Origin of the sequence: Streptomyces adustus, assembly GCF_009377175.1 — a bacterium.
Classification (GTDB): Bacteria; Actinomycetota; Actinomycetes; order Streptomycetales; family Streptomycetaceae; genus Streptomyces; species Streptomyces adustus.
On sequence record NZ_VJZD01000057.1, the window covers coordinates 1 to 43279 of the forward strand.

At 71.0% G+C, this 43279-nt stretch carries 37 protein-coding genes and 4 pseudogenes; 24 read left to right on the forward strand and 17 right to left on the reverse strand.

Going from position 1 to position 43279, the window contains the following annotated elements; genetic code table 11:
* From FNH09_RS47075 to FNH09_RS16665, 9 genes and pseudogenes are all read left to right on the forward strand, one after another.
* Positions 1-1260 (forward strand): annotated as a pseudogene (locus FNH09_RS47075) (hypothetical protein); the annotation flags it as partial.
* 37 nt (positions 1261-1297) lie between these two features.
* Positions 1298-1735, forward strand: coding sequence for a phage tail protein (locus FNH09_RS16630; RefSeq protein WP_152888584.1), 438 nt, complete (start codon positions 1298-1300; stop codon positions 1733-1735).
* A complete protein-coding gene (locus tag FNH09_RS16635) occupies positions 1732-2553 on the forward strand; it encodes a CIS tube protein (protein WP_152888586.1) in 822 nt (273 codons plus the stop codon). The genes FNH09_RS16630 and FNH09_RS16635 overlap by 4 nt, the downstream gene beginning before the upstream one ends.
* On the forward strand, positions 2553-4424 hold the full coding sequence (locus tag FNH09_RS16640; protein WP_152888588.1) for a VgrG-related protein: 1872 nt from the start codon (positions 2553-2555) through the stop codon (positions 4422-4424). The genes FNH09_RS16635 and FNH09_RS16640 overlap by 1 nt, the downstream gene beginning before the upstream one ends.
* 123 nt (positions 4425-4547) lie before the next feature.
* Positions 4548-4829, forward strand: coding sequence for a PAAR domain-containing protein (locus tag FNH09_RS16645; RefSeq protein ID WP_133932538.1), 282 nt, complete (start codon positions 4548-4550; stop codon positions 4827-4829).
* 7 nt (positions 4830-4836) lie between these two features.
* Positions 4837-5250: a GPW/gp25 family protein gene (locus FNH09_RS16650; protein ID WP_152888590.1), complete on the forward strand. Its 414-nt coding sequence runs from the start codon at positions 4837-4839 to the stop codon at positions 5248-5250.
* Positions 5247-7193, forward strand: a complete 1947-nt coding sequence (locus tag FNH09_RS16655; RefSeq protein ID WP_162468685.1) for a putative baseplate assembly protein — start codon at positions 5247-5249, stop codon at positions 7191-7193. The genes FNH09_RS16650 and FNH09_RS16655 overlap by 4 nt, the downstream gene beginning before the upstream one ends.
* On the forward strand, positions 7194-7751 hold the full coding sequence (locus FNH09_RS16660) for a phage tail protein (protein WP_152888592.1): 558 nt from the start codon (positions 7194-7196) through the stop codon (positions 7749-7751). It begins immediately after the preceding gene.
* Positions 7748-9076 carry a zinc ribbon domain-containing protein gene (locus tag FNH09_RS16665; RefSeq protein ID WP_152888594.1) on the forward strand — a complete coding sequence of 443 codons (1329 nt, stop codon included), beginning with the start codon at positions 7748-7750 and terminating at the stop codon, positions 9074-9076. Before FNH09_RS16660 ends, FNH09_RS16665 begins: the two co-directional genes overlap by 4 nt.
* Before the next feature lie 107 nt (positions 9077-9183).
* On the opposite strand, the gene FNH09_RS16670 is transcribed toward FNH09_RS16665, so the two are convergent.
* On the reverse strand, positions 9184-11877 hold the full coding sequence (locus FNH09_RS16670; RefSeq protein WP_152888597.1) for an AfsR/SARP family transcriptional regulator: 2694 nt from the start codon (positions 11875-11877) through the stop codon (positions 9184-9186).
* A gap of 845 nt (positions 11878-12722) precedes the next feature.
* Between FNH09_RS16670 and FNH09_RS16675 the strand changes: the two genes are divergently transcribed.
* Positions 12723-13325 carry a TetR/AcrR family transcriptional regulator gene (locus FNH09_RS16675; protein WP_152888598.1) on the forward strand — a complete coding sequence of 201 codons (603 nt, stop codon included), beginning with the start codon at positions 12723-12725 and terminating at the stop codon, positions 13323-13325.
* Positions 13326-13423: 98 nt separating this feature from the next.
* Here the strand turns inward: FNH09_RS16675 and FNH09_RS16680 are convergent, their stop codons facing one another.
* The 4 genes from FNH09_RS16680 to FNH09_RS16695 form a co-directional block, all read right to left on the reverse strand.
* Positions 13424-14677: an ABC transporter permease gene (locus FNH09_RS16680; RefSeq protein WP_152888600.1), complete on the reverse strand. Its 1254-nt coding sequence runs from the start codon at positions 14675-14677 to the stop codon at positions 13424-13426.
* Positions 14678-14802: 125 nt separating this feature from the next.
* Entirely contained in the window at positions 14803-15831 is a 1029-nt protein-coding gene (locus FNH09_RS16685; protein WP_162468686.1) for a lysylphosphatidylglycerol synthase domain-containing protein, read from the reverse strand.
* A gap of 270 nt (positions 15832-16101) precedes the next feature.
* On the reverse strand, positions 16102-16968 hold the full coding sequence (locus FNH09_RS16690) for a patatin-like phospholipase family protein (protein ID WP_162468687.1): 867 nt from the start codon (positions 16966-16968) through the stop codon (positions 16102-16104).
* Positions 16969-17256: 288 nt separating this feature from the next.
* Positions 17257-17925, reverse strand: coding sequence for a nitroreductase (locus FNH09_RS16695; protein ID WP_152888606.1), 669 nt, complete (start codon positions 17923-17925; stop codon positions 17257-17259).
* A gap of 139 nt (positions 17926-18064) precedes the next feature.
* Here FNH09_RS16695 and FNH09_RS16700 point away from each other — a divergent pair, with 139 nt between their 5' ends.
* Positions 18065-18715, forward strand: coding sequence for an FMN-dependent NADH-azoreductase (locus tag FNH09_RS16700; RefSeq protein ID WP_152888608.1), 651 nt, complete (start codon positions 18065-18067; stop codon positions 18713-18715).
* Positions 18716-18892: 177 nt separating this feature from the next.
* Here the strand turns inward: FNH09_RS16700 and FNH09_RS16705 are convergent, their stop codons facing one another.
* Positions 18893-19378, reverse strand: a complete 486-nt coding sequence (locus FNH09_RS16705) for a MarR family winged helix-turn-helix transcriptional regulator (protein WP_152888610.1) — start codon at positions 19376-19378, stop codon at positions 18893-18895.
* A gap of 212 nt (positions 19379-19590) precedes the next feature.
* On the opposite strand from FNH09_RS16705, the gene FNH09_RS16710 reads away from it, so the two are divergent.
* Positions 19591-20283, forward strand: coding sequence for a nucleotidyltransferase domain-containing protein (locus FNH09_RS16710; RefSeq protein ID WP_152888612.1), 693 nt, complete (start codon positions 19591-19593; stop codon positions 20281-20283).
* 126 nt (positions 20284-20409) lie between these two features.
* Here FNH09_RS16710 and FNH09_RS49810 read toward each other — a convergent pair.
* Positions 20410-20589: pseudogene (locus tag FNH09_RS49810) on the reverse strand (hypothetical protein); the annotation flags it as partial.
* Between the two features lie 95 nt (positions 20590-20684).
* Between FNH09_RS49810 and FNH09_RS16720 the strand changes: the two are divergent.
* Entirely contained in the window at positions 20685-22652 is a 1968-nt protein-coding gene (locus tag FNH09_RS16720; RefSeq protein WP_162468688.1) for a SpoIIE family protein phosphatase, read from the forward strand.
* 68 nt (positions 22653-22720) lie between these two features.
* Here FNH09_RS16720 and FNH09_RS48555 read toward each other — a convergent pair.
* From FNH09_RS48555 to FNH09_RS16735, 3 genes and pseudogenes are all read right to left on the reverse strand, one after another.
* Positions 22721-22935, reverse strand: a pseudogene (locus FNH09_RS48555) (DNA-binding protein); the annotation flags it as partial.
* Positions 22936-23133: 198 nt separating this feature from the next.
* Entirely contained in the window at positions 23134-24417 is a 1284-nt protein-coding gene (locus tag FNH09_RS16730; protein WP_152888616.1) for a phthiocerol/phthiodiolone dimycocerosyl transferase family protein, read from the reverse strand.
* Positions 24414-25058 (reverse strand): TetR/AcrR family transcriptional regulator, encoded by a 645-nt coding sequence (locus tag FNH09_RS16735; RefSeq protein WP_238426716.1) that lies wholly within the window; start codon positions 25056-25058, stop codon positions 24414-24416. Before FNH09_RS16735 ends, FNH09_RS16730 begins: the two co-directional genes overlap by 4 nt.
* A 185-nt stretch (positions 25059-25243) precedes the next feature.
* On the opposite strand from FNH09_RS16735, the gene FNH09_RS16740 reads away from it, so the two are divergent.
* The gene (locus FNH09_RS16740) at positions 25244-26428 is read left to right on the forward strand and encodes a cytochrome P450 family protein (protein WP_338017592.1); all 1185 of its coding nucleotides are present in this window, start codon (positions 25244-25246) and stop codon (positions 26426-26428) included.
* Positions 26429-26584: 156 nt separating this feature from the next.
* Here the strand turns inward: FNH09_RS16740 and FNH09_RS16745 are convergent, their stop codons facing one another.
* From FNH09_RS16745 to FNH09_RS16760, 4 genes are all read right to left on the reverse strand, one after another.
* The gene (locus tag FNH09_RS16745) at positions 26585-27943 is read right to left on the reverse strand and encodes a cytochrome P450 (RefSeq protein ID WP_152888620.1); all 1359 of its coding nucleotides are present in this window, start codon (positions 27941-27943) and stop codon (positions 26585-26587) included.
* A 113-nt stretch (positions 27944-28056) separates the two neighbouring features.
* Positions 28057-29415 (reverse strand): cytochrome P450, encoded by a 1359-nt coding sequence (locus FNH09_RS16750; RefSeq protein WP_152888622.1) that lies wholly within the window; start codon positions 29413-29415, stop codon positions 28057-28059.
* Between the two features lie 10 nt (positions 29416-29425).
* Positions 29426-30343 (reverse strand): hypothetical protein, encoded by a 918-nt coding sequence (locus FNH09_RS16755; RefSeq protein WP_152888623.1) that lies wholly within the window; start codon positions 30341-30343, stop codon positions 29426-29428.
* Complete coding sequence (locus FNH09_RS16760; RefSeq protein ID WP_238426718.1) at positions 30340-31218, reverse strand: polyprenyl synthetase family protein; 879 nt, start codon at positions 31216-31218, stop codon at positions 30340-30342. Before FNH09_RS16760 ends, FNH09_RS16755 begins: the two co-directional genes overlap by 4 nt.
* On the opposite strand from FNH09_RS16760, the gene FNH09_RS48560 reads away from it, so the two are divergent.
* Positions 31123-31362 carry a hypothetical protein gene (locus FNH09_RS48560; protein WP_238426720.1) on the forward strand — a complete coding sequence of 80 codons (240 nt, stop codon included), beginning with the start codon at positions 31123-31125 and terminating at the stop codon, positions 31360-31362. The genes FNH09_RS16760 and FNH09_RS48560 overlap by 96 nt on opposite strands.
* A 338-nt stretch (positions 31363-31700) precedes the next feature.
* On the opposite strand, the gene FNH09_RS16765 is transcribed toward FNH09_RS48560, so the two are convergent.
* Positions 31701-32741: a cytochrome P450 gene (locus FNH09_RS16765; protein ID WP_162468689.1), complete on the reverse strand. Its 1041-nt coding sequence runs from the start codon at positions 32739-32741 to the stop codon at positions 31701-31703.
* A gap of 365 nt (positions 32742-33106) precedes the next feature.
* On the opposite strand from FNH09_RS16765, the gene FNH09_RS16770 reads away from it, so the two are divergent.
* A complete protein-coding gene (locus tag FNH09_RS16770) occupies positions 33107-34258 on the forward strand; it encodes an acyl-CoA dehydrogenase family protein (protein ID WP_162468690.1) in 1152 nt (383 codons plus the stop codon).
* Positions 34259-34395: 137 nt separating this feature from the next.
* On the opposite strand, the pseudogene FNH09_RS16775 reads toward FNH09_RS16770, so the two are convergent.
* Positions 34396-34616, reverse strand: a pseudogene (locus FNH09_RS16775) (hypothetical protein); the annotation flags it as partial.
* 370 nt (positions 34617-34986) lie between these two features.
* Between FNH09_RS16775 and FNH09_RS16780 the strand changes: the two are divergent.
* Together FNH09_RS16780 and FNH09_RS16785 are read left to right on the forward strand one after the other, a co-directional pair.
* Positions 34987-35985 carry an SDR family NAD(P)-dependent oxidoreductase gene (locus FNH09_RS16780; RefSeq protein WP_338017593.1) on the forward strand — a complete coding sequence of 333 codons (999 nt, stop codon included), beginning with the start codon at positions 34987-34989 and terminating at the stop codon, positions 35983-35985.
* 948 nt (positions 35986-36933) lie between these two features.
* Positions 36934-37257 carry a plasmid stabilization protein gene (locus tag FNH09_RS16785; protein WP_152888630.1) on the forward strand — a complete coding sequence of 108 codons (324 nt, stop codon included), beginning with the start codon at positions 36934-36936 and terminating at the stop codon, positions 37255-37257.
* Positions 37258-38318: 1061 nt separating this feature from the next.
* Here the strand turns inward: FNH09_RS16785 and FNH09_RS16790 are convergent.
* Positions 38319-39416 (reverse strand): YihY/virulence factor BrkB family protein, encoded by a 1098-nt coding sequence (locus FNH09_RS16790; protein ID WP_152888632.1) that lies wholly within the window; start codon positions 39414-39416, stop codon positions 38319-38321.
* A gap of 118 nt (positions 39417-39534) precedes the next feature.
* Here FNH09_RS16790 and FNH09_RS16795 point away from each other — a divergent pair, with 118 nt between their 5' ends.
* The 6 genes from FNH09_RS16795 to FNH09_RS16820 form a co-directional block, all read left to right on the forward strand.
* Positions 39535-40077 (forward strand): MOSC domain-containing protein, encoded by a 543-nt coding sequence (locus FNH09_RS16795; protein ID WP_152888634.1) that lies wholly within the window; start codon positions 39535-39537, stop codon positions 40075-40077.
* Positions 40078-40123: 46 nt separating this feature from the next.
* A complete protein-coding gene (locus tag FNH09_RS16800; RefSeq protein ID WP_152888636.1) occupies positions 40124-40858 on the forward strand; it encodes a transposase family protein in 735 nt (244 codons plus the stop codon).
* Between the two features lie 296 nt (positions 40859-41154).
* Positions 41155-41592 (forward strand): phage holin family protein, encoded by a 438-nt coding sequence (locus FNH09_RS16805; RefSeq protein WP_152888638.1) that lies wholly within the window; start codon positions 41155-41157, stop codon positions 41590-41592.
* Positions 41589-42044, forward strand: coding sequence for a DUF3618 domain-containing protein (locus FNH09_RS16810; protein WP_152888640.1), 456 nt, complete (start codon positions 41589-41591; stop codon positions 42042-42044). Before FNH09_RS16805 ends, FNH09_RS16810 begins: the two co-directional genes overlap by 4 nt.
* Before the next feature lies 1 nt (position 42045).
* Positions 42046-42312, forward strand: a complete 267-nt coding sequence (locus tag FNH09_RS16815) for a DUF4235 domain-containing protein (protein ID WP_162468692.1) — start codon at positions 42046-42048, stop codon at positions 42310-42312.
* A 508-nt stretch (positions 42313-42820) separates the two neighbouring features.
* Positions 42821-43279: hemerythrin domain-containing protein (locus FNH09_RS16820; RefSeq protein WP_152888644.1), on the forward strand; the 459-nt coding region annotated here is incomplete at its 3' end.

Here is a 43279-nt window from a genome sequence, read left to right on the forward strand (position 1 = left end):
GTTCCCGGCGGCCCGCCCCAGGCACCCCCGACGACCGGTGCGACGCCCCCGCCCGCGCAGGCCGACCGGGCACCGCTGCTCGGCGACGCCTCACCGCTCGCGGTGAGCGACACGGTGGTGCCCGAGGCGCCCGGCCCGGGAGAGATGGTGACGGCCACGCCCCCCATGCCGATGCGGCGGCTGGACGCCGTGGACGAGGTCGCGCTGCCCGAGGCGGGAGGCTTCGCCGGGTCGGCGGGCCGGGGCGCAGGTCCCGTCTTCCCGCTGGTGGCGCAGCGGTCGCTGCCCCTGTACTCGGTGCCGGCACCGTCCGCCGAGGCACCGGTCCCGGCCGGGCCTCCGGCCGCGGTGCCGGTCCGCTGGGAGCCGGTCGCGGGCCCGCGGTCCGTCCCCGGAACCGGCTCTTCCGCAGGCCGTGCCCGGTCCGCCGACGCCGCGGGCGAAGGCGTCGGCAGCTCCGGCGGCCACGGTGGCCACGGTGGCCACGGTGGCCCCGGTGGCGGGCACGCTACGCCCGGCGGCGGTGGCAGCGGGTACCCCGATGCTGCCTCCGGCCACCCGGGTGCCGTCGTGCAGCGGGTCATGAGCACGGACGGCGCCGCCCCGTCCGCCCGGTCCTTCGGTGTCCCGGGCGGCCCCGGGCTTCCCGGCCGCCCGGGACTTTCGGGACCCGCGGAATTCCCCGGCGCCCCGAGCGCCGTCCCGGGTGCCGTCCTTCCCGACGCTGCCCCCGAGTCGTACCTCCAGGCGCTCCAGGGGCCGAGTGGTCCGGGCGCCCTCGGCCCCGCGGTCCCGCTCCAGCGGCTCGCGACGGTTCCCGGCGTCGCCGCGCAGGCCGTACGCCACTCCGCCCCACCGGTGCCCAGCGCCCCGTCGTTCTCGGGACGGGCGCCGTCGTTCTCCGCACAGCCCGAGGTCAGCGCGGGAGCCGCGGCGGTCGCCGCCGGGGTGGCCCGCTGGATGCCGGACGGCTCCGTGGAGTTCACCCAACCCTCCGTGCAACGCGCCGAACAGGGCGCGCCGGTCGCCGAGCCGCCCGCCGACCCGCCGGCGCAGCCCGAGCCGGACGGTCCACCGGCGGCGGAGCCGCCGACGCAGTCGGTCCCGGCGGACATCCCGGAGAAGGCCGGCGGCACGGGCGCGCCCAAGGTCACGGACGAACTCGTCCGGGCTCTGCTCGCCCCCCTCAGCAGACTGCTCAGGGCGGAGCTGCGCATCGAACGTGAACGCACCGGTTCCTTGATCAACATCCGGCATTGACAGAGCACCCGGTACCGACAGAAAGGCAGGGCATCGGATGTCCATCACCCAGGACCCGGCGGTCTCGGTCTGCTTCGTCGTCACGATCGACGGGATCGAGCTGGGCTCGTTCAACACCTGTGAGGGGCTGGGCTGCGAGGTGGTGATCGAACCCCGCGAGGAGGGCGGCAACAACGGCCATGTCTGGCAGTTGCCGACGCGTCTGAAGTACCCCAATGTCAAGCTCTCCCGGCCGCTGACCCGGGACACCCAGAAGGTGGCCAAGTGGTTCGCCAGCATGACCACCGGGTTCGCCCGCAAGACCGCGCACATCGAGGCGCGTACCGGCGACGGCGTGATGGTCGCCCGCTGGGGCCTGCTGGAGGTGGTGCCGGTGCGCTGGACCGGGCCGACGTTCAATCCCGAGTCGCCCAAGGTCGCCACGGAGACCATCGAGATCGCGCACCACGGCTACATGATGGAGCCCGGCGCATGAGCGGGCCCGTGGCGTTCAGCGCGGCGGGCGGCGGCGCGAAGTCGGCGTCGGCCGCGGGCGGCAACGCGCGGCCCAAGCTGGAGCACGCCTACCTCGAACTGCGCACCCCGCCCTCGGGCGGCAGCCTCACCCCGGGCGGACCGTGCGGCCGGATCGACTTCCAGTTCAATCCCAAGGAACTCAGCCTGGGCAAGTCGGCGTCCTGGAAGCGCACCCCCGCCAAGGGGGCCAAGAGCGCGGGCCCGCCGGAGTACCAGGGGCCGCAGCCCAGCAAGCTCACCGTCGAGATGTTCTTCGACGCCAGCGACACCCAGGACACCAGTGTCGTCAAGGCGGTGGAGAGCCTGTTCGCCTGCTGCGTACCGACCAACGAGACCCGGCAGGCCCAGCGGTCCTCACCGCCCTGGGTGGTCTTCCACTGGGGCGGCATCACCGGCTTCCCCGGCTACGTCAGCCAGGTCCAGGTCAAGTACACCCTGTTCACCACGTCCGGAGTGCCGATCCGCGCGGTGTGCCAGGTGACGATGGAGGAGATCAGCGGGGAGACGGCCGGCCAGAACCCCACCTCGGGGGCGCTCACCGCCCGCCGGGTCCACCGGCTCCGGGCCGGCGACACGCTCCAGGGCCTGGCCTGGGCCGAGTACGGCGACGCGGGGGCCTGGCGGGCCATCGCCGAGGCCAACGGCATCGACGATCCGATGCGGCTGGCCGAGGGCCGCGAGCTGCTGCTCCCCGCGGCCGACGAACTGGACACCGTGCCGGGCGGGGCCGCGCAGCCCCTCGCTTCCGGGGCGGCCGGCGGACGGAAGGCCCTCTGATGGCCAATGACACCGTCGCCAAGGTCCTGGTCGTGGAGATCGGCGGGACCAGGCTGCCCGCCGACCTCGCCAACAGCCTGGTGGACGGCTACGTCGACGACAGCCGGACGCTGCCCGACACCTTCGTCCTGCGCTTCCGCGACCCCAGCAGGGTGCTGATCGACAAGGCCGGTATCAAGATCGGCTCCGAGGCGCGGCTGCTGGCCTCGTCCGGCGCGGGCGGCTCGCCCAAAGTGCTGCTCAAGGGCGAAGTCACCGCACTGGAGCTGGACTTCGACGAGACCGGCACCTTCACCGTGGTCCGCGGCATGGACAAGGCGCACCGGCTCTTCCGGGGCCGACGGGTCGCCGCCTACCAGAACATGACCGTCGCGGACATCTGCCGCCGGGTCGCCCAGCGCGCCGGGCTCGCGACGGGGAAGATCGACGTCTCCGGCCCGGTCCTCGAACATGTCGCCCAGGCGAACCTCTCCGACTGGGACTTCGTCCGCGACCTGGCCGAGGACGCCGGAGCGCAGGTGTACGTGATCGACGGCGCCCTGCATGTCACCAGCCCCACCGAGGCGTCCGACGCGCCCGGCTCCTCGGCCCGCGCCGACCGCGACCCGCTGGTGCTGGAGCTCGGGAAGAACCTGCTGCGCTGCCGCGCCGGGGTGACCGCCTCCGGGCAGGTCTCCCAGGTCCAGGTGCGCGGCTGGGACACCAAGACCAAGCAGGCCCTGGTCGCCACGGCGGACGCGGGCCGGACGGACACCGTCCAGCTCGGCATCGCCCCGGCGGACGCGGCGAGCCCCTTCGGCAAGGCCGACTACCTCGTCACCGACAACACCTACGGCGCGCAGGCCCGCGTCGAACAGGTCGCCAAGTCGCTGGCGCAGCGGATCGCCGGGTCGTTCGCCGAGATGGAGGCGGCCATCCAGGGCAATCCCGAGGTCCGGGCCGGCGGCGCGGTCGCGCTGTCCGGGGTCGGCGCCCCCTTCGAGGGCCGCTACACCGTCACCTCCTCACGGCACGTCTTCGACGCCCATCGCGGCTACGAGACCTGGGTGACCGTCTCAGGCCAGCAGGAACGCTCCCTGTCCGCGCTGGCCGGCGGCGCCTCGGGCCGGGCGGGCCGGGTCCCCGAGATGGACGGTGTCGTCGTCGGGGTCGTCTCCGACACCAAGGACCCGGACAAACTCAGCCGCGTCAAGGTGAAGTTCCCCTGGCTGTCCGAGGAGTACGTCAGCGACTGGGCCCGCTGCGCGCAGACCTCCGGAGGCGGCGGCAAGAACGGCAAGGGGACCTCCGCGTTCGTCCCGGAGGTGGGCGACGAGGTGCTGGTCGGGTTCGAGCAGGGCCGGCTCGACCGCCCGTACGTCATGGGCTGCCTCTTCAACGGGCAGGACAAGCCGTCCACGACCAGCGGCGAGCTGATCGACGGCACCAGCGGCGCGGTCAACCGGCGGACGTTCTCCTCCCGCAGCGGCAACCAGCTCGAACTGCTCGACAACGCCTCCGGCCCGCAGGGCGTACGGATGGTCACGGGCGACGGCAAGCTCACCATCGACCTCGACCGCAAGGGCACCAAGATCATCGTGCACAGCGACGGCACGGTCGAGATCGACGCCAAGGACAAGGTCACCGTCAAGGCGGGCAACGGCGCGCTGATGGACGCGGGCAACGGCACCCTCGAACTGACCGGCAAGTCGGTGAAGGTGACCGCTCAGACCGGCGTCCAGGTGGACGGCGGCAGCGGTCAGGTCGGGCTGACGACCAGCGGGGGAGTGGAGGTGAAGGGCAGCCAGGTCGCGGTCAACGGCACCGCGCGCACGGAGATCAAGGGCGGGGCGACCTGCACGATCAACGCGGGCCTGGTCCGCATCAACTGACAGGGCGGCACCAGAGGGGTACGACACCCGGCACGACTGCGACCGGCCGCACACACCACGACCGGTCCCGGCACCACGAACAGACGACGAACAGCGAACAGCCGACGAGAAGGAGCCTCCCCCATGCCACCCGCCGCCCGCGTCGGCGACCCCACCGGTCACCCGGGGACGGTCGGCCCGCCCGGCGCGCCCACCGTCCTCATCGGGGGCATGCCCGCCGCCACCGTCGGCACCACCCATGCCTGCGCCTTCCCGCCGCCCGCGGTGCACCCGCCGTCCGTGATCATTCCGCCGGGGTGCCCCACCGTACTGATCAACGGCAAGCCCGCCGCCCGCATGGGTGACACCGCCGCCTGCGGAGCCCCGATCATCGCGGGCTGCCCGACCGTCCTGATCGGCGGGTGAGCGGCTGATGGGACAGCAGTTCGTCGGCGCGGGCTGGGCGTTTCCGCCGCGCACCGACGCCACCGGGAGCATCGCCCTGGTGCGCGGCGAGAGGGAGATCGAGGAATCGATCCGGCTCGTGCTCGCCACCTCCCCCGGGGAGCGCCCCATGCGGCCGGAGTTCGGCTGCGCCATCCACGACTACGTGTTCGCCCCGGCCGACGCGGGCACCGCGGGCCAGATCGCCTACGAGATCCGGCTCGCCCTGGACCGCTGGGAACCGCGGATCGAGGTGGTGGGCATCGACGTCCGGTTCGACGCGGTGGAGGACGGCGTGCTGTACATCGACATCAGCTACACCGTGCGCGGCACGAACGACCCCCGCAACCTCGTGTTCCCGTTCTATGTGATCCCCGCGCACGAGGAAGGTACGGGTCGGTGACGCTGCCCAGCCCCAATCTCGACGACCGGCGTTTCCAGGGACTCGTCGACGACGCCAAGCGATTCGTCCAGCAGCGGTGCCCCGAGTGGACCGACCACAATGTCTCCGATCCGGGCGTGACCCTGATCGAGGCCTTCGCCACCATGGTCGATCAACTCCTCTACCGCCTCAACCGGGTGCCGGAGAAGAACTATCTGGCCTTCCTCGACCTGATCGGCGTCCGGTTGCACCCGCCCACGGCCGCCCGTACGGACGTCACGTTCTGGCTGTCCGCGCCGCAGCCCGAGACCGTCCGGGTCAGGGCCGGCACCGAGGTCGCCACCGTGCGCACCGAGACCGAGGAGGCGGTGGTGTTCACCACCGTCCGCGACCTGTCCGTCGTGCCGTGCGGGCTGGCCCGGCTGGCGACCTGCCCCGGCGGCGGCGAGGCCGCCGACCGTACGCAGGAACTCGCCCTCGGCCGCGACGTGCCCTGCTTCGACACCCGCCCGACCCCCGGCGACGCCCTGTACGTCGGCCTGACCAACCCCGTCCCGACCGGGGTCGTCGTGCTGCGGCTGGACTGCCGGGTCGACGGCGTCGGCGTCGACCCGCGGCGCCCGCCCCTGCGCTGGGAGGCGTGGGACGGCACGGCGTGGGCGCGCTGCGATGTCGAGGAGGACACCACCGGCGGCTTCAACCGCCCAGGCCAGGTGGTCCTGCACCTGCCGGCCGGCCACGCGCAGTCCACGATCGCCCGCGGATCCGCGGGCTGGCTGCGCTGCCGGCTCATCCCCGCCGAGCCGGACCAGCCCACCTATCTTCAATCGCCGACCATCCGCGAGGCCGAGGCCTTCACCATCGGCGGCACGGTCGAGGCCGTGCACGCCGAGACCGTGACGGACGAGGTCCTCGGCCTGTCCGAGGGCGTGCCCGGCCAGTCCTTCCACGTCGCCCGGCCGCCCGTGGTCCCCGGCGACGAACCGTTCGTCGTGGAGGTGGCGGACGGCTCGGACTGGTCGCAGTGGGAGCGCGTCGACGACTTCTCCCACTCGGGCCCCGGCGACCGGCACCTGACGCTGGACCCGAACTCGGGCCGCATCGACTTCGGCCCGGCCGTCCGCGAGCCCGACGGGACCATCCGCCACTACGGCGCCGTACCGGCCAAGGGCACCCCGGTGCGGATCCGCTCCTACCGGACCGGCGGCGGCAGCCAGGGCAACGTGGCCAGGGGAACGCTGCGGATGCTGCGCACCTCGCTGCCGTTCGTCGCACGGGCCGAGAACCGGCGGGCCGCCGTCGGCGGCGTCGACGGGGAGAGCGTGGAGAGCGCCAAGGTCCGCGGCCCCATGACACTGAGCACCCTGTACCGGGCGGTCGTCCCTCGCGACTACGAGGTGCTGGCCCGCGAGGTCGCCCCGGACGCGGCGCGCGTCGCCTGCGTACCCGCGGGAGAGGGCGAGGAGGGCGGCGTACGGCTGCTGCTGGTGCCGGCCGTGCAGGGCGACGCCCAGGGGCGGCTGCGCTTCGACGACCTGGTGCCGCCCCGGGAGACGCTGCGCAGCCTCGCCGACTACCTGGACCAGCGGCGTCCCATCGGCACCCGGCTGGTGGTCGAGCCGCCCTACTACCAGGGTGTCACCGTCGTGGCGTCCGTACTGGCGGCCCGCGGCGCGGCCGCCGAACCGGTACGCACCGCGGCACTGGCCGCCCTGTACGGGTACTTCAACCCGGTCACCGGAGGCCCGAGCGGACAGGGCTGGCCGTTCGGCCGGCCGATCCACGCCGGCGAGGTGTACGCCGTCCTCCAACGGGTGCCGGGCGTCGACCTCGTCGAGGACGTCAGGCTCTTCCCGGCCGACCCGGTGACCGGGCAGCGCGCCGAGCCGGTCGCCAGGATCGTCCTCGACCCGCACGCCCTCGTCTTTTCCTACGAGCACCAACTCCGAATGCGGGAGGCCTGAATGCGCGGAACAGTCGAGGGACTGCCGACGCCCCATCCACTCATCTACCAGCTTCCCGCCGTGTACCTGGGAGAGGACTTCATCCAGCGGTTCCTCGGGGCACTGGACGACGTGCTCGCGCCGGTGCTGCTGACCGTCGACAACCTCCCCGCCCACCTCGACCCGCGCACCGCCCCGGAGGACTTCCTGGCGTGGACGGGGCAGTGGGTGGCCGCGGACCCGTCCCCCGACCGGCCGGCCGGACAGCGCAGGGCCGCGGTCCTCGGGGCGATGGAACGGCACCGCAGACGGGGCACGAGAGGCGGACTCGTCGAAGCCGTACGACAGGAGTTCGGCACGGACGCGGAGATCGAGGAGACGGGCGGCACGTCGTGGTCCGAGACGGCGCGCAGCACCCTGCCCGGGCCCCCCGGCGCTGCGCCCCGGGTCACCGTACGGGTGCGGGTGGCAGACCCCGACGCCGCGGGCGCGGAGCGGCTGCGAAGGCTGGTGGCCGGTGAGGTGCCCGCGCACGTCGGGTACGACACGGAACTGCTGCCCCTCAAGGACGCGTCATGAGCGGCCCCGGCGAGAAGATCTGCCCGAACTGCGGTCACCGCAACACGCCGGACGCGGCGTTCTGCGCGTCCTGCAACGAGTTCCTCGAGTGGGAGGAGAGCGCCGCCGGCTCCGCGAGCGCCGGCCAGGGCACGACGACGGCGTCCCGCGCGGCCGTCGCGGAGCCCGCGCTCTCCGGCCCGGCGGTGCCGGGCCCCACCGCGGCCACGGGCTCCGGGACACCGGACGCCTCCGGTTCCACGACGTCCGTCCAGGCGGCCGCGGCCGCCGGTGGCGGGCCGGAGCCGACGGCCGCCCGGACCGCTTCCCTGCCGCCCCGGCCCGAGACCCCGCCGACCGTTCCCGCGCAGCCCCGGACACAGCCGCCCGGTTCCGCGCCGGAGCAGGCCGCCCCGGATCCGGCGTCCCCGTCCATGCCCGCGACGGCGGCCGAACCGGTCCGGCCCGGGGCGTCGGCGGAACGCGGGGTCTCCGGCACCGTACGGCGGCCCGGTGAGCGGCCGGCCGACCCGGACGACCTGCCCGCGTCGCCGGGCGCGGAGGACGGCACCGCGACCGCGCCCCCGCCGCCGGCCCAGGACCTGATCTGTCCGGCCTGCACCCAGGCCAACCCGCGCACCCGCACCCTGTGTCTTCGCTGCGGCGCCGTCCTCGACGCGGCCGTGGTGCAGGAGGAGCGGCTCTCGTGGTGGAAGCGACTGCTACGGCGGTTGCGCCGCCGCCCGCCGAGCCCGCTCGCAGCCGGGCAGCGTCCCCCGGTCCGGGCCTGGAGACGGCCGAGCCTGGCCATCCCGATCACCCTGGTCGTCCTGCTCGGCGGCGGCTACCTCGCCCGGCCCCACCTGAGCAACCTCATCGACAGCCTCCGCAACAAGACGGCCGAACCCACCCCCGTCAACCCGAAGTTCGCCCAGGCGTCCAGCCACCTCAAGAACCACGGGCCGAACCTGGCCTTCGACGGGGCGAACAACACGTACTGGGCGCCCGCGTCGGCCGGCGCGGGCACGGGGGAGCAACTGGAGGCACGCTTCGAACAGCCCGTCACCCTCGAACAGCTCATCATCCACACCGGGGTGTCGGTCAACAAGGACGAGTTCCTCAAACAGGCCAGGCCGTCCGTCCTCGACGTCGAGCTGGGCGAAGAGGGCGGCAAGGTCGAGAAGAAGCAGCTCAAGCTGGAGGACAAGGCGGGCCCGCAGACGCTGGACCTCGAAGGGAAGAACGTCAGCACGGTACGGTTCATCGTCCGGTCCAGTTACGGGGCCGAGGCGAAGAACCGGCACACGGCGATCCTGGAGGTCGAGTTCTTCGGCCTGCGCCGATGACATCGGTGCGGGACGCCCGGTGTCAGGGCGTCCCTCTCGTGACGGTGCCCGGTCCGCGATGCGCGGCGGGGCAGGGGGCAGACGGTCGCGCGCCCCTGCGCCCGCCGCTACATGGGGTGGGAGAGCATGCCGGACGGGGGGATGCCCAGGGAGGCCAGCATCGCCGAGTAGCCTCGACGAGCGCGCGCGCTGTCGGCCGCCAGCCCCGCGGCGTCGCACGCCCGGATCAGCACCCGCCACGCGGCGTCACGGTGCCCGTCGATCTCCAGGCACCTCTCGGCCGCCTCCGCCGCCTCCACGGGCCGGTCCTGGTCGAGACGTATCTCGGCCAGCGCCACGGCCGCGTTGGCCGCCTCCCGGCGCAGCCGCTCCCGGTCGGCAACCACCCACTCGGCCGGTCCGTCCCCGGGCAGCAGCTCACCCGCGTAGTGGTCCAGAGCGGTCCGGAACGCGTCGGCCGCCTCCTCCGGGCGCTGCTGCGCCCGGGATCTTCGGCCGTCGCGCACCGCACGCTCGAACGCCGCGACATCGCTCACGTCACCGGGCGCCAGCACCAGCCGGTAGGAGTCGCCCTGCCGCGCGATGAGCCGCGAACCGCCCCTGGGGCGTTCCGGTTCCAGGAAGGAACGCAGACTGGAGATCGTCACCTGGAGGTTGTGCAGGGTGGACGGGGTCGCCACTCCGTCCCAGAACGCCAGCAGCAGATGGTCGCGGTGGACCGCCTGCCCGGCGCGTACGGCGAGAAGCCGCAGCAGCGCCTGTGCCCTGGGACGCAACTTGGCCCAGTCGTGCGCGCGCCCGGCCAGGGTGAACTCGAAGCCGCCGAGACAACGCACCGTCATGCCCGGCACCGACGGCGCTGCGTGGGCCCGCGGGGACGCGGAGGCGTGCTGCCCGCCGCCCCTGGTCCCTCCGGTCGCCGCCGCGCCGTCCCCGGCCGGGGACGCGAGGGCGGTGAGCCAGGAGCGCAGCCCGGACACCGGAAGCCGCGCGGACCGGGCCGTCGACCAGGCGGCCTCCTGCAACTCCACCCGGTTCGCCGCGTCGGGCGTCGCCAGGGCCATCGCGCCGATGGCCAGCGCACGTGCGCCGGGCACACCCGCGGACCGGGCGAACGCCTCCGCCTGGGCGGCGCGCTGCTCCGCGTCCGGCAGGTCCCGCGCGGCCTCCACGACGGCGAGGGCGGCCCGGCCCCACGCCTCCGGCGTGCCCCAGCCCAGGGCCCGGAATCGCCGTACGACGTCCTCCAACTCGCCGATGCCGGGGCGCCCCCGCCACACCGAGCGCAGGCACACGGCCGTTGCGGCGAGCGCCGCCCCTTCGGCGTCGCCGAGACGGGTGCACTCCTCCAGTACGACTCCCGGCTGCCCGGCGTCCTCGGGGTGCGGCCCCAGGCCCAGCAGGCAGCGGGCGGCACGGCTCAGCCACAGCAGGTCCAGCCGTTCGGCGTCGTACGCGATGCGTTGGAGTTCCGGGTAGGGAACCGGTCCGGCCGGGCCTGCGGCCAGCACGGCCAGCGCCACCCGTACCAACTGTCCGGACAGTACGACCAAGGCGTCCTCCGTCGCCTCCGCCAGGGCCCGGCGTACGGTGTCACCGGCCGTCCCGTCACCGGCCAGGGCGGCCGCGACGCCCTGGACGAGGAGGGTGGCGGAGCTGCTGGAGCCGGTCCCGGTGACGTGCCCGGCGGAGCGGCCGGGGAACAGGTCCGGGGTGCCTGCGACGACGGCGCGCAGCGGGCCGGTCCAGTCGGCGGTCCCGGGGCGACGGCGCACCGCCGAGGACGGCGGGTCCTGTCGATCGTCGGCGCCGGCAGCGGCCCGGCCGCTCAGGCGTGCGAGTTCGACGTCGGTCAGCGTATGGGTGAGCCGCGCGCGTAGACATGCGCGGAGCAGGGGCTCGGCGACGTATGTATGTCCGTCCGGGGCGGCGCGCAGGACTCCGTGCTCGTGGGCCAGGGAGTACAGCATCTCGGCGCTGTCGGTTCGGCCGGTCAGCGCGTGGCAGGCGTCGGCGGTGAGCCGGCTCAGCAGACAGGTCTCCGTCAGGAAGCGTCCGAGACGGTCGGGGAGCGGGGCGAGCACCTCGCGCTCCAGGTAGGCGCGGCCGAACGACCCATCGGTCAGGATCTGCTCCTGACCCGCGTCGGGGTCGGCCGCCACGGCTCTGCCGAACAGTCTCAGCATCGCGGCCCGGCCGCCGGTGGCCCGGACCAGGGGCACCGCGATCCCGGGGCGCAGCGCCGTGCCGTACAGACGCGGGAACAGATCCTCGACCTCCCAGGAACGGAAACGCAGCGCGTCGGCGTTCACCACCGTCGCGCTCGACGCCTCCATCGCGGCCACCGGCAACCCGGTCGCGGGGCGCGTGCCGATCAGGACCAGGGGGTGTGGCGGTGCCAGCTGGCCGAGCCGGACCGCGAGTGCCTGCGCGGCTGGTGAGAGCAGGTGCATGTCATCAATGACGACCAGCCGTCCGGCCGCTCCGCCGTCCCGGCGGAGCGGCCGCTGCCGGCTCCCGCCGGACACGCCGGCGAGCTCCGCCGGTGTGTCCGGCGGGTACCCGAGTGCGGTCAGCAACTCCCGCTGGTCGGCGCCGGGCCGGGCTTGGTACCACGTCACCGGGCCCGGATGCGCCCTGGCCGCCTGCGCCAAGAGCGCGGTCTTGCCGAAGCCGGGCGGAGCGACCACCAGGCCCGACGGGCAGCGGGTGAACTGCTCGGTCAGACGGCCTCGGGACATCGTCTCGGAGACCGGGATCCGGAACGCGGTCCACTGCTGAGCCGGTAAAAGACTTGTCATATATCTAATCTCCGTATACCGGACACTCTGCTGCGAGTGGCCCGTTTCGGCTATTTCTTCTTTTGTGTCGTTTTTGATAATTCAATGCTTATCAGGTTACGGGATGTGGGGCTTGTGTGCCTGTGGGGTGTCATTTTCGTGCTTTCCCTCATCAGGTGGGGCCGGAAACAGTCGACGGCAAAGAGAATCCCCTTCCGGGATCAAAGGGCGGGCGACTTGACGGCGCCGCGGGCGGCCGCCGGTTTCCGGGTCGCGGCCGTCGCCGGAGGAACGGCTGGACCGACCTGACCGGCGATGATCGTGGAGGCGGGTCATCGGCTGTGTTCGGCCGTCCAATTCCAGCCATTGTCCGTACTCGGCGGCCGGATTCCACTTCATTGGACGAGCATCGCGCGACGCGGCACATTCAGTCGCCGCCCAGGGGCGACGGACCGAGCGGCGCGGGGAGGGGAAAAATGTGAGGCGAGGTGTTCGGCGCGGGCGCTTCGGAATCTTCGCCCGAGCGCATTGCCGAAGTAGTTGAGACGCGCTTCCAAATTCGGTGGATCTCGGACGGCTGATCGGTGGTTCCCGGGCGACTGAACGACCGGGCGGGGACCGGATCGTCGCCGAACCCCGCGGTAATCCGTCGGTCCTGGTGGAGCGGGCCCAAGGTCCGACCGCGCCGGAGTCGTACCCGGGCCCGCGGCGGTGACGGCACGGGGCGGCAGCTCGGCGGCGTACTGCCCGAACGGGCGGCGGCGTGCAGGTCGGCATGCGTGCGCCTGCGAGCCGAAGATCGGGTCCGTGAATTTGCAGCGTGCTAAATTAACACGAAGGTTCGTTTTTTTAACACGGGATGGTCCATGCCGAAGGTCACGCAGGAGTACATGGATGCTCGCCGTGCGCAGATCCTGGACGCGGCGCGCCGCTGCTTCCTGCGCGACGGATTCCATTCGACCTCCATGCAGGATCTGTTCGCGGAGTCGGGCCTCTCGGCCGGCGCGGTGTACCGGCACTTCGGGAGCAAGAACGAGGTGATCACGGCGATCGTCGAGGAGAACATGCGTGATGTTCTCGCGATGGTCAACGCTGTCGCCGGCGGCCGGCCCGGCGGTTCGATCGGTGCCCTCGTGGCCGACGTGCTCGACATCGTGAAGTCCAAGAGCGCCGAGCAGGACGTTGCCGGGCTGGCCGTGCTGGCGTGGTCCGAATCCCTGCGGAACCCCTTGCTGGCCCGGCAGTTCGAGGACCTGATGACCCGGATGGGCCTGGCCTTCACCGAGGTCATCCGGGAACATCAGCGCAACGGCAGCCTCACCCGTGAGGTGTCCGCGGAGGCGATCGCCGCCACGTTCCTGTGCATCCTGCCCGGCTACCTCCTCCGGTTGGCCATGGGCGACTCCGAGGCACTGGGAGCGGTTCCCGACGCCTTGCGCGCAATGTGGCCGGATGTGCAGACGTCCTGAAGCAGGCAGGCTAGGGCCTGTCCGACCATTCCCGTCTGCCCGCCCTTCGGGCGACGACGCGAATGGTCGGACAGGCCCTAGGTACGAGCCGGTGTCTGTCACGAACCGCTCGTCCAGGGCGCCGTGCCTGTCCCGTGAGCGACTGACTCAGGCGAGGTCCGCGTGGCGGCATGCGAGTGCGGGCGGCTTTCCGGTGAGAGCGGGACGGCCGTCACGGCGACGGCCGGAGAGTCCGGGCCGCCGTTCGGCACGGTCGCGGTCCGGCGGCGGCCCAGGGCGACCGCCGCCAGCCCCAGCACGCTCCACAGCACGAGTACCGCGACATGTCCCTCGGCTCCGTTGCCGCCGAAGTAGGCGGTGCTGCGCAGCAGATTGGCGCCGGCGCCCGGCGGCAGCCACTGGCCGATGTCGCCCACTGCCTTGGGCAGCAGTTCCGGTGCGGACGTGATGCCGGAGAACGGGTTGCCCAGGAAGACCATGAGCGCGGCGCTGAGCCCGAGCCCCGAGGGGCCGATCAGCGTGATCACGCCGGCGGTGGTGGCGCTGATGGCGAGCAGGGTGAGAGACAGGGCGGCCCAGGTGGCCACGGGCTGGTCCGGCAGCGCGCCGAGGACGCCCTGGGCGACCAGGTAGGCGGCGAAGCCCGCCACGGCGCACCCGACGACGAGGTCGATGAGCCGACGCCACCCCGGTGTCGGGACGCCGGACAGCGCGACGAGCGCGGCGATCAGAATGCTGCATATGGTGAGCGGCAGCAGCGCCGAGCTGAAGACCACTCCCCGGGGGTCGTCGGCGGAGGTGGGCACGACATCCACCGTGTCGACACTGACCTTGGCCACTGCCTTGCCGACGCTCGTCACGGGAGCGGGTTTGCGGGACGTGGCGGCTGCCTTGCCCGCACCCTTTGCGGTGGCGGGCCGGTGGGACGTACCGGCCGACGGCGTCGTGTCCGCCACAGGCAACTTCCCGGCATGGGCCGCGAGTTGCTGACCGGCGGTGGTGAGCAGCTGGGCCACCGGAGTACTCGCGGCCGTGGCCTCCAGCACGGTGACACGGCCTGCCGTGACGACGAAGGCGCCGTAGACCTCACGGTTCTTGATCGCGGAGCGTGCCGCTGCCTCGCCGGAGTAGAGGTGGAAGTCGAATCCGCCTGGCTTGCTCCGCTCAAGGCCCTCGATCGCGTGCTGGCCGGCGGGGTTGGCGCCGACGACACCCACGGGCAGATCACGTGGCGCGATCCGCGAGGCAGGCCAGGCGTACGCGAGCACCGCCAACGCGATCACCAGTGGCAGCGCCACCACGACGATGGCGGTCCGGCGCCATGACCGGAGTCCTGCCGATCGATTCTGCACGAGAGCCCTCTTGAAAAGACGAACATTCATTTTATTTAATCCGATCTGCTGTCATTGCGGATGAACGTCGATGTCGGCGTTCGTTGCCTTGCAGGGATGGGGCGACGGGCCCGCGCCCGCCTGTCTCATGTCTTCCGGGCGGCTCCGTGTGGTCCCGCGATCGTGTCGGGGATCGCCGGCACGTCACGTGCGCCATGGACGACGTCGTGCCCGTGCCGAGTCCGGGCCGCCCCTCGTCGCTGCTGAAGCAGCAGGATCCAGCCGGCGATGCCGACCAGCCCCGGGGTGATCAACCGGTAGAGGAGGTCGGCGGCCGTTGCGGCGGTCAGAGGAACGCCGCCGTGGTGCAGCGTGAGAACCAGGGCCGCATCGAGGGTGCCGATCCCGGCAGGCAGCAGCGGCATGGCGGACGCGGCCGCCATCGCGGCGGCGTAGGCGAACAGCACCGTGCTGACGGCGGGTCGTGCGCCGACCGCGTGGCAGGCGGCGAGCAGACACGCGGCGTCCGCGCCCCAGTTGAACAGGGCCAGAGCGAGCCCTCGCCCCCAGAAACGGGGCGGCGGGCGCATGGCGGCCAGTTCGTCGAGCAGCCGGTCGGCGGACGCCTGTACGGCAGTGCCCCGGCGCAGTCGGTGCATCATCCGCACGAGGGCGCGCACGGGACGGCGCAGCGTGGCAGGGCGGTGGACCAGGGCGAGCGCGGCGCCGGTGAGCGCGCAGATCGCCCCGATCTGGACGGCGACCGAGACAAGGCGCGCGCCGTCCCCGGCCAGGACGTGACCGAGGCCGGCGAGCAGGGCGAGTGCGATCGTGCTCAGCGCGCCGGTCGCCGCATGAGCGAAGCCGATCTGCGAGGCGCTGGCGCCCCAGGAGCGCATGCGGCGCGTCCGGTAGGTGATCGCGACCAGGCTGCCGCCGGGCAGCGTGGCACCGACGGCGCTGCCGGCGAACACCGTTGCGGCCGCCGAACCGAGCCTGACGCGCAGCCCGCCGGGAGATAGTGCGTGCCGCTGGAGGCGGGCGAACATCATCATGGAGACCATTTCGCAGGCAAGAGCCGGCACAAGCCACCGCACCTCGGCACGGGCCAGTTGACCCGCCGCGCGGTGGGCGTGGGGTGCGATCGCCACCGACTCGGCACCCAGAACCGTCACGACGGCGGCTGTGATCAGCGCGACACGCCGGCGCGAGTGCGGCAGTGCCACGGATCGCGACGCGTCCGGCTGCCGGGCGTGCTCCGACGCGACGTCCGCGCGTGTGCCGGGAACGCCACGCGTGTCGGCGTCGCTTTCGCGTGCGTTCCTCATCCGGGCATCGGTCCGTGCGGAAGGGGTCGGTGCGGACTCATGCGGAACCCGCCGCGAAGGTGCGGGGCGCGCGGGCAGACGTCGTGAGCGGCGGGCCAGGTGTGCCATCGGACATCCTCAGACCCGGGTCGCAGGGTGCTGGGCGAGCCAGTCCCGGGTGAGCGAGTAACCGGCCTGGATCATGTGCGGCGTGTCATGGAAGTCGATGAGGCTGGCCGTGGGGGTGGGGACGGCGGGCAGCCGCAGAACCGACCCGCGGACCGCGGCCATGTGCAGCCGGTCCCGCTCCTCGAGGATCTGGCCCAGCGCCCGGTAGGCGGCGAGCATCGCTGTGTGCGCCTGGCTTTCACGCTCTTCCGTGACGGCGGCCGGCAGTACGTAGATGGTGGTCGCGCCCAGTGCTTCGGCCTGAAGGACGGGAGTGTCTGCGGACACGCCGCCGTCGACGAGGAGACGCTCTCCGACCCGGACCGGGGGGTACAGGCCCGGGAAGGCCGCCGAGGCGAGCAGGGCCGAGACGGTGTCCCCCTGGGACAGAACGACCGCGGCCCCGGTCTCGAAGTCCGTCGCCACGACGTGCACAGGCGTGACCGCGTCCTCGAGCCGCCCGGCGCTGAACCTGAACCGCAGCAGCTGCTGGAGTGCCGCACTCGAGACCGCCGCCTCGCCCCGGCCCACCGCGGCCCTGACCAGGGTCCGAAGCGAGATCGGCGCGACATGCCGCCGCTTGAGGCCCAGCCACAGCGCTTCCAGCCGGTCGATGCCCTCCATGCCCGGGTCGGCGGCGAACAAGGCACCGTTGAGCGCGCCGACCGACGACCCCACGATGAGATCGGGCACGATTCCCGCCTGCGTGAGTGCCCGCAACGCTCCGACCTGTGCCGCGCACAGGCTGCCACCGCCCTGTAGCACGAACCCCACCGTGTCGGACGGCGCGGCCTCGGCCGTCGTCGGCGCGCCGAGTGCCCCGTCATCTCGCGGCACCTGCTGCGATCTCATTGCCGAGCCAGTGGCTTGCGCGGTTCCCATGCTCTCCCGTCCCTGTCAGAAAATGAACGTTCCTTTTTACGCGGCTCATGCTGCGTCATCGACGCGATCTCGGTCAAGACGAATGTTCGTTTTCTTTGAAGCCCACTTCGACGCCCGCTGAGGACGTGCCGGCGTGGGGGCGGGAGCGGCTCGGCCGCGCGCTCCCGATCCGGGAGCGAGCCGATGCTCCCGTCGGGGGCATAGGGGCGGTCCTGCTCTTCCCGAAGCGGTGGTGGTGCGGCTTCAGAGGGTGTCGACGAAGGTGACCGTCTCCTCCAGCGGGGCCCGGCCCGTGCGGGTGTAGGTCACGTCGGGATCCTCGTATCCGATCGACATGCCGCAGAAGAGGATCAGGTCGTCCGGGGGCGAGAGGATCTCCCTGACGGTCCTGTGGAACTTCGCCCAGGCCATCTGCGTGCAACTGCCCAGCTCCTCGGCGCGCAGCAGCAGCATGACGGTCTGAAGGAACATGCCGACGTCGGACCACTGGGGGCGGTCCAGGCCGCGGTCGACGTAGCAGAACAGGGCGGCGGGCGCGCCGAAGCAGTCCCAGTTCGCGGAGGCCGCCCTCTGGCGCGCCTCAAGGTCCTCTCGTGCGATGCCGAGGGCGCCGTAGCGCTGCTCGCCGAACGCGGAGCGGCGTTCGCGGTAGGGGGCCTTCAGCGCGGTCGGGTACTGCTCGTACTCGGGTTCGTCCCAGGGGTCCCGTGCGTCCAGGCGGGCGCGGGCGCGCTTCTTGAGTTCGGCCAGTGGTTCGCCGGTGAGCACGTAGGCGTTCCAGGGCTGGAGGTTCGATCCCGAGGGCGCCCAGGTCGCCGCGGACAGGACATGCAGGAGCACCTCTCGCGGTACCGGCCGGTCGGTGAACCCGCGAACCGCCCGCCGGCTCATGACGGCCTCGTAGACGTCCATGAGCATCTCCCCGCATAGTCGGTACGAACGATATGGTCACGTTCACGATAGTATCACTCGCGACTATCTGGTTCACTGTGAACCATCGCGAACCCCCGCCCCCGGCCTCGGCCGGGGCGCCGTCGTCTGGAGACCGTCCATGGCCACACTTCTGCACATCGACTCGTCCGTCTTTCCCGGTGAGGCATCCTCGACCCGTTCGGTCGCAGACGCCTTCCGGGCGACCTGGGAGGAGCGGCACCCGCAGGGCACGGTGATCTACCGCGACCTCGCGGCCCACCCGGTGCCCCACATCACCGCCGACGCGTGGTCCGCCGGCTATGCCGCCGCCGCGGAGCGCACCCCGGCGCAGTCGGCCGCCTTCGCCCTGCGCGTGGAACTCATGGAGGAGCTGGAGCGGGCGGACGCTGTCCTGATCGGCGCCCCGATGTACAACTTCTCCATCCCCTCGACCCTGAAGGCATGGCTGGACAACGTGCTCCTGCTCGGGCGCACGGCGGGCGAGACGCCCTCCGTCGAGGGCACGCCGACCGTCGTCGTCGCCAGCCGCGGCGGCTCGTACACGCCCGGCACCCCGCGCGAAGGCTATGAATTCGTACAGAACTATCTGGAGGCCGTCCTCGGCGGCACCATGGGCCTGGACGTCGACTTCATCGTCCCGGAACTCACGATGGCTGGGCGCAACCCGGCCCTGTCCGCACTGGTCCCGCTCTACGAAGCCTCCCGCGAACGTGCCTTCGGGGAAGCGGTCGGCAGGGCCAAGGAGCTCGCGGAGCGTTTCGCCGCATAGCAGGCGGCCACCGGGCGCCGTGCGACCTCCCGGATCCCGGGGTCGCACGGCGTTCCTTGCCGTCGTCGGCCGCGGCGCTCCCATCGCCGGGGCGGGCGAGGGCGCCCGCCCCGCCGGCTCCCGGGGCGGCACGTCCGATGTGACCGGTGCTGCGTGGGCGGCCGGACCCGTCCGCTCCTACGACGCGCCGTCGGCGGGATGGGCGAGCCGGGTCAGCAGGGCTGTGAGCTGTTCGGACTCTCCCGGCTCCAGGCCGTCGACCAGGCGCTCGGCCAGCGAATCCGCCGTCACATGGGCCGCGTCGAAGAGCTCCACCCCCTCGGGCGTGATCTCCACGGCCCGCGCCCGCCGGTCACCGGGAACGGCCTTGCGTACGGCGAGTCCCTTGCGCTCCAGGTCATCCACGACCCGCATGATGGCCGCCTTGTCCGTGCCGGTTGCCGCCGCCAGGTCGCGCTGCATCGTGGGCCCCTGGTTGACCAGTGCGATCAGTACCGCGAAATGCCGCAGCTCGATGCCGAACGGACGGAGTGCTTCCGACATCACCGCGGCCGCGCGCCAGTGCGCCCGGCGCAGCAGCAGACCGAGAGCGAAGGGTGAGGTGTCACCGGGTCGGTCGGTTGCGTGCGACGGGGCGGAACGGTGAGGAACATCGGCGTTCATGGGCACATGTTACAGCTGTCGAATCATTCGATACAGTATCGTTTAAAACTAAATGGCGTGTCGAATCGGGCTCGAGGCGATGGTCATGGCCCCTCCGCTGCCTCGCGGTGCGCCGGTGGCGTGGGACGGCCCGGTACAGACCCTGACGTCGCGGCAGGAAGAGCATCCCGGCCCGACACCCTCGCCGAACCGGCGGGACGTATTCTGCGATCATGGACGATCCCGTACTCACCGCCCGCGAACTGGTGCGGGACCGCTTTCCCGCCGCCAGGGCTGCCTTCCTCGCCGGCAGCGTACTGACCGACCGCCGGACGGCCACCTCCGACCTGGACATCGTGGTCCTCCTGGACGGGACCCCCTGCCGGGAGAACCTGGTGTACCGCGGCTGGCCGGTGGAACTGTTCGTGCAGACGGAGGCCACCTGGCACGGCTTCGCCGACGAGGAGACCGCGAAGCGGAGTTCGCCGCTGCTCGCCATGTGTGCGGACGGCATGCTTCTGGTGGACGCGGATGGGCTCGGCGCCGCGCTCCAGGACGAGGCGCGAGAGCGTCTGGCCGCGGGCCCGCCGCCACTCTCGGACCGCGAACGGGACTACGAGCGGTTCATCCTGACCGACTTGCTCGATGACCTGCGTGGCTGCGCGGACCCTGCCGAGCGGGTGTACTTGGTCGCGCACATGTTGCAGCGCGCATCGGAGCTGGTCCTCCTGGTCGGCGGGCACTGGCTCGGCAAAGGCAAGTGGCTGTCCCGGCGGCTGGCTGCGGCCGACCCCGGGATGCAACGGGCGTTGTCCGAAGCTGCCGTGCAGGCGATCGACGGGGATACGAAGGGCTTCGCCGCGGTCGTGGCGGAGGTGCTTGACCTGGCCGGCGGCCCGCTGTGGGACGGGTACGCCGTGCGATGAGTCGGTGAGGCGCCATCCATCACCGCGGGTGCACGACTGCGATCAGCCGGCTGAGGCCTGTCGCCCGGCGCGGGTGGTGGCGAGACTGCGGGAGTCGTTGCCGGTCTCGGCGATGTTGCCGCCGAAGGCGACGTGGTCCACGACGGCCGCGCAGAGGCGGAGGTCGGTGATCGTCTTGTTCCGCTGCCGAGGAGCCGGCAGCCCGGTCGGGCACTCGTGAAAGTCCCGCCGCTGAGCCGGGCGGAAGAGCAGACCGTCGCGCCGGGCCGCGTGCTCCTCCGTGGTGTTCCTGCCGTCGTCACTCAACGCAACTAGTCATAAAGCTCCTTTAATAGAACATCGCAACAAAATGCGCGAACATGACTGAAGGGGCTGTTTCGGAATGCGCCAGGGAGCCGCAGATGGATGCCTTGGGCGAAATTCATCGAAGCGCTTGCCCGTCGGCTCTTCTGACGCTGCACGGTGCCGTGCGCGACCTCAACGCTGCCATGGCCACGGCGCTGGGCAGACCGGCGGAGCAGTGCCTGGGGCGTGACTTCGGTGATCTGTGGCCTGCGAGCCAGCGGATGGCGGCCGAAAACCTGGTGGCCCATGCCGCCAGAGCGGCTGCGGTCGCGATGCGGGAGCTGGAGTTTCCCGGGCGGGACGGGGTACCCATTGCCTCCTTGCTCGAGGCGCGGCAGGTGAAGGATCCCGCTGGTGACAAGCAGATGATGTGGGTGCGCGTCCTGGATGCACGAAACGACCTGACCAGCCTGCTGATCCCGTTCCGGCTGGCCACCGCGGCCGCCGGCCTCGGCCTGTGGATGTATTCACCCCAGAAGGACCAGATGGAGTGGCTCGGTGGCCTACCCAGCCTGGTCGCGCTCATCCCGGATCCAATTGCGCCGATGTCCAGAGTGATCTCGGCAATGCACCCCGGCGACAGGGAGGCCTTCTGGCAGCTCCTGCACTCGACCTCCTTCCGGCAGTCCCCCTGGGTGAGGGTGCGCTACCACACCTTGCACGGAGGCTGGCACCGGCTGGCCGTTCAGGTCCGTCGGCTCCAGCTGGGCATCGACGGACCCCAACGGATCGTCGTGGTCGTCCGCGACGACACCACGCGGGAGAAGCGCAAGCAGAAGGCGCAGGCCGCGCTGACCGCCGAGCGGCAGCGCGCGAAGGACACCGCCGACTTCTCCTCCGCCTTGATCACCGCAGCCAGGGAGCAGGAACTGCAGCAGGTCGTCCTGACCCGGCTCGCCGCGACCTTCGGCGCCAGCGGGGCCGTGCTCGCACTCGTCGACGACAGCCGCCTGTCCATCTCCACCGATGCCGGGATAGACATGCGCGAGGTCGAGGCCCTGCACGGCCTGCGGTTGGACCTGCCGACCCCGTTGTCCGAGGCGATCCGTACGGGCAAGGCGCAGTTCATCACCGACCGGGAGGATTTCACCCGCCGCTGGCCGCATGCACCACAGCTGCGGCTCCTGCGGCTCGGCTCCGACTACGCCATCTCGGTCACCCCCCTCGGCGAGCCCGGCGACCAGCCACTCGGGGCCTGGGCGATGCTCTACCCCCGCGGATACCTGCCGCCCCTGGACGAGCGGACCCTCGTGGGCACGCTGGCCGACCTGGCAGGCCAGGCACTCAAGCGGATCAGGTTGCAACAGGCGCACGTCGAGCTGGCCACGGCGCTGCAGCAGACCATGCTCCCCGAGCTGCCCGAGCATCTTCCGGGCCTGGAGGTCGCCGCGCGCTACCGCCCCAGCCGGGTCGGGCTGGACATCGGCGGAGACTGGTACGACGCTTTCATGATGCCCGACGGCGCGATCGCACTGGAGATCGGCGACGTCCAAGGGCACGACGTCGACGCTGCCGCCTTCATGGGACAGATCCGCGTGTCGCTGCGCGCGATCGCCGCCCAGGAACCGGATCCCGGAACCGTGCTGACCCGCACCAACGAACTGCTCGTCACGACCGCCCCCGCACGATTCGCCAGCTGCACCATGCTGCGCGTCGACCCGCACGACGGACGGATCACCGGCACCAGCGCCGGCCATGTGCCGCTGCTGTGTGCACACAGAGACGGCAGTCACGAGGTCCGCGAGCTGCCGGGCGGGCCGGTCCTGGGCGTCCTGCCCGGCACCGAGTACCGCAAGGAGATCTTCACCCTGGAGGACGACAGCGCGCTGGTCATGGTCACCGACGGCGTGGTCGAAGGGCCAGGTCTGACGCTGGAAGCCGGACTGGAACGAGCCGGAACACTGGCCGCCCAAGCCGTCCACGACGGACTGAACGCCGAAGAGACCGCTGACCGCATCCTCGACGCCGCGATCGCGGTCGACCACCTCGACGACGTGGCCGTGCTGGTCATACGACGCGCATGACCACCTCCGGGCGCACCACCACGCGGGACGGTGCGCCCCCAGGGCGTCCTTCTCCGCTCCGGGGCTCTGGCGTCGGCGGCGACGCGGCCGGCGAGTCGCTCGTATCGGTGCCCGGCTGCCTGTGGCGTGCCGAGCCCGTGTCCGAAGGCGATCTCCTGCAAGGTCATGCCGCGACCCGTGTCATCTGGAGAAGTCCGGTCTCAAGTTCGCTCATTTCCCCGTGAACGAGCGGGAGGAGGCTCAACGCGGCGGTGCTGTCGGCGTGGTTCACCTCCGGTTCACCGGCGGGATCCCGTCATGTGGGTTGCGAGGACGCCGCCGGGCCGGCGGGGACGGTCGCCCTTCGACCTGGAGCGGGCCGGGAGCGACGCAGCGGAGCACGACGGGGTCCGAGCGCCTACGTCCGACTGGCACGACCGGCACGGCGCGGGAGAGGGGGAGGGGGAGGGGCAGGCGATGCGCCGGAGCCGGTGGCGGGCCTTCACTCCTCGGCCAGATCGGTGAGAGCGGCACACAGCGTCTCGCGCAGCCGACCCATCTGCTCCGGGCCGTAGGTCCAGCTGTCGTATTCGTTCTGCACGAGCAGCCGACCGCCGAAACTGGCCACGCCGATCTTTGGCGGCATGCCCGGCGCGTTGGCCGTCCCTCCGAAGCGGATCAGCTCCATGCCGTCGGGGACGGGGTGCGCAGGTATCCGGCCGACATTGGAGATGCCGTAACTGACGACCGGGACGGGCACCGCGATGCCCCGCGCGCCCGCCCGGAGCGCGGCGAGCAGGAAGCGCTCGGGGTCGCGCCGGGCCAGGGCCCCGGCGACCTGGACGGCCACCTCCCGGCCGACGGTCTCCGGCCGGTCGTCGTGCCCGACGGACAGCGTGGTCTGGAGCCCGGTGATGCAGTTGAGGACGGTGCTCAGGGGCAGCTCGGGTGTCAGCCGGGTGCGCAGGTCCACACCGTGTCCGCAGGTCAGCGTCAACGGGCCGTGATCCGGAGCCAGTTGTGCGCGTACAGCGGTCAGCACCAGCCCCGTGACCAGACTGTTGACGGTCACCTCGCGGGCCCGGGCGGCCGCCACCACCGCGGCGGTCGTCTCCGGGGTGAACTCCAGCCGGTCGACGACGAAGCGACGGGTTGCGGCCGGGCGGTCGGGGAGGCCCACGCCCTCGGTGGGCAGGACGGCGGACTTGGTCTCGCCGGTACCCTGCGCGATGGCCTCCACCAGGGTGTCGATCTCGGCGTCCGGGAAGCTGCCGGCCAGCCGGGTGTCGATCGCGGCGGGCAGGTCCTCGCGCCGCTCGGGGGCGGGATCCGCGCCGGCCGCCAGGGCGGTGTAGTGCTGCCAGAACTCGTCGAGCAGGGCGAAGGCGGACCGGCCGTCGGCCACGCCGTGGTGGACACCGAGCACCACCTGGCTGCGCTCGCCGTCGGTCAGCAGCCAGGCGTGCACCAGGCTCTCGGTCCAGTCGGGCCGCGAGTTGATCAGCTCGGCATAGACCTCCTCCACGCCGTCGAGGACGGTGAGCGGCGGGTCGACCCGGTCCCGGACCCGCAGCAGCAGGCCCTCCTCGCCGGACGTCACCTCGCAGCGCAGGATCGGATGGCGCTCGGTGAGCAGCCGGAGAGCCCGTCGCATGAGCCCGGGGTCCGGGCGTCCGCGCACCAGGGACTCGACGAACTCGGGCATGTCGTGAAGCGGGAGGCTCGCGGCCCCCAGATCCAGGAAGTAGATGCTCTCGAACGGGGATATGAGGCGCTGACGCGTCATGGCGTGGGGTTCTCCGATGTCGGTGGACCAGGGTTCGGCTCCCGCCGCCGGGGCGTCTGCGGGGCGGTGCCGAGGCGGTGCAGAGCGGCGTCGAACTGTTCGGGCCGGAGCGCGGGGGCGGGCAGCGGCCGGGCGGCCGCGGCACGCAGGCCGTCCAGCAGCAGGGCCAGATGGCGGCGCCAGTTGTCCGGTGCGGCCGGCGCGGCCCGGCCGAGCGCGGCCAGCAGGAACAACAGGTCCTCGATGGTCAGGTCGGCCCGGATGGTCCGCTGCTCCTGGCCGCGGTGCAACAGGGTCTCGAGCGTTCGGCGGTTCTCCTCGCGCAGCGCGTCGAGGGTGGGCACCCCCTCGATGGCGGTGGTCAGCAGGTCACCCGCGCCCCGGTCGGCGGCGAGCAGTGCGAAGACCCGGTCGAGATAGGAGGTGAGGCCGTCCCAGGCGTCGGGGTGGTCCCGGATCTCCCGGGCCATGCCCAGGATCGGGACGAGCGCGTCGTGGAAGACGGTCTCGATCAGTTCGGTGCGGTCGCTGAAATGACGGTAGAGGGTGGCGTTGCCGACCCCGGCCCGGCGCGCGATGTCGTCCAGCGGGGCGTCCACACCGCGCTCGGCGTAGATCTCCCGCGCAGCGGCGATCAGCATGTCGTGATTGCGCCGCGCGTCGCTGCGCCGTGGGGTTCGCCGTTGTCCGCTGCCGACCATGGGCCGCACCCTAACACCAACCGTGGACCGCTCCCCGTTTCCGCTGCTAAGGTCACGCCGTCAACCGGGGAGTAATCCCCGCTTGCCCTTGTGCGACCCGTTCGAAGCGAGGAACACACTTGTCCGTGACCGGTTTTGAAGATCTGTCAGCGCTCGGCCAGGAATTCGTCGACGACCCGCACCCGGTCTACGAGCGGATGCTGGCCCGGGGACCCGTGCACCGGGTGAGGACCGACGCCTCGGGTGAGTTCTGGCTCGTCCTCGGCCATGCCGAGGGACGTACCGCGCTAGCCGACCCTCGTCTGTCCAACGACATCCGGCACTCGGCCGCCTGGGAGGACGACGGCGGCAACTCCATCGGGTTGAACATGGTGCAGACGGATCCCCCGCAGCACACCCGGCTGCGCGCACTGGTGGCCAAGGACTTCACGCCCGGGCGCATCGAGGCGCTGCGCCCCAAGGTCCAGCGGATCGCGGACGAACTCGTGGACACCATGCTGCCGCTGGGGCGCGTGGACCTGGTCGAGGCGTTCGCGCTGCCCCTGCCGCTCGCCGTCATCTGCGAGCTGCTCGGTGTGCCCGGGAACGACCGCAAGACCTTCCACGAGTGGTACCTGGAGAGCACCGACTTCACCCGGCCCGAGACCGCGGCGGCCGCGGCCCGGGCCATGACGGGATACCTCGCCGAACTCGTCGCCGCCAAGCAGCGCGAGCCCGGCGAGGACCTGCTGAGCGCGCTGGCCGGGAGCATGGGCGAGGAGGAGGACCGGCTCTCCTTCGAGGAGATGCTCGGCATGGCGTTCCTGCTGCTGGTAGCCGGCTACGAGACGGCGGCCAACCTGCTGTCCAGCGGCACGCTCGCCCTGCTGCGTCACCCGGAGCAGCTCGCCGCCCTGCGCGCCGACTGGTCACTGCTGGAGAACGCCGTGGAGGAGATGCTCCGCTACGAGGGAGCGGTGGAGACCACGGCGTTCCGCTACGCCAAGGAGGCGCTGGAACTCGGCGGCACCGCGATCGGGGTCGGCGAGTCCGTGGCCGTCGTGCTGGCCGCCGCCTCGCGCGACCCCCGGCGGTTCGACGGAGCCGACCGCTTCGACATCCGCCGGGACGCCCGGGGGCACATGGCCTTCGGCTACGGCATCCACCACTGCCTGGGCGCGCCACTGGCCCGGATGCAGGGCGCGATCGCCTTTCGCACCCTGCTGGAACGGTGTCCGGGACTGGCCCTGGACACCGAGCCCGAGACGCTCTCCTGGCGCCCCAGCATGATGCTGCGCGGCCTGCACCAGCTTCCCGTCACCTTCGGCTGACGGAATTCCGGCCCGGGGTCCGGCCGGCTTCGTCGGGTCTGCGGCACCCTGCCGGTCGGCCCGGTCGGCCCGGTCGGCCCGGTCGGCCCGGTCGGCCCGGTCGGCCCCGGCCCGCCCCGTCGGCCGCGGCCGGTCCGGCCCGTCGCGGCCGGCCGCTCAGCGAGGCTCCGGCACCATGGGCAGCCGTCCGGCGGTCAGGCTCATCTCGGCGCGGGGCGCGACCGTGGTTCCCGGCACCGGCCGCAGCCGCCAGCGGGAGGCGATCGCGGCCAGCGCCAGCGTCGCCTCCGTCATCCCGAAGACGTCACCGATGCACTTGCGGCTGCCCGCGCCGAACGGCAGGTACGAGCCGCGGGCTACCTCCCCGGCCCGTTCGGGGAGCCACCGGTCCGGGTCGAAGACCTCCGGGCGCGGGAAGAACTCCGGGATGCGGTGGATGACGTACGGAGAGATGAGCAGGTCCGCCCCGGTCGGCAGCCGGTGGCCGGCCAGCTCGGTGGGCTCGGTGGTCGTCCTGGTGTACATCCAGGCCGGCGGGTAGAGCCGCAGGGTCTCGGTGAAGATCCGCTGGGTGTGGACGAGCCGGGGGACGTCGGCGTACTCCGGGACCCGGCCGCCCAGCACCTCGTCGACCTCGGCGTGCAGCCGTGCCTCGGCCTCGGGGTGCGTCGCCAGCAGGTGCCAGGCCCAGGTGAGGGCACTCGCCGTGGTCTCGACACCGGCCAGCAGCAGCGTCATGACCTGGTCGTGGACCTCCTGGTCGGTCATCGCGCCGCCGTCCTCCTCGTCCCGCGCGGCCAGCAGGGCCGACAGCAGGTCGCCGCGGTCCTCGCCGGAGTGCCGGTAGTCCCCGACGATGGCGTCGATGAGGCGGTGCAGCCGGGCGAGGGCCGCGGCGAACTCCCGGTTGGCGGCGAGCGGGAGCCGGGCCACCAGACCGGTGGGGTCCATTGCTCGGCGGAAGGCGCCGCGCACCATGACGGGCAGGCTGCGCTGGATCTCGGCGACCGAGTGCGGTGCCATCTCGGTCGAGAACAGCGCACGGGCCGTCACCCGTGCGGTCAGTGCCTGCATCGCGTCCGCCACGTCCAGGGGGCGGCCCGCCCGCCAGGTCTCCGCCTGCGCCGCGCATTCCTCCTGCATCACCACGGCGTACGTCGCGATGCGCGCGGTGTGGAAGGCAGGCTGGACCATGCGGCGCTGGCGGCGGTGGTCGGCCCAGTCGGAGGTGATCAGCCCGTTGCCCAGGATGGGGCGAGCCTTCTCCTTGACCGGCCCCCCGGTGTCGTAGACCCGCGCGCTGCGCAGCACCTGCTGCACCAGCTCCGGATGGCAGGGCAGATAGGTCGCCTTAGTGCCGAGCCGCAGCTCGACCAGATCGCCCGCCCCGGGCAGCGAGCTCAGGAACTCCAGCGGGCGGCGCGCCAGCTGGAGGGCGTGACCCACCAGCGGGAGGCCGCCCGGTGCCTTGGCGATCCGCCAGCTGCGCCTGGTCGGGTCGGAATCTGTCTTCATGCCGGGTGTGCCCTCCGGATGCGGTACGAGTGACGGGAGCGGTCGGACTGGGGACTGGGGTCTGGGACGCCGGGCGGGCGACGGGGAAGCGGGACGGAGTCGGCGGACGCCGGTCAGCGGCGTTCCAGCACCATGGGCAACGGGCCCGATTCGAGGGTGGCCTTCGGCTCCGGCCGCAGCGTGGATCCGGGCACCGGGCGTAGCCGCCAGCGCGCGGCGACCGTTGCGACGATCAGCGCGGTCTCGGTGAGCGCGAGGACGTCGCCGATGCATTTGTGACTGCCCGCGCCGAACGGCAGCAGCGCCCCGCGCGGCACTTGCGCGGCGCGTTCGCCCTCCCAGCGGTCGGCGTCGAAGGTCTCCGGGTCGGCAAACAGCTCGGGGTTGTGATGCAGGGCGTAGGCGCTGTAAAGGATCATCGTCCCGGCGGGGATGGTCCGCCCGCCGAGTTCCACGTCCTCGGCGGCGACCCGCATCGCCATCCAGGACGGCGGGTACAGCCGCAGCGTCTCGGTGATCACGTTGCGGATGTAAGGCAGCGCGGGCAGGTCCCCGTGGACGGGGGTGCGCCCGCCGAGCGCCGCGTCCACCTCGGCGTGCACCCGCCTCTCCACCTCGGGCAGTGTGCCCATCAGATGGAAGACGAAGGCCAGGGTGGAAGCGGTGGTCTCGCTGCCGGCGACCAGGAAGGTGACGACCTGGTCGAGGACCTGGCCGTCGTCGAGCTTCTCCCCGGTCTCCGGGTGCTCTGCCCGCAGCAGGGTGGAGAGCAGGTCGCCGTAGTCCTCGGCGGACCGCCGCCGTACGGCAATCATGTCGGCCACGATCTGCCGCAGCCGCGCGTTGGCGTGGTCGTAGGCGCGGTTGCCCGGTGTGGGCAGCTTCTCCATGACGCCCAACGGGGCTACCGTGCGCTTGTAGATGCCGTGCGAGACGGTCCGCAGGCACTGCCGGGCCTCCTCGACGGTGGCCTCGTCGAGACCGGTGGAGAAGAGGGTGCGCGCGGCGACCCGCATCAGCAAGGCATGCATGGCGTCGCCGATGTCCCGGGTCTCCCCGTCCCGCCAGGCGTCGGTGACGGTACGGGTGTCCGCGGCCACCGCCGTCGTGTAGGCGGCGATTCTCGTCGTGTGGAAGGCCGGCTGGATCAGCCGCCGCTGGAAGCGGTGTTCCTCGCCCCGGGACACTGACAGGCTGTTGCCGAGGAGCTGGCGTGCCTTGTCGAAGACACCGCCCTTGTCGAACAGTCGGGGGTTGAGCAGCACGTGCCGGACCAGTTCCGGGTGTGCGACGAGGTAGGCGGGGGTGGGTCCGAGCCGGACCTCGACCAGGTCGCCATGGGCGGGGAGCGAGGCGAGGAACTCCAGGGGGCGACGCCACAGCGCGGGCACGTGTCCCAGCAGCGGCAGTGCGCCGGGCGCGGTGCCGGTCCGCCAGGACCGGTCCGTCACGGATGTCTTCGAGGAGGGCATGCTGCGGTCCCTACTGGATGCGTGAGTTGACGTCGTTCACCGGAGCCTGGTAGCGCCGGTCCCGGGTGGTCCACACGAAGTTGCCCTGGATGAGGTCCAGCAGGACGTCCCGGGTGACCTCGTCGAACGCACGGATGCACTCCATGTCCTCGGCCATGTCGTCGAGGCGGGCCTGGAAGAAGCGTCGGAAGTCGGTCTCGTCGCTCATGTCGCACAGCCGGAAGCAGTTGGTTATCTGGCCGAGGGCGTACTCGCGGTCGTAGGAGTAGAAGTCGTTGACGATGGCCAGCCCGCGGGTGGTCATCCGGGCGGCGAGGCCCGTCTTGGAGTGCTCGGTCAGCTCGCGGTGGCGGTAGATCGGGTACGACATCCGCATCCAGAAGTCCACGCCGACGTCGGTGACGCGGAAGCGGAAGTACTGCTCGGGAGAGGTGCCGCAGAGCACCTGCTTGAGCCGGGTGTCACGGAACATGTGGTCGCTGGTGACGAAGGCGCGGGCGCCCTCGTAGGCGAACTCGGCGTCCTCGGGGGAGTAGTAGCGCTCGCACACCGCGCGCAGCTGCGGCAGGAAGAGGTCGAAGTCGTGCAGGGAGGCGTCCATGTCGTCCCACACGAAGGTCACGCAGTTGAGCACGCAGACGGCCTTGAAGGCCTCCATGTCCTTGATGTGGCGGGCGCTCTGGGACCAGCGCACGACGTCCATGTAGGAGATCCAGCGCTTGTCCGAGACGGTCTTGCCCAGCGGGGCGACCGCGCGGTTGCAGGCGTCGATGACCTCGCGCAGCTCGGCGTCCGTCATCGGCACCTTCCGGGCCTCGTACCCGACGTGGCGGTCGAGGAGGGCGGCGAAGCGCTCAGTGCTCTCCTGCCAGTAGCGCGCGGTGCCCGCGGGAGCCGTGGCGGTGGGTGCGGTCAGGTCCGCGGTCATGAGTTCCTCCTGGTGGCCGTGACGGCGAGGTGCTTGAGGGCGGTCACCGCGTCGGCGGTGAAGGGGGCGGTCTCCAGGGCCTCGAGGGCTCGCCGGTAACGGTCGTCGATCATGCGTTCCACGATGTCCCGGGCCCCGGTGGACGCGAACAGCGCGCGGACCTCCTCCGCGCCCGTCTCGTCCAGAGCGGGGTCGCCGATCAGTGTGTGCAGCCGGGCGCGCTGGGCCGCGTCGGCTGTGCGCAGGGCGAGCGCGACCAGGGTCGTGTTCTTGCCGGCCCGCAGGTCGTCCAGGCGCGACTTGCCGGTGTCGCGGACATCGCCGTACACCCCCAGCAGGTCGTCGCGGAGCTGGAAGGCCTCGCCCAGGGGCAGGGCGAACGCCGTGCACGCGGTGAGGGTCGCGGCGTCGGCGCCCGCGAGGGCGGCGCCGATGTGCAGGGGGCGCTCGACGGTGTACTTGGCGGTCTTGTAGCGGTTGACGGTGAGGGTGGCGTCGACGTCATCGGTCAGCTCGCCGGTGGCCTGGAGGTCCAGGTACTGGCCGAGCATCACCTCGGTTCGCATCTCGGTGACGAGCGGCAGCACCGCGGCCGACTGCGCGGGGGTCAGCCCCGCCGTGTGCAGCAGCTGGTCCGACCAGGTGAAGGCGAGGTCGCCCACCAGGACCGCGGCGCCGAGCCCGAATCGCTCGTCGCGGTCGTCGCCGCGCTTGCCGGCGAGCATCCGGTGGATGGTGGGACGGCCGCGCCGGGTGTCGCTGTCGTCCATGATGTCGTCATGGATGAGCGCGAACGCGTGAAACATCTCGAGGGAGGCGGCCACGCGCAGTACCGCCGCCGGAACGGTTTCACCGCCGGCCGCCTGCCAACCCATGACGGTCAATACCGGGCGAATTCTTTTGCCGCCGACCATGAAATCTTCGAGCAGCTTCACGATGCGGGTCATACGGGAATCGCCGGAGGATCCTCGGCTCTCCAGAAAATCCATCAGAATACTGTCGACGGAAGCCTTGGTTAAATCATGGTCAAGTATTCCGGGAGATATCGTCTGGGTGCTCATATTTCTGTTCTTCATCCCCACTCGTTGGACCAGTGGAACCGACTGCGCGCCTACGACGGCGTTTCGTATGGGCATGGCACGCGAGGGTGCCAAAGGCGTCGATACGCGAAGGTGCCGGAGGCGTCGGCACGCGAAGGTGCCGGAGGCGTCGTACGGACGCACACGGACGCCGTACGAACACGCGGACGCGTCGTACGGGCGCATGCGGGCGGCAGGCGTGGTCGGGTGGACAGATACCGGCCACTGCGGACAGCCGCCGGGCGGTGCGGTGCGGCGGCCGGGAGGCCGGGCCGACGTCAGGAGAGGAGATCGACGCGGAGTTCGCTGAGCCCGCGGATGTTCACCTGCGGACGCCAGACGACGTCCTCGCCGCTCAGTCTGATGTCGCGGTGGCGGCGCAGCAGCTCGGTGAAGACCAGCCTGGCCTCGGTCTTCGCCAGCAGGGCGCCGATGCAGTAGTGGGGGCCGCCGCCGAAGGACAACGGGCGCACGTCCGGCCGGCCCAGGTCGAGGCGGTCCGGGTCGGGGTAGCGCAGCGGGTCGCGGTTGGCTGCGCCGAGCAGGATCATCACCTTGGAGCCGACCGGGATGGTGCTGCCCCCGACCTCGATCTCGCCGGTCGTGATCCGCGCCACCAGCTGGATGGGCGCGTCGTAGCGGAGCAGTTCGTCGATGCCGTTCTCGATGAGACCGGGGTCCTCACGCAGGGCGCGCAACTGGTCGGGATGGCGTAGGAGGGCCAGCATGCCGTTGCCGATGAGGTTGACGGTCGTCTCGTGACCACCCAGGAAGAACATCATGACATTGGCGATGATCTCCTCGTCGGAGAGTTTCTCGCCGTCGAACTCGGCCAGCAGCAGCCGGGAGAGGATGTCGTTCTGCGGATCCGCGCGCCGCTTTTCCAGGTGTCCGGAAATATAGGCTCCGAATTCCTCGGCCGCGTCGTTCATGGTCCGTCGGGCGGTCTCGTCGACGGCCGGGTCGATGACGTGGCCCAGAGCGTCGGTCCACTTCCGGCACAGGTCGCGGTCCTCCACGGGCAGGCCACCCAGGCCGCAGAACACGGTCACCGGCACCAGCGCCGCGAGTGATCCGATCAGGTCGATGTCCCGACCCTCGCCCATGTCGTCCATGATGCGGTGGACGATTCCGGCGATCCGGGGCGCTGTCTCCTGGATCGCTCTGGCGGTGAACAGAGGGTTGGCCAGTCCGCGCAGCCGGCGGTGCCCGTCGCCGTCCCTCATGAGCATCCAGCTGCGGGTGGCCCGCACGATCGGGCTGTCCCGCCCGCCCCGTTGCTCGGCCCATCCGGGATCCTGCGGATATTCACTGCTCAATCCGGGATTCCGTATGAGCGAAGCGACCGCGTCGTGTCCCGATACCACCCAATGGCCATAAGGTGTCCGGTGGACCGGCTCCACGTCCCGGAGCTGTTTGTAGAGCGGGTACGGGTCGGTTCGTAATCGCGGGTCGCGAGCATTGAACAAATATTTGCTGCCCGTTGGTTTCACGCCTGTCTCCCCCATGAAAATCGGCAGGCGGGGCCACAGGCCACGTCGGCGGCCTCGAACCCCATGGTCGAATACTAGGCACAGGGCGACCGCGGATGACAAGGCCTGCTGGCCTGGACAGGGTCCTCAACTCCGTATTAGCGTCGAGTCGTTGGCCCAGACACCGATCAGAGCTACAGGGGGAAGACACGGTGCGGCGCACTGTTTTCCAGGACGAGCACGAGACGTTCCGTGCGAGGGTGCGGGACCTAATCGAGACAGAGGTCGTACCCTTATATCCCGAGTGGGAGGCGGCAGGTCGGGTGCCGCGTGACTTTTATCGCAGACTGGGAAAACTGGGCATCTTCGGGTTCGGTATCCCGGAAGAGTTCGGCGGCAGCGGTGAAAAGAGCTTCAAGTTCAACGCCGTCATCGCCGAGGAGTGTGCGCGGGCCGGTGTCACCTTCGGTGGCGCCAGCGCGCATCTGGCCCTTCCGGCCACCCTGGTGACATACACGACCCGGGAGCAGAAGGAGCGCTGGCTGCCGGGGTTCGTCACCGGTGATCTGATGACGGCCATCGCGATCACGGAGCCGGAGGCGGGTTCCGACCTCGCCGGTCTGCGCACGAGCGCCGAGCTGTCCGAAGACGGCACCCACTACGTGCTCAACGGGGCCAAGGCCTATGTCTCCGGGGGCGCGCAGGCCGACCTGGTGCTCGTCGCCTGCCGCACCGGCACGGACGGGTCCGACCGGCGCGGTGGCATGTCCCTGCTCGCCGTGGACACCCGGGCCCCGGGTGTGACGGTCGAGACCGGGGCGGCCACGCTCGGCCTGCGGTCCTCCGACATCGTCGCCATGACGTTCAGCGATGTGCGGGTCCCGGCCGGCGACGTGGTGGGCGGTCTGGGCGAAGCCTTCGCCTGTCTCGCGGAGATCTTCCCGCAGGAACGCCTGGGCATTGCCGTCGGGGCGTACGCGCACGCGGCCGCCGCGGTCCACCTCGCCACCGAGTACGTCCGCGAGCGCACCGCCTTCGGCAAGCCGGTCGCCGCCTTCCAGAACACCAAGTTCGTGCTCGCCGACTGCAAGGTCACGGTGAACGCGCTCCAGGCGGTCGTCGACCAGGCCCTGGACGCCTTCGACGCGGGGGAGCTGACCGCCGAGGAGGCTGCCGCCACCAAGCTGTACTGCACGGAGGCGGCGCCCGGGGTGATCGACAGGTGTCTGCAACTCCACGGTGGCCTCGGCTTCACGACGGACAGTCCGATCGCGCGGCTGTACGCCGACAATCGGGCGAGCAGGATCTTCGGCGGCACCAGCGAGATCATGCGTACGATCGTCGCCAAGTCCATGGGACTCTGAAACCTCGACTGAGCCCGACGGGACGGGATCTCCAGTCCGGGCGGCAGACTCGGGTGTTCTTGCGGGGCGCCCGAGTCGGCGGTCGTGGCGGATTCCGGTGCGGTGCTCCAGGTCGGCGTACCGTGCGGGGGTGACGGATGCGAGTCGAGCAGAGTGTCACGGCGGACTACCTCGTAGCCGCCGGAGTCGAGGACGGCGACGGTGACGTACCAGGCAGGGTCGTCCCGTCGGGCTGGATGGCGACGAAGGTGTTGTCGGTGTCGTTCAGGTCGTCGATCAACATGTAGATGGCGTCCTCGGACGAGTCGTCGATGTGGTCGCCGTTCTCGCGGTCGGCGCGGTGATAGGTGGCGACCACGGATCCTCCGAAGGGCGCGGGGTGCTGTCGCCGGTCAGCATGGCATGTCGGGCCGACCGAGCGGCCGGCATGGCTCACAGCCACTCGCCGAACGCGGCGACCAACTTGGCGGTCCGCCCGTGCCCGCCCAGGTGACCCACATGCTTACGACGATCCGTGAGGCGCGCCGGAGCGACACCGCAGTTGGTCTCGACACTCGGGCGGGTACTCGACATGGGTGGCGCGGCGCCCGGTGGTTAGCGGGTCAAAGCCCTTGGCCAAGCTATCCCGGGCCGGCCTTCCCGAACGAGGTTCGCGACCGGGTGGCAGGGCCGGAGCCCAATACGAGCAGCGAGGTGACGACGTGACGGCGACGTACCGATCCCGATCCGTGACCGATGGACTCTCGGCCCTTGTGACCGGTGGCTCCCGCGGTCTGGGCCTGCTGATGACGGCTCAGCTGGCCCGGCGCGGCTATCGGGTGACCGTGCTAGCCCGGGACGCCGACGAACTCGACCGGGCCGTGACCTGGGTACGGGACCGTACCGGCAGCACCCCGCGCCCGATGGTGTGCGACGTGCGGCACGAACGGGCAGTGACGGCTGCTGTCCGGCAGACGGCGGAGCAGGAGGGCGGCCTCGACCTCGTGATCGCCAATGCCGGTGTGATCCAGGTGGCTCCCGCCGAGACCGCGGGAACGCAGGCGTTCAAGGACGCGATGGAGACCATTTTCGCCGGCGCCCTTCACACCGCGCTCGCAGCACTGCCGTACCTGCGGCGCAGCCCTGCGGGCGGTCGCCTGGGCCTGGTGTGCTCCGTCGGCGGACTGCTGGCGGTGCCGCACCTGGTGCCCTACTCCTGTGCCAAGGCGGCGGTACGCGCGCTCGGCGAGGGACTCCAGGAGGAGACCGCCGGGAGCGCGGTCAGCGTCACCACGGTCCACCCCGGGCTGATGCGGACGGGCTCACACCTCCAGGCGGAGTTCGGCGGTCGGCCACAGGCGGAGTTCGCCTGGTTCTCGGCACTGGCGGGAATGCCGCTGCTGTCCATGAACGCCGAGCGCGCGGCGGAGAAGATCGTGCGCGCTGTGGAGCACAGGCGCACCCGGCTGGTGCTCACCCCGGCGGCCCGTACCGGGGCGATGGTGCACGCCGTCGCGCCCCGGCTGGTGACGCGGGCGAGCGGACTGGCTGCCCGGGTGCTGCCCACGCCACCTGACGACGCGGCCGAGCGGACCGGGGAGCGCGCGGCGATGATGCAGGGGCATGCCCTGGACGCCTCGGCCCGATCCGTCTGGGCACGGACCCTGCGCAGGGCGGCCAGTGTGCTCAACGACCGGGCGGCCCGCCGCTACAACCAGCGCTGGGCGGGTCCGCCCACCAGCGCCTGATTAGCCTCCCCTGTGTTCAATCGGCCTCACCGTGAGCGAGCGCCTCGCGCGGGTCGGCCAGCCTGTCACGCTCGCGAAGCAGGCTGCCGGTGCTTGTCGTTTCCCACCACCAGGAGCCTTGCGCCGCCGCGTGCAGCTGCGAGGCTCGTCAGCGGGCGCGGCGGCCGCGACGCTTCCGTAGTCGTGCCTCGGGCGGCTGCACCGTCGGCCGATCGCTGGAATCGGGGACTTCCCGAAGGCCGGCCGCCGGAAGGCTTGGGCTGTGTTCAGCGGCGTCGGAGTGCGGTGGTGGCGAGAAATCCGGTGGCTGCTGCGGTGATGAGGGCACAGACGGCAAGGAGGGCGGGGCGACGCATGACTGTCCTTTCCTGGTGCGGGCGGGGTCCTGTGTAACGCGCGGGGCGGCGCTACGGGTTCGCCGTCGTGGCGATGTGACCCGTTTGGCCGTGGTCGGGGACGCCCCGTCCCCCGGCTTGCCCCACGAGTGGCCCGGTCGCCCTTGCCGTGGTGGAGCCGAGGAACCTGTGTCGGTGGTCGTCGAGGTGCGCACTTCGCGCCCGGCGGGCCGCGCGGGAGGTCCGCCCCGGGCAGTGATTGATCACCCAGGTCTGCGGTGGTCGGTCCTGCCCGTGTGGAGTCGAGTCCTGCCACGGTTCCCTTGGCCGTGGATGTCTCGCCGAATGCGGGGGGAGACGGTCGCGCACGGAGATCGAATTTGGGGGACGGGTCGAAAGCGGGCAATGGGGAACCCGGATGCTGCATATGGCCACGCCAGTGAGGATCAGGCGCTCTCACCTCCGTGAGCGCTTCGGCTCGGAGCACCGGCGGGCGATCCGGAACAAGGTCGTACACGATCTCCGAGAAGCCGTGCACGACGCAGACGGGCTCGCCCCGGCACGTCATGCAGACCTCGGCCACCATGTTCGTCCGGCACAGAAAGGTATGACCATGCCCCGTGGATCCAGCCCGAAGCGGGAGCGGCAGTACGAGCACATCAAGGACAGCGCGCTGGATCGCGGTGAGAGCGAGAAGCGCGCGGAGGAGATCGCTGCCCGCACGGTGAACAAGGAACGGGCCCGGCACGGAGAGTCGGAGACGGCCAGCCGCAGCTCGATCGAGGACATGTCCTCCTCCCGGCGCGGCGGGCAGCGCTCGCACAGCGGCTCCGAAGGCCCGACGAAGGAGCAGCTGTACAACGAGGCCAAGCAGCGCAATGTCCACGGCCGTTCGAAGATGAACAAGGAGGAGCTCGAAAAGGCCCTCGGCCGATAGGAGTTCACGATGATGCGCGCTGTGCCTGCACCGCCGCACCGACGGCCTCCGGCTGATGCCCGGGCGGCCGCAGCATCCTTCCTGCTCGCGGAGCCGAATGGTCCATCGAAGCCCGTCGAGCCGCCGGTACCGCGAGATCCGCCGCCACCGCCCGGTTCGCCCACTCCGCCGTCTGAGCCACCGGCTCCGTCCCGTCCGGATGAGCCCGGCCCGCAGCCCGCCCCGCCGGAGCCCGGGCAACCGCGTCCTGCGGAGCCGCCGGATTAGAACCCAGGGCCAGGCCTGCCGGGTCCGGCCGAACCTGGTTCGAACTCGGCAGGCCCTGTGTCCTCAAAAGAGGCCCTGTTGCCGAAGTGTCGCGTGTCGACGGGGCCAGTCCGTCGACTCCCTCCGAGCGCCTTTGCTCGCGTGCAATGCCCGGGCGGCCTACGTACTTCGTCTGCCGCCCCGTCAGCTGCTGGTGCGCGCGGTGTCCTCCGCGATCCGCTTGTCGAGCGCCGATCGCACCAGGTCGGCCGCGAATGCTGGGCGGCCCGCCCCCGGCGAGCATGCGGGCGCTCGGCCCGAACGGGCGCTCCGAGGCGGCACGGAGTGTCCCCACGGTAGCCGCGCCGGGCCGTGGCCATGATGGGCCATGACGTACGACGGTCAGCAGTGGTCGGAGACCACCATCCCTGGGCTGCACGTGCGCACTGCCGGCGAAACTGCCGGGGCGCGCCTGCTGGGCTGGCCGGGGGTCCTACCGCTGTCCGTGATCCGGTCCGTAGTACTGGCGGCGGAGGAATCCGCCGCCCCGCTCAGGTGTGTTGCCGGTCCGCCGGCAAAGGCGGGGGGTGACAATGGCCCGGCTGAGACGAGCACAGCACCGCAGGAGTGAGCGTGGTGCACGAAAACCGTGAAGTGGTTCAACCCTGACATGACCTGTCCACCACGGCGCCCGGCACCCTATCCATGGCACTGTTGACCAGGCGCGCAGCATCCGAATGGCAGCCGTGAGTCCCGTCGGCAACTTCAAGTCCTGCAGGTTTCACGCAAGATCTGCTCGGTCGTTCCTGTGCAGGTCAGGTTTCGTCCATGCGGCGGCGGTCCTGCTCGTCCCACTTTCGGGTGTCGCGCGGCTCCGCGTACGGCTCGGCCTGAGGCGGATGGCCGCCGGCGATGGCCCGCTGTCGCAGGGCCTCCGCGTCGAACTCCAGGCCGAGCAGGATGGCCAGGTTTGTGATCCACAGCCAGACCAGGAAGACGATGACGCCGGCCAGGGTGCCGTAGGTCTTGTTGTAGGAGGCGAAGTTGGCAACGTAGAGCGCGAATCCGGCGGAGGCGATCATCCAGATCACCAGGGCCAGGAAGCTCCCGGGAGTGATCCACCGCCAGCCTTTCACCCTGGCGTTAGGGGTGGCCCGGTAGAGGATCGCGATCATGATCGTGACCAGCACGACGAGGACGGGCCACTTGGCGATGGACCACACCGTCAGCGCGGTGTCGCCGATACCGAGGGCGGTGCCGGCCTGGCGGGCGAGGGCGCCGGTGAAGACCACGATCAGCGCGCTGATCACGGCGAGCACCATCAGCACAACCGTGACCCCGACGCGTACGGGCAGGATCTTCCACACCGGGCGGCCCTCGGGCATGTCATAGACGGCATTGGCCGCGCGAATGAACGCCGCCACATAGCCGGACGCCGACCACACCGCCACCACCAGGCCGACGATCGCCACGATGGAACCCGTGCCGCTGTTGCCCTGTAGCTGTTCCACGGCCCGGGTGATGATGTCGCGGGCCGAGCCGGGGGCGAGCTGCTTGAGGTTGGCCAGCACCTTGTCCGTGGTGGACTTGCCGGTGATGCCCAGCAGGGAGACGAGCACCAGCAGTGCCGGGAACAGCGCCAGCACCGCGTAGTAGGTCAGCGCCGCGGCCCGGTCGGTGAGCTCGTCGTCCTTGAACTCCCGCAGGCTGCCCCTGAACACCGCGCCCCAGGACCGTTTGGACAGATCGGTCGGAGCGTCCGGCGCCTTGCGCTCGACCTGCTCCTCTGGCCCGTAGCGCCGCTCGGTGTCCTTCGCGGGCGCCCGGTCGGCAGCAGGCCCGGAAGCCTCGCCGACATCGTCGCCCTGGCGCAGTTCGCGATCCTTGTGTCCCAGTTTGGGTAGCCGAACCATGACAGGCGAGTACCCCTTCGGCCGACGGTCCCACCCGCGATTGATCGTGGATGCCGCGCCTGAGAGGCGATGGCTAGGCTCGTGGCTGATCACGGTTACGACGAGGGGGTTCCGAGGTATGAGCGGGAGAGTGACGGCGGTCAGCAGCAACGGGGAATACTCGTTCACCAAGCCGAACCGGGACAGCGTCAGATTGCTCGCCGGGCTCGGTGTGGAGGGGGACGTGCACGCGGGTGTGACGGTCAGGCATCGCTCGCGCGTCGCGCAGAATCCCACCCTGCCGAATCTGCGCCAGGTCCACCTCATTCATGAAGAGCTCTTCGCCGAAGTCGGCGCAGAAGGGTTCAAGGTGGCGCCCGGCGAACTCGGCGAGAACATCACCACCCGCGGCATCGATCTGCTCGGTCTGCCGGTCGGCACATTGCTGCGCATCGGCGACTCCGCGGTCCTGGAAGTTACCGGCCTCCGCAATCCCTGCCTGCAGATCGACAACTTCCAGGATGGGCTGCTCAAGCAGGTCGTCGGCCGCAACGAGGCGGGGAACATCGTGCGCAAAGCCGGAATCATGAGCATCGTGAGGGAAGGCGGCATAGTGCGCCCTGGCGACACGATCGAAGTAGAACTTCCCAGCGGTCCGCACCGACCCCTGGACCGGGTCTGACCAGCTTCCCGGACAGGCCGTGACATGACGACACCCGCGCGGGTTCTTGAGGTGTGAGGATCAAGCAGGCCCGCGCGGCCATGGCACATCCCGCCTTCTGCGGCGTCGCGCGCCCACATCTCGGCGAGTTGATCGAAGAACTCGCGCCACGCTGGGAAGCGCGCTACGAGTCCGCGCGGCACGAGCGGCGCCGGCGCGCCGACGGCAGTCCGGGGCCGGCCCGAAGTACGAACTCGTCTTCACCCAGCTGCCGGCCACCCTGGTTCACCTGCGCACCGGCTTCACCCACGAGACTCTCGGCGTAATCTACGAGGTGGGCTCCTCCACCATCGGCCGCCCGATCAGCGAGATCCGCCCGCTCCTGTCGGAGCGCGGATTCGCCGTCCCCGACCGGCCTGGCCTGCGACTGCACACTCTGGAGGACGCGTTCGCCCACGCCGCCGCAGAGAACGTCACCTTGCGTATCGACGGCACCGAGACTCAGGTCCGACGTCCCAGGGCCAACCGCCCCGGCAGGCGGACCTTCGCCTCCGGCAAGCGCAGGCAGAACACCATCAAGACCACCCCTATCAGCGACCACCAGGGCCGCACCCTGTGGTCCGGCGCGGCACGTCCCGGCAGGATGCACGACCAGACCTGTGCGCGCACGGAGGGCATCGCCGAGCAGTTCCGTCGGCATCCCAGAGTGAAAGCCGAGGTCGACGAGGGCTACCGGGGATTGGCCAACGAGTTCCCCGACCAGGCCAGCGCCCCGCCGAGGAAACCGAAGGACTTCGATTAGGCGCCGCCCCGGAACAAGCCCAGCACTGAACTCGTGCCCGCACGCACAACGCCCTGCTGGCTCACCCACCAGCCGAACCCCCAGGCCAGCACGGCCAGCCACCATTCGCGGGGCAGCCCGTAAGGCCATGCGCACACAGCCTGTGCTCTTCGGACCGGGTGAACGACGCATGCACCAGGGTTTTCCGCCCGCAGGGTCCTGAACTCGATGGGGGCGGGTACTCGCGGTTCAACAGCTGATCAGATGCGCGGTCCGCACCGGAGGCGAACGCAAGAGCGAGAGGAGAGGTGCGAGTCATGTCGAACGCAACACCGCACGCGCACGGCGCGGACCGTGGGGCGCAGGCTGCCGGATCGGAGCCGGTCGGCGAACTGGTACAGCGGGCTTCGCAGCAGCTCACGGAGCTGGTACGCGGCGAGCTGCGACTGGCCCAGGCGGAGATGAAACAGAAGGGCAAGCGGTTCGGCAAGGGCGGTGGGCTGTTCGGCGGCGCCGGAGTGGCCGGCTTCCTGACCCTTCAGGCGCTGGCGGCCACTGCCATCGCGGGCCTGGCGATGGCGCTGCCCGTATGGGCCGCAGCGCTGATCATCACAGCAGTGCTGGGCGTGATCACCGCAGCCCTGGCACTCACGGGCAAGAAGGAAGTCAGCCAGGCCAGTCCGCCCGCGCCCGAGCAGACGATCGACAGCGTGAAGGAAGACGTGGCACAGATCAAGGAGAGTGCGCAGCGATGACCCAGCCGCCCCCCGACGAACCCGCCGCGCAGAGCCCCGAAGAGCTGCGCCAGCAGGTCGAGCAGACCCGACACGAACTGGGTGAGACGGTCGAAGCCCTTGCCACCAAGACGGACGTCAAGTCCCGCGCCAAGGAGAAGGCCGCCGACGTCAAGCAGCGGGCCGGCGTCAAGGCCGGGGAGCTGAAGGTGAAGGCCGCCGACGCCGCTTCCCAGGTACAGAACAGGCTGCCCGACCCGGTCAAGGACAAGGCGTCCCAGGCCACCGAGCATGCCCGTGCGAAGGCAGCCGGGGCCGGGCACATGCTGCAGGACAAGGCGCCCGAGCCGCTCCGGCACAGAGCAGCCCAGACAGCCCGGCTGGTCCGTGACAACCGCACCGCATGGCTGGCCGCCACCAGCGTCGTGGCCGTGCTGTGGCTGGCGGGCCGCCGCAGGAAGGGTGAGACGTAACGTGAAGGCTTTGAAGATCGCCTACAAGCCCGTCGGACTGGTGCTGGGAGCAGCCAGTGGCATGCTCGCCGGCGCCTTGTTCAAGCAGGCATGGAAGATGCTCGGTCACGACAAGGACGCCCCGGACGCCACCGACGAGGAGCGCGCCTGGGCAGAGGTACTGCTCGCCGCCATCGTCCAGGGCGCTATCTTCGCCGGAGTCAAAGCCGCCGTCGACCGCGCCGGAGCTGCCTCGACTCGGCGTCTGACCGGCACGTGGCCCGGCTGAAGCAATGCGGGGGTGCCGGTGCGACGTGCACACCGCCCCGGTTCAGACGCGTCCTGTGTACGGAAACGTCATCACGCTCGCGCCCACTTACCACGTGGTACCCGCCCTGACTGCAGACTGCGGCGCCCGCCGTCGGCGTCGTACTAGCTGCACGCTGGATCGCTATCGGGCGGCGCGGTGCCGGGCCACGTCACGTACGCACAGGGCCGTATGGACCAAGGCGCATTGCGCGGGGTCGGTGGCTTGGGCCTTTGAATCAGATGAGGCCGTACTCGTGCACCACATGAGGCCGTACTCGAACGGAATCCTGCTCTGGGCTGCTGGCCCGCCCTGGAGCCTCGGCACCGCCCGGGTACCGCCGGATGGGCCCGGCGGGGGCCGTCAGTCGGAGTCACCCGACCGGGTGGACATCGCCCGGGGCAGCGCGGGGTCCATCGGGATCGGGAACCACTGTCAGCTGGGCGGGATCGTCCCGGCCCGGGCATGACCAGCGAGAGGCGGAGAAACAATGGGGCATGGCGGAGACGCGATCGCGGAACTGATGACCGACCACCGGGAGGTCGAGGAGATGTTCGCTCGGATCCAGGGGATGCCGGGTGGCGGGCAGGAACTCCGTGACCTCGTGGATGAGATCACCATCGAACTCGTACGGCACTCGGTCGCCGAGGAGGAGCACCTGTACCCGGCGGTACGAGAACACATCAAGGGCGGCGACCGCATCGCCGACAAGGAGATCGCGGACCACACCCGGGTCGAGAAGCTCCTCAAGCAGCTGGAGAAGACGGACACCGAAGACCCCAAGATGAGCCCGCTGCTGCAGCAGCTCATGGACGAGGTCTCCGCCCACGTCCAGGACGAGGAGGACAACCTCTTCCCGATGCTGCGCCAGGCGTGCACCTCCGAGACGCTGAACGACCTCGGGAAGAAGATCCGCCGGGCCAAGTCCCTGGCCCCGACCCGCCCGCAC

What these genes read in the sequence shown, in the direction of transcription:
- FNH09_RS16630 (WP_152888584.1), top strand. Translation starts at nt 1,298, where the DNA reads ATGTCCATCACCCAGGACCCGGCGGTCTCGGTCTGCTTCGTCGTCACG.
- FNH09_RS16635 (WP_152888586.1), top strand. Translation starts at nt 1,732, where the DNA reads ATGAGCGGGCCCGTGGCGTTCAGCGCGGCGGGCGGCGGCGCGAAGTCG.
- FNH09_RS16640 (WP_152888588.1), top strand. Translation starts at nt 2,553, where the DNA reads ATGGCCAATGACACCGTCGCCAAGGTCCTGGTCGTGGAGATCGGCGGG.
- FNH09_RS16645 (WP_133932538.1), top strand. Translation starts at nt 4,548, where the DNA reads ATGCCACCCGCCGCCCGCGTCGGCGACCCCACCGGTCACCCGGGGACG.
- FNH09_RS16650 (WP_152888590.1), top strand. Translation starts at nt 4,837, where the DNA reads ATGGGACAGCAGTTCGTCGGCGCGGGCTGGGCGTTTCCGCCGCGCACC.
- FNH09_RS16660 (WP_152888592.1), top strand. Translation starts at nt 7,194, where the DNA reads ATGCGCGGAACAGTCGAGGGACTGCCGACGCCCCATCCACTCATCTAC.
- FNH09_RS16665 (WP_152888594.1), top strand. Translation starts at nt 7,748, where the DNA reads ATGAGCGGCCCCGGCGAGAAGATCTGCCCGAACTGCGGTCACCGCAAC.
- FNH09_RS16670 (WP_152888597.1), bottom strand. Translation starts at nt 11,877, where the DNA reads ATGACAAGTCTTTTACCGGCTCAGCAGTGGACCGCGTTCCGGATCCCG.
- FNH09_RS16675 (WP_152888598.1), top strand. Translation starts at nt 12,723, where the DNA reads ATGCCGAAGGTCACGCAGGAGTACATGGATGCTCGCCGTGCGCAGATC.
- FNH09_RS16695 (WP_152888606.1), bottom strand. Translation starts at nt 17,925, where the DNA reads ATGGACGTCTACGAGGCCGTCATGAGCCGGCGGGCGGTTCGCGGGTTC.
- FNH09_RS16700 (WP_152888608.1), top strand. Translation starts at nt 18,065, where the DNA reads ATGGCCACACTTCTGCACATCGACTCGTCCGTCTTTCCCGGTGAGGCA.
- FNH09_RS16705 (WP_152888610.1), bottom strand. Translation starts at nt 19,378, where the DNA reads ATGAACGCCGATGTTCCTCACCGTTCCGCCCCGTCGCACGCAACCGAC.
- FNH09_RS16710 (WP_152888612.1), top strand. Translation starts at nt 19,591, where the DNA reads ATGGACGATCCCGTACTCACCGCCCGCGAACTGGTGCGGGACCGCTTT.
- FNH09_RS16720 (WP_162468688.1), top strand. Translation starts at nt 20,685, where the DNA reads ATGGATGCCTTGGGCGAAATTCATCGAAGCGCTTGCCCGTCGGCTCTT.
- FNH09_RS16730 (WP_152888616.1), bottom strand. Translation starts at nt 24,417, where the DNA reads ATGACGCGTCAGCGCCTCATATCCCCGTTCGAGAGCATCTACTTCCTG.
- FNH09_RS16735 (WP_238426716.1), bottom strand. Translation starts at nt 25,058, where the DNA reads ATGCTGATCGCCGCTGCGCGGGAGATCTACGCCGAGCGCGGTGTGGAC.
- FNH09_RS16745 (WP_152888620.1), bottom strand. Translation starts at nt 27,943, where the DNA reads ATGAAGACAGATTCCGACCCGACCAGGCGCAGCTGGCGGATCGCCAAG.
- FNH09_RS16750 (WP_152888622.1), bottom strand. Translation starts at nt 29,415, where the DNA reads ATGCCCTCCTCGAAGACATCCGTGACGGACCGGTCCTGGCGGACCGGC.
- FNH09_RS16755 (WP_152888623.1), bottom strand. Translation starts at nt 30,343, where the DNA reads ATGACCGCGGACCTGACCGCACCCACCGCCACGGCTCCCGCGGGCACC.
- FNH09_RS48560 (WP_238426720.1), top strand. Translation starts at nt 31,123, where the DNA reads ATGGATGAGCGCGAACGCGTGAAACATCTCGAGGGAGGCGGCCACGCG.
- FNH09_RS16760 (WP_238426718.1), bottom strand. Translation starts at nt 31,218, where the DNA reads ATGGGTTGGCAGGCGGCCGGCGGTGAAACCGTTCCGGCGGCGGTACTG.
- FNH09_RS16785 (WP_152888630.1), top strand. Translation starts at nt 36,934, where the DNA reads ATGCCCCGTGGATCCAGCCCGAAGCGGGAGCGGCAGTACGAGCACATC.
- FNH09_RS16790 (WP_152888632.1), bottom strand. Translation starts at nt 39,416, where the DNA reads ATGGTTCGGCTACCCAAACTGGGACACAAGGATCGCGAACTGCGCCAG.
- FNH09_RS16795 (WP_152888634.1), top strand. Translation starts at nt 39,535, where the DNA reads ATGAGCGGGAGAGTGACGGCGGTCAGCAGCAACGGGGAATACTCGTTC.
- FNH09_RS16805 (WP_152888638.1), top strand. Translation starts at nt 41,155, where the DNA reads ATGTCGAACGCAACACCGCACGCGCACGGCGCGGACCGTGGGGCGCAG.
- FNH09_RS16810 (WP_152888640.1), top strand. Translation starts at nt 41,589, where the DNA reads ATGACCCAGCCGCCCCCCGACGAACCCGCCGCGCAGAGCCCCGAAGAG.